Below are 57,671 nucleotides of genomic sequence, written 5' to 3' on the forward strand. Positions count from 1 at the left end.
CATGAGCTTTCAGAATCCCGTATTTATCCCTGGTCCAACGAACATGCCGGAGGAGATCCGCAAGTCGATTTACATGCCGACGATTGACCACCGTTCTCCCTTGTTTGGAGAGATTCTTCATCCTGCGCTTTCGGGTGTAAAGAAGGTTTTGAAGAGCGAGACGGCTGAGATTTTCATTTTCCCGTCGACTGGGACGGGCGGCTGGGAGACGGCTTTGACGAACACGCTGAGCGCTGGCGACAAGGTTCTTGCTGCGCGCAACGGGATGTTCAGTCACCGCTGGATCGACATGTGCCAGCGTCATGGTCTTGATGTTCAGGTTGTCGAGGCGACCTGGGGCACGGGTCTTCCTGCGGATCGTTACGAAGAGATCCTGAAGGCGGATACGAACCACGAGATCAAGGTTGTTCTGGCCACGCATAACGAGACCGCCACCGGCGTGAAGTCGGATATTGGCGCGGTGCGCAAGGCGCTGGACGCGGCCGGTCACCCGGCGATGCTGTTTGTTGACGGTGTGTCCTCGATTGCCTCGATGGATTTCCGCATGGACGAATGGGGTGTGGACATTGCCGTGACCGGTTCGCAGAAAGGCTTCATGCTGCCCGCGGGTCTGGCCATTGTGGGCTTCTCGCCCAAGGCGATGGCTGCGGTTGAGGGCGCGACCCTGCCGCGCACGTTCTTCGACATTCGTGACATGCAGAAGGGTTATGCCGCCAATGCCTATCCGTACACCCCCGCTGTCGGCCTGATGAATGGTCTGAAGCTGGCGACCGAGATGCTGCTGGACGAGGGCCTAGAGAATGTCTTTGCCCGTCACCACCGCATTGCCGAGGGCGTGCGCCTGGCGGTGAATGCCTGGGGTCTGGAGCTCTGCGCGCAGTCGTCGGATGTCTATTCCGACACGGTCAGCGCGATCAAGACGCCGGAAGGTTTTAATGCGACGGATATCGTGACCCATGCGGCCAGCAAGTACGGCGTCGCCTATGGCGTTGGTCTTGGCGAGGTTGCCGGCAAGGTGTTCCGGATCGGTCACCTGGGTCAGCTGACCGACGTTCTGGCGCTGTCCGGTATTGCCACCGCCGAAATGGTGATGGCCGACCTCGGCCTGGACATCAAGTTGGGTTCGGGCGTTGCCGCGGCCCAGGACTACTATCGCAACTCCACGGTCGCCTCGCAAAAAGCGGCCGCTTGATGAAGGACGGTCTCGACATGGAAATCCCTACCCTGGCGGACATGCTTGTTGCCCATGAGCGCATCAAGCCGCATATCCGGCGCACGCCGGTCCGCACCTCGAACTATCTCAACGAGCTGACCGGCGCGGAGATCTTCTTCAAGTGCGAGAACTTCCAGGAGCCGGGCGCCTTCAAGGTGCGCGGTGCCACCAACGCGGTGTTCGGGCTGGACGAGGAGCAGGCGAAAAAGGGTGTGGCCACCCATTCTTCGGGCAACCATGCGTCGTGCCTGAGCTACGCGGCGATGCTGCGCGGCATTCCATGCAACGTGGTGATGCCGCATACGGCACCGCAGGCCAAGAAGGACACGGTCCGTCGCTATGGCGGCAAGATCACCGAATGCGAGCCCTCGACCACGTCGCGGGAAGAGACCTTTGCCAAGGTGCAGGCCGCGACCGGCGGCGACTTCGTGCACCCCTATAATGACCCGCGGGTGATCGCGGGGCAGGGGACCTGTTCGAAGGAGCTTCTGGAGCAGACCGGCGGGCTGGACATGGTTGTCGCGCCGATTGGCGGCGGCGGCATGATCTCGGGCACCTGCCTGACGCTGTCGAACCTTGCTCCCGAGACCAGGATCATCGCGGCCGAGCCGGAGCAGGCTGACGATGCCTATCGCAGCTTCAAGGCGGGTCACATCATTGCTGATGACGCGCCCAAGACGATTGCGGACGGGCTGCTGGTGCCGCTGAAGGACCTGACCTGGCATTTTGTGTCGAACCATGTGTCGGAGATCTACACGGCCTCCGAGCAGGAGATCATCGACGCGATGAAACTGACGTGGAAGCACCTGCGGGTTGTCATGGAACCGTCCAGCGCGGTGCCGCTGGCGACGATTTTGAAGAACCCCGACGCCTTCAAGGGCAAGCGCGTGGGCGTGATCATCACCGGCGGCAATGTCGATCTCGACAAGCTGCCGTGGACATTGTGAAGGGAGCAACGACAATGAACAAACCGGTAAATCTCGACGGCCTCGAAGTTGGCTTTGACGTTCCCGCCCTGCCGGGCATGGACGAAGCCGACATCCAGACCCCCTGCCTTGTGCTGGATCTGGACGCGCTTGAGCGCAACATCAAGAAGATGGGTGACTATGCCAAGGATCACGGCATGCGTCACCGCACCCACGGCAAGATGCACAAGTCGGTGGACGTGCAGAAGCTGCAGGAAGAACTGGGCGGCGCCTGCGGCGTTTGCTGTCAGAAAGTTTCCGAAGCGGAAGTTTTTGCGCGTGGCGGCATCAAGGACGTTCTGGTCTCCAACCAGGTCCGTGAAGCGGCCAAGATCGATCGTCTGGCGCGTCTGCCCAAGCTTGGCGCCCGCACGATCTGCTGCGTGGACGACATCGCGAACGTGGCCGACCTGTCTGCCGCGGCGCAAAAGCACGGCACTCAGATCGAATGTCTCGTCGAGATCGATTGTGGCGCGGGCCGCTGCGGTGTGACGACGACGCCGGAAGTTGTCGAAATCGCCAAGGCGATCGACGCGGCAGAAGGCCTCAAGTTCTCGGGCATCCAGGCCTATCAGGGCGCGATGCAGCACATGGACGACTACAACGACCGCAAAGAGAAGATCGACATCGCGGTTGCCATGGTGAAAGACGCAGTCGACACGCTGAAGACCGAGGGTCTTGAGTGTGACATCGTCGGCGGCGGCGGCACCGGCTCCTACTACTTCGAGAGCGACTCGGGCGTCTACAACGAGCTGCAGTGCGGTTCCTACGCGTTCATGGATGCCGATTACGGCCGTATTCTCGATCAAGACGGCAACCGCATCGACCAGGGCGAGTGGGAGAATGCGTTCTTCATCCTCACCTCGGTGATGAGCCACGCCAAGGCCGACAAGGCCATCGTGGATGCCGGTCTCAAGGCGCAGTCGGTCGACAGCGGTCTGCCGACGGTCTTTGGTCGCGATGATGTCGAATACATCAAGTGCTCGGACGAACATGGCGTTGTCGCCGATCCCGGCGGAGTGCTGAAAGTGAACGACAAGCTGAAGCTGGTGCCCGGTCACTGCGACCCCACCGCCAATGTTCACGATTGGTATGTCGGCGTCCGCAACGGCAAGGTCGAAACCGTCTGGCCGGTCTCGGCCCGCGGCAAGGCCTACTGATCCGGCCGGACCTGACGAAAACCTCTCCCCGGGCCACGATGGTGGCCAGTTCCTTGGGGGGTCGGGTGTGCCGACCCCCGCTTTTTTGAAGGAATCACAATGCTGATTGTCCCTGAAAAAGAAATCGCCGACCTGATGACCCGCGATGCGGCCTTTGATGCCGTCGAGAAGGTCTTTGCCGCCATGGCGTCGGGCGATGCCTACAACTTTCCGGTCGTTCGCGAGGCGATCGGCCACGAAGACGCGCTTTACGGCTTCAAGGGCGGCTTTGACCGCGCCGGCCTGACGCTCGGCCTGAAGGCCGGCGGCTACTGGCCGAACAATCTGGAAAAGCGCGGGCTGATCAACCACCAGTCCACCGTGTTCCTGTTCGATCCCGACACCGGCAAGGCCAAGGCGATGGTGGGCGGCAACCTGCTGACCGCGCTGCGCACCGCAGCCGCGTCCTCGGTGTCGATCAAGCATCTGGCGCGTGAAGACGCCAAGGTGATCGGCATGGTCGGCGCCGGCCACCAGGCCACGTTCCAGCTGCGTGCCGCGCTTGAGCAGCGCAACTTCGAGAAGGTGATCGGTTGGAACTACCACCCGGAAATGCTGCCCAATATCGAAAAGGTCGCGGCCGAGGCCGGCGTGCCGTTCGAAGCGGTCGACCTGCCGGGCATGACCGAAGCCGATGTCATCATCTCGATCACCTCTGCCTTCGCGCCGTCGCTGATGGCCGATCACGTCGCCCCCGGCACCCATGTCGCCTGCATGGGAACCGACACCAAGGGCAAGCAGGAAGTCGAAGCGGCCCTGCTGGCACGCGCGTCGGTCTTTACCGACGAAGTGGCCCAGTCGATCTCGATCGGCGAAGCCCAGCACGCCATCGCCGAAGGCCTGATCAAGGAAAACGACATCGCCCAGGTCGGAGCCGTCATCAACGGAACCAATCCGGGACGCACAAGCGATGACCAGATCACCCTCTTCGACGGAACAGGCGTCGGGCTGCAAGACCTCGCCGTCGCAGACGCCGTCGTCGACCTCGCAGTCAAAAAAGGCATCGCGATCGAGGTCGATTTCTGATGAACGCGGGCGGGCATGGATTTGCCCGCCTGATCCTTCCCGATCGCTAACAGAGCGTCAGGCGGCCTGTTCACTTTCGATCTGATGAAAGATCGCCTGACCGCGTTTTACCACGAAATCCACGAACAGCCGCACTTTGGGGTCCTGCAATTTCTTGTGGGGATAGAGGCAGCCGAAAATGGCGGCTGCCGGGGGGGTCTGCGGCATCACTTCGACCAACCTACCGGCATTCAGATGGTCTGCGACCTCGAACCGGGGGCGATTGATGATCCCTCGCCCTGCAACGGCCCAATCGACCAGCACCTCGCTGTCATCCGTGTCGAACTTCCCCGAAAACTCGTATTTCTTCTGACCATCCCAGGTTTCGAGCACCCAGAAATACTCGGGTGATCGAGGATAGCGCAGAAGCAGGCAGTTGTGATCTTTCGCCAGATCTTCGGGGGTATGCGGCGTTCCGAAGCGCTCGAGATAGTCTGGCGCGGCGCAGAGCACCCTGCGACAATCGGCGATTTTTCGCATTTTGAGGTTAGAATCCCGGGGCAGGCCGACAAAAAACGCCAGATCAAGCCCCTCGGCCATGATGTCCACCTTGCGGTCGGAGATGCGCAGCCGCACTTCTGTTGCAGGATACTCCTCGACGAATTCCGGTATCAGCGGTGCAATGATGCGATGACCAACCCCAAGAGGCGCGGCGACCCTGATGGTGCCGCGCGGCGTGTCCGAGAATTGTGAGACAACGGTTTCGGCCTCTTCAATCGATTCGAGGATCTTTCTGGCCTCGGAGTAGAATCGTTTTCCGACCTCGGTTGGGGTCAGGGATCTGGTCGTTCGGTTGAACAACCGGACGCCCAGATGTTTCTCAAGTTCCTTGATCCGCTTGCTTGCCACCGCCGGAGTCAGCCGCAGGTCGCGTCCGCCCGATGTTATGCTGCCCAATTCGACCACGCGGGCAAACACCCGGAGACTTTCGACATAAGCCATTGGAATAAAGCCTTTTCCCTATTTCTTGCAGACGCGATCGCCTGTTCGGGCAATCCAGTGCAGGCACAAGTTCTGCAGTCCCATCTAACTACTTTATCCAATCTGTTGAAAGTATTTTGCGAATGGGGCGCTTTTTGCGGGGCAATAAACCTGTCAGAACTATCAACCAAGCAAACGGAATGAACCGCAATCCAGCTTTAGGAGCCCAGATGGCAGACCGAACAGACATACGCTTTCTGCTGAACGGAGACGAAGTCTCGGTCAGCGATGTGCAGGCAACCTTGACCCTGCTGGATTACCTGCGGCTCGAAAAGCGCCTGACCGGTACCAAGGAAGGCTGCGCCGAAGGCGATTGTGGTGCGTGCACCGTGCTGGTGGGCCGCCTGCATCAAGGTCAGTTGCACTATGAGACAGTAAACGCATGTATCCGGTTCCTTGCTTCGCTGAACGGCTGCCACGTTGTCACCATCGAACACCTTTCCGGGCCGAATGGTCGCCTGCACCCGGTGCAGGAAGCAATGATCGAGTATCACGGCAGCCAGTGCGGGTTCTGCACCCCGGGTTTCGTGATGTCGCTCTATGCGCTGTGGATGGAAAACCCCAAGCCGACCGAAACGCAGGTCGAAACGGCTGTTCAGGGCAATCTCTGCCGCTGCACCGGCTATGAGCCGATTGTGCGTGCCGCTCTTGCGGTCAACCAGTATGGCAGCCCGGCAAATGACCATCTCAACGCCGAGCGTGACACCGTGACGGCCCAGTTGACCGAAATTCGTCAGACGGCTCGCATCGTGACCGGGCCCGACGATGACCGCGCCATCCTGCCGCTGAATGTTGCCGATCTGGCCGAGGTTCTCGCCGAGAACCCCAAGGCGACCATCGTTGCCGGCTCTACCGATGTGGGGCTGTGGGTGACAAAGTTCATGCGTCCGATTTCGCCGGTTGTCTTCATCTCGCATCTCGAAGAGCTGAAAACGATCGAAAAGACCGCTGACGCGCTGACCATCGGCGCCGGTGTGACCTATAGCGAAAGCGAAGACGCCATCCGCGAAGCATTCCCCCATCTGGGCGAATACTGGGATCGCATCGCCGGCTGGCAGGTGCGAAACATGGGAACCATCGGTGGCAATGTTGCCAACGGATCGCCCATCGGGGACACTCCGCCGGTATTGATCGCACAGGGCGCTGAGGTGACCCTTCAGAAGGCAGGCGGTTCGCGGACCCTCCCGATCGAGGACTTCTTCATCGATTACGGCAAGCAGGACCGTGAGCCCGGCGATTTCGTGGCCTCGATCCGCATTCCACTAGCCGGTGAAGGCCAGATCGACGCCGCCTACAAGATTTCCAAGCGCCGGGACGAAGACATCTCGTCCGTTGCCGCCGGGTTCAGCGTGACCGTGGCAGATGGTGTGATCACCGCCGCCCGCATTGCCTTTGGCGGCATGGCTGCAACACCGAAGCGCGCCGCCAATGCCGAGGCTGCGCTGGTTGGGCAGGCCTGGAGCGCCGAGGCGTTCGAAGCTGCCGCAATCGCGCTGGCGCAGGATTTCACGCCGCTCACCGACTGGCGTGCTTCGTCCGAATACCGGTTGCTGGTGTCGCAGAACCTGCTGCGCCGCTTCCACCTTGAACATGATGACGCGCAGGGCCAGCCCGCTCGTCTGGCAGTCGCGTGAAGGGAAAGACAATGAAGGACCATCAGACCATCAATGGCGCCGTTCACCACGATCTGAAGCATGACAGTGCAATCAAGCATGTCACCGGCCGCGCCGAATACACTGACGATATCGGCGAACCGGCAGGCACGCTGCACGCCTATCTGGGAGTGTCGACCGTCGCGCACGCGAATATCAAGGGCATGGACCTGACTGCTGTGCGCAATGCACCCGGCGTGGTCGATGTTCTGACCGCCGACGATATTCCCGGTGTGAACGATGTGAGCCCGACCGGGCGCCATGACGAACCCGTCTTTCCGACCGAGAAGGTGGAATTCCACGGCCAACCAATCTTTGCCGTTGTTGCCGAAACCCGCGATGCCGCGCGCCGCGCAGCCGAGCTGGCCAAGGTCGACTATGAGATCCTGCCGCATGCGCTGGACCCGGTCGCCGCGAAAGAGGCCGACTATCCCCATGTCACCGATCCGCTGACGCTCAAGCGGGGCGACGTGGAAGAAGGTCGCAAGACGGCGACCAACCGGATCAAGGCCCAGATGACCGTCGGTGGTCAGGACCACATGTATCTCGAAGGTCATATCGCTTTCGCAATCCCTGGCGAAGATGACGACGTGATCGTGCATTGCTCGACCCAGCACCCGAGCGAGGCGCAGCACATGGTGGCCCATGTTCTGGGTGTTCCGTCCAACGCTGTCATCGTGAACGTGCGCCGCATGGGCGGCGGGTTCGGCGGCAAGGAAAGCCAGATGAACCTGTTCTGCGCGGTGGCTTCGGTTGCTGCAAAGAAGCTGAACTGCCCGGTCAAGATCCGCCCGGATCGCGATCAGGACATGACGGCCACCGGCAAGCGCCACGACTTTGTCATCGATTATGACGTGGCCTTTGACGATGACGGACGGATCCAGGCGGTTGAGGGCGAATTTGCTGCCCGCTGCGGCTGGACCTCGGACCTGTCCGGCCCGGTGACCGACCGTGCGCTGTTCCACGCCGACAACGCCTATTTCTACCCGCATGTTCTGCTGAACTCGCGCCCGATGAAGACCAACACGGTGTCCAATACCGCCTTCCGCGGGTTCGGCGGGCCGCAGGGCGTCGTGGTCGCAGAGCGGATGATGGAAGAGATCGGCTATGCGCTTGGCAAGGACCCGCTGGAGATCCGCAAGGCGAATTTCTACGGCGAAACAGACCGCAACATCACACCTTACCATCAGACCGTCGAGGATAATGTCATTGGCCGCGTGGTCGAAGAGCTTGAGGAAAGCTCGGACTATCAGGCGCGTCGCAAGGCAATCCTTGAGCACAACGCCAAGGGCGGCATTCTGCGCAAGGGCATCTCGCTCACCCCGGTCAAGTTCGGGATCTCCTTCACCGCAACCTGGTACAACCAGGCCGGTTCGCTGGTTCACGTCTACAATGACGGTTCGATCCACCTGAACCACGGCGGCACCGAGATGGGGCAGGGGTTGAACACCAAGGTCGCACAGGTTGTGGCCGATGCCTTCCAGGTCGATTTCGACCGCATCAAGATCACCAAGACCACGACCGAGAAGGTGCCGAACACCTCGGCCACCGCGGCCTCGTCCGGTTCGGACCTGAACGGCATGGCAGCGCTTGACGCAGCCGAGCAGATCAAGGCGCGTCTGGTGAAGTTCGCTTCGGAAAAGTGGGGCGTTTCAGAAAGCGAAGTCCGCTTCCTGCCCAACAACGTTCAGATCGGCGCCGAAACCATCGCATTCGATGATTTCATCAAGCAGGCCTATATGGCGCGGGTGCATCTGTCGGCGGCAGGTTTCTACAAGACGCCCAAGATTCACTGGGATCGTGCCTCGGGCACCGGTCGTCCGTTCTATTACTACGCTTATGGTGCGTCCTGCTCGGAAGTCACTATCGACACGCTCACCGGCGAATACCGGGTTGATCGCACCGACATCCTGCATGACGTCGGCCGCTCGCTGAACCCGATTCTCGACAAGGGGCAGGTCGAAGGCGCCTTTATCCAGGGCATGGGCTGGCTGACCACTGAAGAACTGTGGTGGGATGACAAAGGCCAGCTGCGCACTCACGCGCCGTCGACCTACAAGATCCCGCTGGCCTCTGACCGCCCACGCGTTTTCAACGTGGACCTCGCCGACTGGTCTGAGAACCGCGAGATGACCATCAAACGGTCCAAGGCCGTGGGCGAACCGCCCTTCATGTTGGGTATCTCGGTGTTCGAAGCCCTGTCGATGGCGGTAGCAAGCGTCAACGATTATAGCGAATGCCCTCGGCTTGAAGCCCCGGCCACGCCCGAGCGTGTGCTGATGGCGGTCGAGCGCCTGAAAGGGAAAGGCTGAAGCCATGTCTGCTGTCGCCCGTCTCCAAGAGTTTCTCGGTTCCGGCCCAAGCGCGCGGGTTAGTCTGACGCGCGTAAGGGGTTCCTCCCCCCGCGAGGCCGGAACCGAGATGATTGTTCGCCCCGATGCGCTGTATGGCACGATCGGCGGCGGACAGCTGGAACACCGGGCGATTGATGCAGCACGCAAGATGCTGGCCGAAGGCGGAAGCGAAATTCATCTCGATTTGCCGCTGGGGCCGGAAATCGGCCAGTGCTGCGGCGGTCGGGTCGAGATCGAAGTGAAGCGGATGGATGCGGCCGACAAGGAATGCGCGCTGGAGGAAGCCCGCGCGGCCGACGCCGATCAACCGGCGGTCTACATCATGGGCGCAGGTCATGTCGGACGTGAACTCGCAAACCTGTTCCAGCACATGCCCGTGCGGACGATCCTTGTTGATCAGCGCGCCGAAGAGCTGGAGCAATCGCAGGCGCAGGTCGAAAAACGGCTGAGCGCCATCCCCGAAATCGATATCACAAATGCACCCGAGGGCAGCGCGTTCATCGTTCTGACCCACGACCACGCTCTGGACTTCCTGCTGGCTTCGGTCGCGCTGGAACGAGGCGATGCGGCCTATGTCGGGCTGATCGGCTCGGCGACCAAGCGGGCCAAGTTCCGGAGCTGGTGCAGAAATCAGTGTGATGGGCTGTCCATCGCACCCCTAATCTGCCCCATCGGGGCAGGCGGTAGCCGTGACAAACGGCCGGCCGTGATCGCCGCCCTTGTGGTGGCAGAAGTGATCACGGCACTGACCTCTGAAACTACCGCATTTTCCCCCGAATGGGGCACTGTCACGCATATCGCAGCGCAGTGAAATCACACCGGCCGGGTGCACGCGCGCTTTGTTGAAAAGCGCGGGCGTTCCCGTTCGGCCTGAAACCAAGGAGGTCCCCAATGCGGGAAGGGAGTTACACCTACAAGCTGTTTCATCGCAGCGACTTCAGCGCGTTCTGGGCGCTGTTTACCGATAACCTGATCAACCTGATGGTTCTGGCAGGTATCTGTCAGTTTGTTTTCCAGATGCCGGCGGAAATCGTGTTCGGTCGCATCGTTCCCGGCGCCGCCGTTGCCATCGTGGCCGGTATCATCGCCTATGTCATTCTGGCAAAGCGCGCTGCCGCTCAGCACGGCCGCGACGTAACGGCGCTGCCTTATGGCATCTCCACGCCGGTGATGTTTGTTTACCTGTTCGGCGTGATCGGTCCGATCTACTGGTCGACCAACGACGCAACGCTGGCCTGGCAGGTCGGTATCGGCGCCGGCTTCATGGGCGGTATCGTTGCCGCACTGGGAGCTCTGATCGGCCCGTTCCTGAAGAAGGTCACCCCGCGTGCGGGTATGCTCGGCACCCTGTGTGGTATCGCGCTGGTCTTCATCGGCACCGTGCCGCTGGCTACGATCTTCGAGAACCCGTTCATCGGTTTTGCCTCGCTGATCATCATTCTCTGGGGTCTGGTTGGCCGCTTTAAGCTGCCGTTCAACATTCCCGCCGGTCTGTTGGCGCTGATGGTTGGTACCGTTGTTGCGCTGCTCACCGGTCAGGCGTCGATCAGTGCTGACGGCATGGGTGTCTACCTGCCGCTGCCCTATGTCGGTGACCTTGTTGCTGGTATCCAGCACCTGTTTGCCAACCCCGAGCTGTTCCTCGTGCTGGTTCCGGTGCAGATCTACAACTTCATCGAAACCATGAACAACGTCGAGAGCGCCGAAGCAGCGGGCGACCACTACCCGGTTGCCACCTGTCAGGTCGTCGACGGTGCCGGAACCATGATCGGTGCGGTCTTTGGTTCGCCGTTCCCAACCACCGCTTATATCGGCCACCCGGCCTACAAGCGTATGGGCGCACATTCGGGCTACATCATCGGCGTTGGCGTCGTGATCCCGCTGGCTGCGTTCTTTGGTCTGCTGGCCTTCCTCAACAACCTGATCCCCGTGGCTGCTGCTGCGCCGGTTCTGGTGTTCGTTGCCCTGAGCCTGATCACCAACACGGCACATTCGGTCAAAACCGACCACATGGCCGCTGTCACCATCGCGATGATGCCGCATGTCTCGGCCTTCCTGATGGTCAAGTGGGGCTCACTGATGAACGCGCTCGGCGCAACCGGTGTCGAAGGATTGCCGCGTCTGGGTGACGAGGCACTGACTGCTGCTCTGTTGCAGCAGGGTGCCCACTACGAAGGTCACCTTGCCCTGAGCCAGGGCGCGATCATCACCGGTCTGGTCTGGGGTGCCATCGTGGCATCGGTGATCGACGGACGGTTCAAGAACGCGGGTGGTTTTGCCCTCGCCGGAGCCGTGATGTCATCCATCGGTATTGTCCACTCGGCCAGCCTTCAAATGCCGGCACTGGACGGAGTGACCATGGGCTACCTGATCTCGGCCGGCTTCCTGTTCATCTACCCGCTGTTTCACAAGGATGACGAGCTGGTGAACGAGAATGTCGTCGTCGACGAAGCACCATCGGCCCCGGCAGAATAACGCCTGATCCGAAGATCAACATGAAACTAGGCGGGCCGCACCTCAACCGGGTGCGGCCCGTTTTTCATTTTGGGAGAGCGCAAGTTTGGCGCCCGGCTCGACTTGATCAGACTGCTGTGCTCAAACCGCGCGAGTGATGCCGCCATCCACCCGGATGTTCTGGCCGGTGATGTATCCGCCGCCCTCCGAGGCCAGAAAGGCAACTGTTGCCGCGACCTCGTCATAGGACCTGCCGTAGCGGCCCAAGGGGATCTTTGCCTTGAAGTCGGGATTCTCCGGCAGGCTGTCGATGAAACCCGGCAAGACGTTGTTCATGCGAAGGTTGTCGGCGGCGTATTTGTCGGCATAGAGCTTGGTAAAGGCGGCGAGCCCGGCCCGCATGACGCCTGATGTCGGGAACACCGCATCAGGCTCAAAGGCGGCAAAGGTCGAGATATTGATGATCGTGCCAGATTTCTGTTCCAGCATGATCGGCGTGACCAACCGGGTTGGGCGAACCGCATTGAGGAAGTAGACGTCCATTCCGCGGTGCCAATCCTCATCTGTGAGCTCAAGCACCGGCGCACGGGGGCCGTGTCCGGCACTGTTGACCAGAACGTCGATGCGCCCCCACTTGTCTACGGTTGCGTCCACCAGATGCTTGAGATCGTCATTGGACTGGTTCGAGCCAGTCACGCCAATCCCGCCCAGCTCCTGCGCAAGCGCTTCGCCTTTGCCGGACGAGGACAGGATCGCAACCTTGTAACCGTCGGCTGCCAGGCGCCTTGCGCTGTCGGCGCCCATCCCGCTCCCGCCTGCCGTGATGATCGCCACTTTGGTGTCAGCCATGACATGTCTCCTCTGGCCTTGTGTTCAACTGGCGCAAGGATGCGCGAGGCGGCGGCATTTGACCAATCAGATTTGCTGATCTAACTCAGTAGAAAAACTACTATCAAGAAGGGTATTTCAATGCGGGAATTGCCTCCGCTCAATGCGCTCAAGGCGTTTGAGGCCGCCGGGCGGCACCTCAACTTCACTCGTGCCGCCGAGGAACTGGCCGTGTCGCAGGGGGCCGTGGCGCAGCATGTAAGGCAGTTAGAGGCCCGACTGGGTCAGAAACTGTTCTTTCGCGAAGCCCGCGGGCTGACCTTGACCGATGCGGGGCGTCGTTTTCTGCCACCGGTCAGCCGCGCCTTTGACATGCTGGCCGAAGCCTCAGAAAATCTGCGCCCGCAAGAAGCGGTGGTGACGATCAGCACGACCCCGTCCTTTGCAACCCGTTGGCTGGTTCCGCGGCTGGGTGCCTTTGCGCAGGCGCATCCGGAAATCCGAATTCGGATTGATGCTTCGAATGATCTGGCGAATTTTCAGTCAGACGGTGTCGACATCGCGATCCGGCAAGGGCGGACGGCCATTGGGCCAGGGCTCAGCGCTGATCTGCTTTTTGCATCGGACCTGATCGCGGTTTGTCATCCGGACCTGTTGGGGCAGATAACGGAAAAACCCGCGCTTGAGGATCTGGCCGATCATGTCTTGCTCGAAGACAGCCACGGACATTGGCCGCTGTTCCTCGAAGGTGTGTTCGGCGAAAATCGGATCCTCGAGATGAGATACACCCAGTTCAGTCAAACCAGCATGGCCATTGACGCAGCCCTTGCCGGGCAGGGGATTGCCCTGACCAGCCGGGCCTTCGTCGAAGCCGATCTGGCCGCGAACAGGCTGTGCCAGCCCATTCCGGCCACGGTTCAGACCGATCAGGGGTATTACGTGGTCGCCCCGCGCAAACCCCGGCACCCCTCTACGGTATCCGTTGTGCGGAACTGGTTGTTGTCTCAGGTCGACTGAGGGCCGCCCGCGACGATCGCCTTGGTCTTCCACTCAGCGCAAAGACGGGTAAGTTCAACTGGTAGGGGGGCATCCGTGAACAGGCTGTCGACCTGTTCCAGCGAGCCGATGCGGACCGGTGCATTCCGTCCGATTTTCGATTGATCCGCCACCACAAAGACCCTGCGCGACTGCGCGATGATGGTCTGGCTGACGTGAACCTCCTGAATGTCGAAATCGAGCATGTCGCCTGCGACGTCCAGCGCCGAACAGCCGATGACCGCATAGTCAAAGCGGAACTGCCGTATGGTGGACTCGGTCAGTGCCCCGGTCATGCCGCCATCGGACCGGCGCAATACACCACCTGCGAGGACGATCTGGCAGTCCTCATTCGGCGCCAGAATATTGGCGACGTTGATATTGTTGGTCACGACCATCAGCCCTTTGTGTTGTCCCAACGCCTGCGCCACTGCCTCGGTGGACGTGCCGATATTGAGAAAAACGGAGGATCCGTCCGGGATGTCCGAGGCGCAGGCCTGCGCAATGCGGATCTTGGCGTCTTCGTTGAGGGCGCGGCGGTCCTGATAGCCAATATTGACAACGCCAGAGCGTAAGACCGCACCGCCGTGGACCCGGTCAAGATGGCCGGCATCGGCCAGTTCGCTGAGATCGCGGCGAATGGTCTGAACGGTGACGTCAAACCGATCCGCAAGGCCATCAACGGTCACACGGCCTTCGGTCCGGGCAATTTCCAGAATATCGGTCTGGCGAAACGAAAGGGACATCACGGCTCCGATCCCAAGATGCGAAATAAAACGAACTTTTTGACGTTGTTTTCGGTCGTGTCTGCCGAAGAGTTGTTACTTCTCTTGCTATTCGAACAAAAACGAAAATAAAAGATGGTAATCGAATTTTGAGTCGCGCATCATGGATGCCGGCCGACGGCCGGCGGATATTGAACACCCAAGGAAATCGTCTCATGTCTTCAACGTCGAACTCCGGTAACGGAAGCAGCATCACGGACCTGTTCATCATTGGCGGCGGCGTAAATGGGTGCGGAATTGCCCGCGATGCAGCAGGTCGGGGTCTGTCAGTGATGCTGGCCGAGCGGGGCGATCTGGCTTCGGCCACGTCATCGGCGTCGACCAAGCTGTTTCACGGCGGATTGCGGTATCTTGAGTATTTTGAGGTGCGTCTGGTGCGCGAGGCTTTGGTTGAACGTGAAGTCCTGCTGCAAGCGATGCCGCACATTAGCTGGCCGATGCGCTTTGTGCTGCCAATACACGAGGACATGCGGTTTGATGCAGAAACACCCGCTTCTCGGCTTTTGGGCCTGTTTATGCCGTGGATGCGGGGTCGGCGTCCAGCCTGGATGATCCGAATGGGGCTGTTCCTTTATGATCAGCTTGGTGGGCGAAAGATCCTGCCGGGAACGGCCTCGATTGACTTGAAAACAGCCGCTGAAGGCACTGTTTTACAAGAAAAATACCAGAAAGCCTATGAATACTCGGACTGCTGGGTCGATGACGCGCGGCTGGTTATTTTGAACGCGCGGGATGCGGGGCGGCTGGGTGCGCAGATCATGACCCGGACCGAAGTTGTCTCGGCCACGCGGGCCGGCGACCTCTGGCGGATCAGCCTGCGCGAGACCGACACCGGAGAAGAGCGGCAGGTTGAGGCGCGATATCTCGTCAATGCAGGTGGCCCTTGGGTCGGGGACGTGATCCAAAACCGCGTTCACGCCCCGTCGCGGGACGGTGTGCGGCTGGTGCGCGGCAGCCATATCGTGACACGCAAATTGTTCGACCACGACAAGGCCTATTTTTTTCAGGGTGAGGATGGAAGAATAATATTTGCAATACATTACGAGAATGATTTCACCCTGATTGGCACCACTGATGAGGATCATGGCGATCCCTTCCAGCCTCCGGTCTGTACTGAATCCGAACAGGATTACTTGTGCACCTTTGCCTCGCAGTATTTTAGTCAGCCGGTCACGCGCGACGATATCGTCTGGACATATTCCGGCGTGCGCCCCCTGCATGACGACGGCGCCGGAAGCGCCACCGCAGCAACGCGAGACTATACCTTGAAGGTGGAAGCAGACGAAGGTGCGCCGCTGCTTAACGTGTTTGGCGGCAAGATCACCACATATCGCCGTCTGGCCGAAAGTGCGATGACTGAAATCGGGCGCCATTTCCCGGCTTTGCCGACGAATTGGACCGCTGGGGCACCGCTGCCGGGAGGTGATTTCTCTGTCGGCGATGTTTCGATTCTGACCAGTGGCATCAGGCAGAAATATAGCTTTCTTACAAATGCTTGGGCAGCACGCCTGATCCGGTCTTATGGCACGGAAGCAGCCGCGATGCTTGGTGATGCGGCCAGCATCGACGATCTTGGGCGCATGTTCGGTGGCACGCTTTCCGAGCGAGAACTGCTCTGGCTCATGGACCATGAGTTTGCCCGCCGGGCCGATGATGTGGTCTGGCGGCGAAGCAAGCTGGGCCTTCGGCTGAGTGCCGAGGAAATTTCCGAGATCGACGAATGGATGCGGTCCCGGGCCAGGCCCTCGAAACCGGCTCTGTAAAGGTGGTGACATTCGTGCGGGATTGATGCGCAGCGATGCAGGGTTGATCTGAAAAATCATGACCGCGGGCTTGCCGCGACAGGCGACTTTGCTGTCCAATGTCCGAAACGGAATTGATACGGAACGGATTGATACATGACGCATATTCTTGCCATTGATCAGGGCACGACGTCGTCGCGGGCCATCTTGTTTGATGCAGAGATGAAAGTTTCGGCAGTGGCGCAGCGCGAGTTTCCACAGCACTACCCGGCATCGGGGTGGGTTGAACATGATCCGGCGGATTTGTGGGAGACGACCCTGTACAGTTGCCTCGAAGTCATGAAGAAAGCCGATCTTTCGACACGGAAAATCGCAGCTATCGGCATCACCAATCAGCGCGAAACCACTCTGGTCTGGGATCGGGTCTCTGGTAAGACCGTCCACAACGCGATTGTCTGGCAAGACAGGCGCACCAGCGATCTGTGCCGCCAACTGCGCGAGGCGGGGCACGAGCAAATGGTGTCAGAACGCACCGGGCTGCTGCTGGATCCCTATTTCTCCGGCACCAAGCTTGCTTGGATTTTGGACAACGTCGACGGGGTGCGGGAACGGGCCGAGACCGGGGATCTGCTGTTCGGAACGGTCGACAGCTACCTGATCTGGAAGCTGACCGGGGGCAGGGTGCATGCCACCGATGCAACCAACGCTGCGCGAACGCTGCTGTATGACATCCGCGAAGGGGCTTGGTCGTCCGAGATCTGCGATTTGCTGAACGTGCCGATGAGCATGTTGCCCGAAGTGAGAGATTGCGCCGGGGACTATGGCACCACCGAACCGGAGCTTTTGGGAGGCGCCATTCGTATCACCGGGGTGGCGGGTGATCAGCAGGCTGCAACGGTCGGCCAGGCCTGTTTCCGCCCGGGCATGATGAAATCGACGTATGGCACCGGCTGTTTTGCGTTGCTGAACACCGGTGGCACACCGGTGAAGTCTCAGAACCGTCTGTTGACCACCATCGGCTATCAATTGAACGGCAAGCCGACCTATGCGCTTGAAGGGTCCATATTCGTGGCCGGGGCGGTGGTGCAATGGTTGCGGGATGGTCTGAAAGTGATCGCATCCGCGAAGGAGACACATCAACTGGCCGAGGCCGCAGACCCGGCGCAGGATCTGGTGCTTGTGCCGGCCTTCGTGGGGCTGGGAGCACCCTATTGGAATGCCGATTGCCGCGGGGCGGTCTATGGGTTGACCCGAAATTCCGGTCCGGCGGAATTTGCCCGCGCCGCGCTTGAAAGTGTCGGTTTCCAGACCCGGGATCTGTTGGAGGCGATGCGCGCGGACTGGGCCGCGCATGAGGCGTTGAGCGCACAGCCCGGCGATGAGGTCGACGCTGTTCTGAGAGTAGATGGCGGAATGAGCGCCTCGGATTGGGCGATGCAGTTTCTATCGGATATTCTGGGAGCCGAAGTTGACCGACCGGCGGTGCTGGAAACGACTGCGCTCGGGGCCGCGTGGCTGGCCGGGATGCAGGCGGGGATCTACTCTGACATGGATGGTTTTGCGTCGGGCTGGGCCCGTGAGCGGCGGTTTTCACCGCAGATGGATACGGCCCGGAAAGAAGACAGGTATGCCCGATGGCAAAAGGCTGTGGCCGCCACTCTGTCTGTGTGACCGATTTCTGGGCGCAACTGGCGGTGTTTCATTTCGTTTGATCGGATTTTCCAAAATCGGTGATCGCAAGAGGCAGCGGCGAAAATCCGAAAAATCAGCGCGAAGGATGGCAATTACAAGGGAATCGCGCGCTTTGACGTTAAATCCCCCTTTAATATGATCAAAAAATGCGATCCCATGTGGAAATCGAGACTCGGATCCTGAAACGGCACAGGAATATGGCCTGAGATCCGTGACGAAACAAGGAAATGCACGATGGATCTGCTTACCGCAAACGATCGGCCCGGCGCCTATCCGAACTCCTACTATGCGGCTTCGGCGCAGCATCTTGACCCGTTTCCGCAAGCTGCAGGCGGCTTGACAAGCGACGTTTGCGTGATCGGGGCCGGGTTCATGGGACTGTCCACGGCCTTGCATCTTGCCCGGCGCGGCTATGACGTGATCCTGCTGGATGCACAGCGTGTCGGTTTTGGCGCGTCAGGCCGGAATGGCGGGCAGGTCGGGCAGGGCCAACGACTGGATCAGGAAGAGCTTGAGCAGATGGTCGGCCCGGAACATGCCCGGGCCTTGTGGAAGATCGCCACGCAATCCGTCGAGCTGGTGCGCGATTTGTCGAAGTCCGACAAGGTTAACGCTGAATTCCATGACGGGATCATTCACACCGATCACAAGCCGGGCTTTGTGGCGCATAGCCGGGATTACGCCCGCAAGCTCAACGAGGAATACGGCTATGACAAGATCCGTTTTCTCGATCGGGAGGAATGTCGCCATCTGGTGAATTCCCCGGCTTACCACGGTGGCACGATCGACATGGGCGCCGGGCATATCCACCCGCTGGAGTTCGCCTTTGGCCTTGCACGAATGGCGCAGGAGGCGGGTGTTCGGATTTTTGAACGCTCCAAGGTCACCGGTGTCGAAGAAGGCGATCCCGCTACTGTCCGCACCGCTGGGGCCGAGATATCGGCGGGTCACGTGGTTCTGGGCTGCAACGGCTATCTGGGCCGCATGAATACGAAAGTTGCGGCACGAGTCATGCCGATCAACAACTATATCGTGGCCACCGAACCGATGGCCCCGGAAGAACAGGAAGAGCTGATCCGCAACAACCATGCCGTGGCCGACAGCAAGTTTGTGATCAACTACTTCCGCTTTTCCGACGATCACCGGCTGCTATTTGGCGGGACCGAGAGCTATCGCTACAAGTTCCCCTCAGATATTGCGGGTGCCGTGCGCAGTCCGATGGAGGAGATCTACCCGCAGCTCAAGGGCATACGGATCGATTATGCCTGGGGCGGAACTTTGGGGATCACCCTGAACCGGATGCCGCATTACGAGCGTCTGTCAGGCAACATCCTGTCGCTGTCGGGGTTTTCCGGACACGGCGTTGGAATGGCAACATTGTCTGGCCAGATCGCGGCCGAGGCGATCGCCGGGCAGGCCGAACGGTTCGACGTGATGGCCCGCGTGCCCAGCCCGCGTTTTCCCGGTGGAACCGCGCTGCGATCCCCGTTGATGGTGTTGGGCATGTTGTGGTTCTCTTTGCGCGACAAGCTGTGAGGTATCCGCGTTGAAGCGCATCTATGAACCGCTGGCTTATGGTGATCGCCCGATCCGCGACAGGTTCTGGGATGAAACCGTTACAGAGCCCAAGCCGGTCTTCCCGCAGCTCGAAGGTGAAATTTCAACCGAATTTGCAATCATCGGTGGCGGGTATACCGGGCTGTCGGCCGCGTTGAGGCTGGCGGATGCCGGGGCCGATGTGGTGCTGCTTGACGCGCAGACCCCGGGTTGGGGGGCGTCTGGGCGCAATGGTGGGCTGGTATCGGTCGGTAGCGCCAAGCTTGACGACGGCGCGGTTATTCGCCGATTTGGCAGGGCGGATGCCCAGCTGTTCTTTGACGCGGAGCGGGCGGCGGTGGATCTGGTCGAAGAGTATCTGGACAGATACGAACTCGACGTCGACCGTCATTCCGACGGCTATACCTATGTTGCCCATTCCGAACGCGCGGTTGCAGATGTGAAAGCCTATGGCGAGCATTATCGGGAGCGATATGGGTTATCCTACCAGTTCGTCGACAGGGATGCGCTGGCGTCCCATGGGCTGGCCAGCCCCGAGTTCCACGCTGCCGCACATTTACCGATCGGATTTGCCCTCAACCCGATGAAATTCGTGCTGGGGTTGACCGGCGCGGCGGAACGGGCAGGGGTAAGGTTGTTTTCCAACACGCCGGTCACGGCGGTGGAGCAGACCGGTGGCATTCTGCTGCGCACGCCGCGGGGGCAGGTCCGGGCAAAGAAACTGCTGGTCGCTACCAATGGCTATGGCAGTGACGATGTCCCGCCGGGGCTTGCCGGGCGCTATCTGCCGGTACAGTCCAACATTCTTGTGACCCGTCCGCTGACCGAAGCCGAGCGTGCTGCGCAGGGCTGGACCTCGCGGCAGATGCTGGTGGATACGCGGACATTGCTGCACTATTTCCGACTGATGCCCGACAACCGGATGTTGTTCGGCCTGCGCGGATCGGTGCGTTCCAGCGAGACCGAATTTGGGCGCACCAAGGCGCGGGCGCGGGCCGATTTCGACCGAATCTTTCCGGCGTGGCGCAACGTGGAGACAACACATTTTTGGTCGGGCCTGATCTGCATGACCCGGGATCTGCTGCCCTTTGCAGGTCAGTTGCATGACAATATCTGGGCAGGGTTTGCCTATCATGGCGGCGGCGTCGCGATGGCGCCGTATACCGGTGCGCTGATCGCGGATCTGGCGCTGGGGCGGGGGCCGTCCCGAACGGGCGCGATGGCTCATCCGTCGTTGATGCAGCGAAAGCTGCCGGCCTTTGAACTTGGCCGGTTCCGGCGATGGTCACTGCCACCGGCCTTTGCGTGGTACCGTCTGACCGACAGGTTTTGATCCTGTCGCAGCCCGTCAGGGCAATTCGGAGATTGCTGCGCCCAGATCAAGAACCCCGGCGCCGGTCCGGCCATTCCAGTTGCTGCCATCAACTTTTCTTGCAGTGTTGCGCAGCGTCGCGCGCAGGGCTGCCGGGTCGACTGTTGCGGGCTTCCACTTTTCGCGCAGGGCTGCCACCGCACCGGCGGCCAGTCCTGCCGCTGCCGAGGTGCCGGTCGAGCGCAACGACCGGTCGACATCTTCTGCAAACCACGATGGTGTGCAGAAATCGGGCTTCTCCGGCGGATCTCCGCCGGGGTTGAGCCCGGCCGGTCCCGGCCCTTGCGAGGAGGCCCCAATCCAGACCCGGTCGGGACGGACCGCGCCGACCGATGTGACTTTCGGATGGCCGTTGGCACCAAAGATGCTGCGTCCCGGCCCACGGTCATATCCCGACGCACGAGGGTCGGCGCAAAACTGTCCGCTGTTGCCGGCGGCAAAAATCACGTCATGGGATTGTCCGATCAGACCATGCAGATAGTTCAATTGGTGCAGCGGGTTGTTTGAATACTCTCCGTGGAGGGTTTCAGCAAAACGATTGACCAGCCCCCACGCGCTCAGCACGACCCATGGACCTTCGATGAATTCCATCATCCATTTCATGATCCAAAAGGCGAACAAGGTATCGGTCGTGAATGTCTTTATGTCGGTGATCCGCGCAGGCAGAACCGGCAAATCATAGATTTCTGCGTTCGGAGCAAGATCAAGAACAGACCTGAGCAGCATCGCCGTGTGTTCCCGCCGCGCCGGCGTATAGGGCCAGTCGGCCTGACCGGCCTTACGGAATACGCCGTCCACCTCCCAGTCGAGGCCGCCGCCGAACGTGCCACCCATGGACTCAAGATGGATTTTGTTAATGCCCTGATCGACGATGAAAACCTTGACCTTGTTACCGGTCAGGCTTTCGCTGTCGAGAGAGTCTGCCCCTATGACCTGCCGTGCCATCCGGCGTGTGCCAAACCGCACCCCGCGTCCTCGGCCGGCGCACCAGTGCTGGTTCCGATGGGCAGCGGTAAAGGGCAATGCCGTCAGTCCGACACCATAGATCCGTTCCAGTTCAGGGGTGCCTTCGTCGATCAGGTGCTGACGAAACTTGTCGAGAAAGATGCGGGCTTGGGCCCGGGTGTCATAGATGAACTCGTAACCATACCCTCCTGCGTTGGGCGGCATGGGCAGGGCGTTGCCGTTCTGATCCACCGGGGTCCAGGGGTTGACGAGAGGGGGAATGCCAATTGACGGATCCGGCGAAAAGTCCGTGACCGTTAGGTCGACGGTTTCCAGATTGGCACGTAGCCGAGCCTGACTCTGATCAAAAAGAAACATCTTGAATGACATGTCTGTCCCTCCGCGTGCTGCGTCCGGGATTATGGCCCGGCAACGGTAAATGAAATGACGGATCGGCCCGGAAAACCGGGGCGGAAAATTCTCAGATTTGTTTCGTCCTGCAATGCGCAACCGCAGGCTGCCAAACGGCCGGGGATGGCGCCCCGCTGGTTGCCGGCCAACCCTCACGCTTGACGGGAAAAACCATCCCGCCCCGGCAGTTCTGTCGCTACGGACCCGCCATGCGCGCTTCGCTTGATTAACTTTTACCGCGAATCGACACATAATGCACGGACAAGGGTGCATGGGGACGATGAGTGATATTTCTCACACGGATCGGACAAACCCGAAATCACCCCCCGTTTTGCATGACGAGACGCCGAAATTTGCGGCAGCCGGCGACGCAGAGTTAAGACCGGAAAAAGACGCAGATGCAAAACAGGGAGCGGTTTCGCGCGGTTTGAACCTGCTTGATGCCGAGGCCGGTGCCGCGGCAGAAACCCGCCCGAGCAAAGCCGATGCTCGCACGGGACGACGTCCGCTCTGTGTCTGTTTCGTGGACGTGGTTGGTTTCTCCGCCCTGATGCACGAAGACGAAGAGGGCACCTTTTTCCGGTGGACCGAGCTGCGCGAAGACGTGGTGATCCCGCTGCTCCGGTCGCACGACGGCATGTTGGTGAAAAGCACCGGCGATGGCATTCTTGCCACTTTCGAAAATGCCGACGCTGCTCTCAGATGGGGCCGTGATCTGCAGATACGCGCGCGGCAGCGGCGGCAGGGGCTCGCGCTTAGGGTATCGTTGAATTACTGCGCCGTTTTGCAGGATGGCAACGATCTGCTGGGCGACGGGGTCAACATAGCCGCCCGCTTGCAGGAGTTCGGGGCGCCCGGCGGCGTCATTTTGACCCGCGCCGTGCTTGATCGGATTTCCTCGGAGACAGAGTTTCCGACCCGCGACCTTGGGGCGCTGGAATTGCCCAAGCTGGGTGGAGTGGTGCAGGCGTTCGAGCTGGTGGTCGACGGCCGAGCCCTGCTGCAAAAGCCGGCCCTGCCATCGCGGCTTCCGTCGGTGGCGGTGATGCCGTTTTCCAATCTTGGCGGCGATGCCGAAGATGACTATTTCGCCTCCGGTGTTGTCGAGGACATCGCGGCGCTGCTGTCTCACCAAGGCGATCTGACAGTGATTTCACGGTCATCCACGCTGGCCTTTGCCCGGCAAGACATTGACCCCAAGGCCATCGGCGAAGCCCTGTCCGTCGGCTATCTCATCACCGGTGCCCTGCGGCGGCACGGGCAGAGGATCAGGGTGAACGCCGAGCTTCTGGATACGGGGTCAGGTCAGGTGGTGACCAGTCTGAAACGCGACTTCCATTGCGAGGACATGTTCGAACTACAGGACGAAATAGTCGAAGCGGCCTTGATCCACTTGCTGCCGGGATTGCGGGCTGCTGAACGGAGACGGGTCTCGCGCAAGCGGCCGTCCTCGTTCACAGCTTATGACTGTTACCTCAGGGCGCTGGACTTGATGGGAAGTCTGGAACGCAGCGAGTTTGATCTTGCCCGGGCGCATCTCGATCGTGCCGTCACGCTCGATCCCGAGTTTCCGGCCCCACTGGCCTGGGCAGCTCGCTGGCATAGCCTGAATATCGGGCAGGGTTGGTCCGAGAACCCGCGCAAAGAGGCGCAGGAAGCGGCGGAACTGGCCCGCCGGGCGATCAAGATCGATGAGCGCAACGCGCTGGCCTTGGCCACATACGGGCATATTCAATCCTATCTGTTCGGGGATTTTGAAACTGCCATCGAATATCTGGACCGGGCGCGACATGCCGACCCGTCCAGCTCGACGGCATGGCTGTTGTCCTCGATCACATTGTCGAGCCTCGGCCGCACCGACGAGGCCATATCGGCTGCTGAACGCGCCTTGCGGCTGTCGCCATTCGACCAGCGGCTTTTTGTTTTCTTCGCCTTCCTCGGCACTGTCCACTACGATGCCGGCCACTATTCCGAAGCGATCCAGTGGCTGACCCGCAGCCAGATCGAGAACCCGCGATACACCAGCGTGCTGCGGACATTGGCGGTGGCCCATACGGCAGCGGGGCAGCCGGAGGAGGCACGGCAATCGGTCCGGCGGCTATTGGAACTCGAACCGGATTTCTCGGTGGCGACATATCGCGCCGCTCATCGTCACTACCGGGATCCCAAGACGGCAGACCTGTTCAGTGACCGTTTACTGGAGGCCGGCGCCCCGGCGTGAATACGTACCTCCGACGAGACTTGAATACCTGCCTGCAAGTCATTGAATTAAGGAGGATTGATCATGAATAAGTCAAGTGGCCCGATTGGCGCTTTTGATGCCCGCGACGCAAGGGATGCGCGCGATGCCCGTGATGCAAGGGACGCCCGTGATGCCCGTGACGCACGGGGCGGATATGGCGGCAGCCCGACCTATCTGGGGATAGGGATCTCGCCCCATACCTTGCCAGAAGGGGGAAAAACCGGAGACGCGGCAAACTGGTGGTGGGCCGGAAATCAATGGCCTGCGACAACGCCCGTCGCCGCTACCGCGGCAGGTGTCCCGAAGCGGTTGCACGCGATTTTCCATCACTACAACAAGGCCCCGTTCAAAGACTGGTCTCCGGGCAATGAAGCAATTGCGTTCTTGTCCGAGTTTGCTGCGCAAGACGCTAACAACAGCGGCACGCTAGACTGGCAAACCGTCAACCTTCCGGCCCCTGCGCCGGGTCCGGGTTTCGAAACCGATTTCGCGTCGGTCCTTGGCGGAGAGGTCTACAAGCAGGAAGACGAATTGATCGAACTGGTCGGGCTGATCGAACACCGCGATGGGGTAATGGACGAGGCGCTGCAACAGCGGGATACCGTTATCGGGTATTTCCAGGGTATCGTTCCGTTTACCTATCTGTCGCATCCCGCGACCTACCGGCTGTGCCATCACGCGTTGGTGGCTGCGCAATTCATGGCGTTCTATTATAAGAAACAGTTCGACCGCCCACGCCCCTCGCAGTTGCAGCCGAGCCTGCTGCCTCCGATCGATGTGCCGCAGCACGCCAGCTATCCCAGCGCCCATGCAACCGAGGCGTGGCTGATCGCGCTGTGTCTCGACACGGTGATGCTGGATGCCGGCGGCGGGCATATCATGCGGACAACGCACAACGCGCTGACACGGAATGCGCTGCATGACATGGCCACACGGATTGCCCGCAACCGCGAGGTTCTTGGGGTGCATTACCCCTCGGACAGCGAGGCCGGCCGGTTCGTGGCTATCAAAGGGCTGGAAGTGATGAAGACCTGCCCCTCGGTTCTGGATGTGGGCGGTGGCAAACTGATGGAGAAGGCCCGTCAGGAATGGATCGGTTGGGAATAGACGAGGAGCCTTGAGCCACCGAACGCTTGAGAAAATCGGAGCGCGCGATCATGCTGGACCCCATGAGCCGGGATGTCGACAATTGGCTGGACGATCTCGGGCTGGGCCAATACGCGGATGTCTTTGCTAAAAACGATGTCGATCTGCGGGCCTTGCCCCTGCTCACAGGCGAGGATCTGAAAGAACTCGGGGTCAGTCTCGGCCACCGTCGGATCCTGCTTGACGCCATCGGACGCCTGTCCGGCGCCAAGGCGGCCGGATCGGAGACAGGTCGGGATCTGCCTGACGAACCAGAGGGGAACACCCCAACAGAACCGCCCGATGCGGGGGCTTTTGATGCTCCCTCTGGGCAAGACACGGCCGCGGCTGCAGCGGAGCGGCGGCATCTGACGGTTTTGTTTGCGGATCTGGTCGGATCTACCGAAATGACCAACAGGTTCGACCCGGAAGAGATGCGCGCGTTGCTGCAACGCTATCAGGACACGGTTGCGGGTGAAGTCAGTCGTTATGGCGGCTACGTGGCCAAGTATCTCGGCGACGGCCTGCTGATCTTCTTTGGATGGCCACGCGCCTATGAGGATCACGCCTATCGCGCCATCAAGTCGGGGCTGGAGGCGTTGCGCCGGGTGCAGAACATCACCGCGCCGGATGGCCAACCGCTTGCGGCAAGGATCGGCGTGGCCAGCGGTTTGGTGGTGGTTGGCGACATCGTCGGCGAGAACACCCGCGAAGAAGGGGCGATCACCGGGCCAGTTATCAATCTGGCCGCACGCATACAGGAACACACTCCGCCCAACAGCCTCGTTCTGCCGCAGGACGAAGCCGAGGCCGCACTGGGCCGGATCTTTGAGTTCTCACCGCTGGGAGAGATCTCGCTGAAGGGCTTCAGCCGCCCCCGTGCACTGGTGAAGGTCGAGCGCGAACGCGAGGCGGAAAGTCGGTTCCGGGCCCAGCATCAGCCGGATCAGCGCGGGTCGATGGTGGGTCGGCTTCACGAAAAGGGCTTGCTGGAACAGGCATGGCAACATGCGCGTGCGGGCCGGGGCGAAGTGGTTTTGCTGATCGGCGAGGCCGGGATCGGAAAATCGCGCCTGACCGAAGAGTTTCTTGTCGAGGACGTGGATTCGTCGGCGACAGATATCATCCGGTTGAACTGCGTCCCTTATCTTGCCAGCAGCCCGTTTCATCCGGTTGCAGAACGTATCGCCCGCGATGCCGGTATTCAGCCCAGTGACACGGATAATGCAATGCTCGCGCGGGTTCGTGCGCTGCTGGAGAGTCGGGCCGGGGTCGATGTCGATCACATGCTGCCCGTCTATGCCGCTTTGGTGGCGCCGGGCAGCGCCGAAGCTCGTGCCATTTTGGCTCTGTCGCCGCAGGAACAGCGTGAACTGACCACCGGCGCTCTGATTGACGTGATCAAGGCACGGGCAGCGGTCAAGCCGGTTCTTTTGCTGGTCGAGGATGCGCATTGGCTTGATCCGTCGTCCAAGGCACTGCTGGACCGGATCGTTGCAATCTGTTCGGACCTGCCGCTGATGGTGTTGATCACGCACCGGCCAGAATGGTCCCATGACTGGCCCGAGGGCGAGGCGCAGATCCAGACCCTGCGCCTGCGGCGGTTCGATGTGGAACAGGTGGCAGATCTGATCGAGCAGGTCTCGGGCAAAACTCCGGACGACAATCTGGTCGAACAAATCGTCGCCAAGACTGACGGTGTGCCGCTCTTTATCGAAGAGGTGACCCGCGCGATCTTTGCCGGAGGGCAGGAAGCGGGGGGCGTGCCATCCTCTTTGCAGGGAGTCTTGATGGCCCGGCTTGATGCTGTTTCCGAAAATGCCAAGCAGGTGGCACTGACCGCCTCGGTGATGGGGCGCGAATTTGAGCCGGAACTACTGCGCATTGCGATGGGCCGCAGCGCCGAGGACACTGCCGACAGCCTCGAGGAACTTCGGCGATCGGGTTTGCTGTTCGAAAGCGGTCACAACCGCGGGCATTTCGTTTTTCGCCACGCGCTGATCCGGGACACCGCCTATCAGTCGATGCTGTCCACAACCAGAAAGGCCCAGCATGCCGGCGTGGCCCGGGCCCTGCTGGCCGTCCGCCGGGCCGATATCGAACGCCAGCCCGAATTGGTTGCGCATCATCTGACCGAAGCGGGTGACCATGCGCAGGCCTATGATTGCTGGAAAGCCGCATCCGAAAAGGCTTTGTCTCGAAATGCGACCGAAGAGGCCGTCGCCAACTCCACGGAGATGCTGAAAGCGGCCGAGTTGCTGGGCCGTCCGGATGGCGAGGAAATCATCGCAGCCCAGATCCTTGTCGGGCGCAGCTACGAAGCCATTGGTCGGCTGCCCGAGTCGATTGCCATTCTGATCGACAGCTGCACGCAAGCAAAAGCAGCCGCAAAGCCCGAGTTGTTCGCTGATGCGGCATTCTATTTGACCGAAGCCGGGCTGTTGGCTCACGAACATCTGGATATGGCCAATGCGCTTTGTCAGGAGGCGCTTGCCGGTTTGCCAGAAGCCGACGAGGCGCGGCGCTGCCGGATCATGAGCCAGCTTGCCCGCAGCATGATGCATGCCGGAGAATTCGCCGAAAGCGTAGGCTATAGCGGGAAGGCGCTGAGCCTTGCCCAGCGACTGGGTGACATCAAGGCCCAGTTCTCGGTTCACATGGCCCGGTTTTTCGTCCCGGCGGTCGCGCGCACGGACGAAGAGGTGCGGGATTGGCGCAAGAGATTGCAACAGTTGCAGGCGCTTGCCGAAAAGCTCGGAAATCTGGACCGGGGGCGGGATCGTGCCATCAGCCTCTTCGTTTCGGCCGAGATGGGGGATCGCGGACAGTGGGAGTATTACCTCGGGCTGCTGAGCGAAGTTGCCGACGCCGATCGCCACCCGCAACTGTTCTGGGTCGAGACACACGCGCACGCCATGATGGCCATACTCGACGGCGACTTCGACTCCGCCGAGCGGTTTGCCAACAAGGCGCTGAAGATCGGGCGGCGCACGCATGGGCAACACGTAGAGGGCGTGTTCGGCGTGCAGATGTTCACCATCCGGCGCGAACAGGCGCGGCTGGGCGAGGTGGCCCCGGTCATTCGCAAGCTGATAGATGACAATCCCGACGACATGACATGGAAGCCCGGGTTCGGCGTGATCGCCTCGGAACTGGGATATACCGAGGCAGCCGAACGGATCCTGCACGAGGTGGCTGCAACCGGTTTTGATCTGCCGCTCGACGCGATCTATTCCACAACGCTGTCCTATCTGGCCGATATCTGTATTGCAGTGGGCAACGAAGCCCATGCCCAGACCATCTACGAGTTGCTGGCGCCTTATGCCGAACTGACGATTACGGCCGGGGTAACAACGGTCTGCAATGGCGCTGCCGGGCGCAAACTGGGCGGGTTGGCCGCGTTGCTGGGGGATTGGAACCGGGCGGAAACGCACTTTGAAACCGCGCTGAAACTGGATCAGGCGATGCGGGCAAGGCCTTGGATTACCCACAGCAAAGCCGATTACGCAACTGCCTTGCGCCGCCGTGGCAGGCGGGAGGATGCCGAACATGCCCTGGTGCTGGAAGCAGAAGCATTGGAAATTTGTCAGGAATTGGGTATGATTTCCCTAGGGGCAAGGCTTATGGATCATGTGAATTGAATTGCAGGATCTGTCTGCATTGCAGCACAGCAGGAGAGGTTCATGCCCAGATTTATTATCGAACGGCACTTTGCCGAGCGGCTTGAGCTGACCGATGACGGCAAGGCCCACATCCGGGAAATCAATGACGAAGAAGGAATTGAGTGGATCTTTTCCTTTTTGAGTGCGGACAAACGCAAATCCTATTGCCTCTATGAGGCTCCCGACGAAGACGCGCTTCGACGTGCCGCCGAACGGCTAGAGATACCGGCCGATGTGATTACACCGGTCGACAAGATCGATCCCGGCGTCTTCGCCTGAACAGATCCGGCGCGCAATTCCGGCGCCGCACAAAGAACGCCGGCTGAATCCGGATTAACCGGTTCTCGGCTCGGATGAATTTCAGGGCAGGCTGGCGGAAACCTTCCTTTAAGGGAAGGACAGACCCATGAAAGACATGAATGGACTGGACGGCGGCATGGTCGCTGTTGATCAGGACGTGATTGAGTTGCTTGACGTATCCCTGCGGGGAAACGTGCTGGTTCCCGGTTCGGCTGATTACGATGCCGCGCGGACAATCTGGAACGGAATGGTGGATCGCAAGCCCGGTCTGGTCATTCAGGCACTAGGCACCAGCGACGTTCAGAAGGCGGTGAATTTTGCCCGCAGGAACGGTTTGCTGATGGCGGTCAAATCTGGCGGGCACCAGATTGCCGGACACGCAGTCGCCGATGATGCTTTGCTGCTGGATCTGTCCCGGATGCGTTCCGTTCACGTGGACCCCGGGACCAAGCGGGCGAGGGTGGAGCCGGGCGCGTTGCTCGGCGATCTGGATCGCGAAACTCAGTCCCATAACCTGACGGTGCCGCTGGGGATCAACTCCACCACCGGCGTGGCCGGGCTAACCCTTGGCGGAGGCTTTGGCTGGACAACGCGCAAGTTCGGGATGACCATCGACAATTTGCTGTCGGCCGAGGTCGTGACAGCAAAGGGTGAGATCGTGACGGCCTCGAAAAACGAGAACCCCGATCTGTTCTGGGCGCTTCGGGGCGGTGGCGGAAATTTCGGAGTGGTCACCTCGTTCGAGTTCATGCTGCACGCGCTTGGGCCGCAGGTCCTGTCGGGGCTGGTTGTACACCCGATCGCCGATGCGCCGGGGCTCTTGCGCGAGTTCGCCACCATCGCCGACAATGCGCCCGAGGAACTGACGGTCTGGACCGTCATGCGCAAGGCGCCGCCGCTCCCGTTCCTGCCCGAGGAATGGCACGGGCGCGAGGTTCTGATCTTTGCGGCCTGTTATGCCGGTCCGCTGTCCGACGGAGAGGCCGCGATGGCCGATCTGAGGGCGCTGGGGACTCCGATAGTGGATGTGATCTCGCCGCATGATTTCGTCGACTGGCAATCTGCATTCGATCCGCTTCTGACGCCCGGTGCGCGGAACTATTGGAAAAGCCATGATTTCAGAGAACTTCCCGGGCCGGCCATCGATACATTGCTGGCAGCGATCGACAGCCTGCCGGATCCGGCCTGCGAGGTCTTCATCGCGCATGTCGGCGGCAAGATGGCGCGTGTTGGAAACACCGAAACCGCCTATCCGGAGCGCCGTGCGCATTTCATCATGAATGTACATACCCGCTGGGAGGATCCGGGCAAGGATGCGGTCTGTATCGGCTGGGCGCGTGACCTGTTTTCCAGCATGGAGCCATATTCCACCGGAAGTGTGTATGTGAACTTCATGCCGGCAGACGAAGTGGACAGGGTTTCAGGCGTTTACGGGGAAAACATGAAGCGGCTGGTCCAGGTGAAATCGAAATACGATCCCGAGAATTTCTTTCGGCTGAACCACAATATCCAACCCGGATGATCCGCTGGCCGGCCGGAGGCGATGCCGGCCCGAGCCGCAATCCGCCCATAAATGCAAGGCGTGGTCACTGGCGGCGTCAGTCTCGTCAGTCCTTCGGCGCAACGATCCGGCCGATCAGCCAAAAAAACGCGCCCCCGGATGGGAGCGCGATTTTCCCGAGACTCGCGCGCCGCAGGCGGTCGCACGCTGGCCTCTGGCCCGCGGTGAACCACCGCTGAACAATCTGTCAGACGGTCGTGCCCTTGATGCGGATGGCGCAGCCAACGCTGCCTGCCAGCAGGCCGACGCCAATGGCGATGAACAGATCCAGAAACTCGATCTGGCTCATATCAAAGCCTGCGAACAGGAGTGTCTCGGCCAGCCCGACCAGTCCGCCCATCGCTGCGGCGAGAAAGATGTTCCGGGTGGTCAGGCCAAGCGCAAGGCCAAGAATACCCGGAAGGCTGAGGATGTTGCCGGCAATTGTGCCCAGAAGATTTAGCATGGGATCAGCCTCCGGGGTTTTCTTTTGAGTTCTGGTTGAGATATCCGCGGATGCCGTCGAGATCGATCATGGCGTCTTTCTGCGGCTCGGATTTGGGGCTCAGGCCCAGCTCATCCACAACACGCTTGTATTCTTCCTGATATCCTTCGGGCAACCGGTGCGCGATGCCCTGATGGCAGTCGATACAGGTCATGTTGTTGTCAAGCGCGCGCTGGTGTTCGGATGCGGCACGACCTTCCTGAACCGTAAAGTCCATATAGTCGAACTTGTGGCAGTTCCGGCATTCCCGGCTGTCGGATTGTTTCATCTTGGTCCAGGTTTGGGCAGCCATCTGCAAACGGTGGCTTTCGTATTTTTCCGCCGTGTCGATCGTGCCCATCAGCTCGTGATAGACGTCCTTGACCGCCATCACCTTGGCTTTGACCTTGTGGTTCCATTCTTTCGGAACGTGGCAATCCGAACAGATCGCGCGGACACCCGAGCGATTGTTGTAGTGGATCGTTTCGCGATACTCGCCCAGATTGGTTTCCATGGTGTGGCAACCGGTGCAGAATTCTTCGGTGTTGGTCATTTCCATCGACCAGTTGAAGGCACCCCAGAACAGGATACCGGCCAGAAAGCCGACGATCAGTGTAAATCCGACGCTGAGCACACCGGAAGGGGTCCAGAACCAGTTCCAGATGCGGCGAAAGAACCCTTGGTGCGCGGCGGAGTTGTTATTTTCTGTCATTGTCTCATTCCTTGCTCGCGATCACTCGGGGCTCAGTTGCCGCTCGAGGCTTCGAATGTGTTGTCCACCAGCGCCGGGGCATCCACCTGCGGAACATGGCATTGGTTGCAGAACCAGCGGGTGCCGGCGACCTGATCCAGCTGGTTGCCTTCGCGGTCAAGGTAGTGCGTCATCGACAGCGTCGGCGCGTTGCGCTCACCTGCGACTGTCCAGTCGTGACAGCTCAGGCAGCGGTTGGCCTTGAGGTCGATCTGGTACTGGTCGATCGAGTGGGGCACCAGCGGCGGTTGCTGTCGGTAGTTGCGGGGAAACCGCTTTTTGTCCTGATGAAACAGGTCTTCGACCACGTTGATATCGTCGATCTGGGTTCCGCGCAGGGTTTGGACCGGCGCCGACTGGGCGATGGCAAAGCTTGCGCTCAACAGTACCGCGGCGGCGATGGCGCTGAATTTGGCTTGCATTTTCATGGTTTTACTCCGTGTCTTGCTCAGGCGGCGGCGTTGGCCCTGGTTGCAGGTTGAGTTCGTGCTCGGGCGTCACGGCCCGGTGCGGGCGTGTCGTCGAAACGGTGGGTAAAGGAAAAGACGTCCTGTGCGCAGACGTCGATGCAGCGACCGCAATTGGTGCAGTCCGGCGAAAGAATGAGGGGGGTGTCCGCATCGGACCCCCGCAAGGCGGGCGAGATGACCTGCATCTCGGGGCAGACGGCGAAACAGTCCATGCAATCGTCACAGGCCGCGCGTTTGCCGGCCGACACCCGCAGGGCCGATTTCTGACCCAGCAGCCCATAGAAGCTGCCCACAGGGCAGAGATGCCCGCACCAGCCCCTGCGCGACACAAATAGATCGAACAGGAACACCGACGCCACAAAGGCCCAGGCAAACCCCATTCCGAATATTAGTCCGCGATGCAACATGCTGATCGGATTCACGAATTCCCATGCAACGGTGCCCGTCAATGCTGAAACAACAAGCACCATTGCCAGCACCCAGTAGCGGGTGCCCGATTTCGGCTGCCAGCCCTTTTGCAGGCCGAGTTTGTCATGCAGCCAGTGAGCTCCATCGGTGACAGGATTGATTGGGCAGACCCACGAACAATAGACCCGACCGCCGATCAGCGCATAAGCAACACCGACGATCCCTGCGCCGATCAGTGCCGTCAGCTCGGGCCAATGCCCGCCGAGAATGGATTGCACGGTGATGAACGGGTCTGTCAGGGGCAGAAAGCCGAATGTGAGAGAGCCGGACAGGTTGCCCTTGACCCACCAGATGCCGAACCAGGGGCCGATCAGAAAGATTGCGAGGAAGAACACCTGCGTGGTCCGGCGCAACAGCAGAAAGCGATGCGCCCGCCACCAGCCGAACTTTTCGACGGCTTCCTGTCCGACCGGTGTTTGAACCTTGCTGCTCATTGACCCGCCCCCGGAAGTTTAAAACCGGGTGTGAAACCGCCTTCCATCGACGAATCTGGCATGCCCTCCGGCAGGTATCCGCCCGGCGCCACAAGGTTGTCGGTGCCCGGGCCGGGTAGGCGGTCGGGCAGATCGATCAGTTCATCCACAAGCGGGTTCTGGTCTTCCCAACCCAGTTTGTAGTGATCTGCCGCATCGGCGCGGGCAAGGCGGCGGGGCAGGATCTTGATTGCGGAGGCTTCTGGCAGAACGCAGGATTTTTCGCATTTGCCGCAGCCGGTGCATTTGTCAGCATGCACCGTGGGCATGAAAATCGCATGGGCGCCCGAGCGTTCATTGTGCGAGCGTTCCAGCGTGATCGCTTCGTCGATCACCGGGCAGACCCGATAGCAGACGTCGCAGCGCAGCCCGAGCGCGTTGAGACAGTTTTCTTCGTCTATCAGCACCGCCACACCCATGTCGGCATCGTCGATATTGGTAAGCCCCTTGTCGAGCGCACCGGTCGGGCAGGCGGCAACACACGGGATGTCATCACACATCTCGCAGGGAATGTCGCGGGCGGTGAAGTACGGGGTGCCGGTGGCCGGGCCGTCATAGCCAAGCTCGGCCAGTTTCAGCGTGTCATAGGGGCAGTCGCGCACGCACAGGCCGCACCGGATACAAGCGGCGAGAAACTGGTCTTCGTCGATTGCTCCGGGCGGGCGAATTGCCTGAGCGGGCAGGGCGCGCGCATCCGATACGATGTGGGCCAGTCCCATGCCCGCCACCGCGCACCCGGCAACACCCCGGGCCGTATCCTGCAGGAAACGGCGCCGGTCCATCGGCCTTGGTTTGCGGTTCGGGACGGACATGGGTTTTCCTTGCTTGCTTCAGGTCAGGCGCGCTGCACCTTGCAGGCGCATTTCTTGAAGTCGGTCTCTTTCGAGAGCGGGCAGGTCGCATCCAGTGTCAGCTTGTTGGTCAGCTGTCCTTCGTCGAACCACGGCATGAACACGACCCCCTTGGGCATCTTGTTGCGTCCGCGGGTTTCGACCCGGCTGAGCACCGTGCCGCGGCGGGTGGCCAGTTCGATCTCCTGACCGCGGCGCAGCCCGCGCTCCTTGGCGTCGTCGGGGTGCATGTAGACCACGGCGCTCGGGTAAGACCGGTGCAGTTCCGGGACACGGCGGGTCATCGAACCGGAGTGCCAGTGCTCCAGCACCCGGCCGGTGACCAGCCACAGGTTGTATTCCTCGTCCGGCACTTCCGGCGGCGCCTCGTAGGGGGCAAAGATGATGTTCGCCTTGCCGTCCTTCTTGCCGTAGAACTGCACGCCCTTGCCCTTTTCGACATAGGGGTCATATCCCTCGCGGAAGCGGTAGAGCGTTTCCTTGCCATCGACGACAGGCCAGCGCAGGCCGCGGGCCTTGTGATAGACTTCGAACTCGGCCAGATCGTGTGCCTTGCCGCGGCCGAAATCGGCATATTCCTCGAACAGGCCCTTCTGAACATAGAAGCCAAAATCCTCGGACTCGTCGTTGGCAAAGCCCTCGGCGGTTTCGGACAGCGGGTATTTGTTAACCTTGCCGTTCTCGAACAGGATCTCGAACAGGGTCTTGCCGCGATATTCGGGTTTCTGGGCAATCAACTCTTCCGGCCAGACCTCTTCGACCTTGAACCGTTTGGAGAATTCCATCACCTGCCAGACATCCGACTTGGCTTCGCCCGGCGCGTTGACCTGCTGACGCCAGAACTGGGTGCGGCGTTCGGCATTGCCGTAGGCGCCTTCCTTTTCGACCCACATGGCGGTCGGCAGGATCAGGTCGGCGGCCAGAGCCGTCACGGTCGGGTAGGGATCGGAAACGACGATGAAGTTTTCGGGGTTGCGATACCCTGGCCAGCCTTCCTCATTCAGGTTGGGTGCAGCCTGCATGTTGTTGGTGCACTGTACCCAATAGGCGTTAAGATCTCCGTCTTTCAGTTTGCGGTGTTGAAGAACAGCGTGGAAACCGGGCTTGGGCGGAATGGTGCCCTTGGGCAGCATCCACTTTTCTTCGGCCAGATCGCGATGCGCCTCGTTCATGACCACCATGTCGGCGGGCAGGCGGTGGGCAAAGGTGCCAACCTCGCGGGCGGTTCCGCAGGCTGACGGTTGCCCGGTCAGCGAGAAGGGCGAGTTGCCCGGTTCCGAGATTTTCCCGACCAGAAGGTGCACGTTATACATCAGCGAGTTCACCCACGACCCGCGGGTGTGCTGGTTGAACCCCATGGTCCAGAGCGACATTACCTTGCGGTTCGGGTCGGCATACTGCTTGGCCAGCCGTTCCAGCTGAACGGCAGGGACACCGGACATTTCCGAAACCTTTTCAAGGGTGTATTCGCTGACGGCCTCGGCGTATTCCTCGAAAGTGATCGGCGTCAACTTGCCGTGCTTGCCCTCGTGTGAGGGATTCTCGGCTTCCTGTTCCAGAATGTTCTCGGGGCGCAGGCCATAGCCGATATCGGTTGCCGTCTTGGTGAAGTTGACGTGGTTCTTGACGAACTCCTCGTTCACCGCACCGGACTGGATGATGTAGTTGGCAATGTAGTTGAGGATCGCCAGATCGGTCTGCGGCGTGAAGATCATGCCGTTGTCGGCCAGTTCGAAGGACCGGTGCTCGAATGTCGAAAGCACATGCACCTCGGCGCCCGGTTTGGTCAGGCGGGTATCGGTCAGGCGCGACCACAGGATCGGGTGCATCTCGGCCATGTTCGAACCCCAGAGTACGAACGTATCGGCATGTTCAAAGTCGTCATAGCAACCCATCGGCTCGTCGATGCCGAAGGTCCGCATGAACCCGACCACAGCCGAGGCCATGCAGTGCCGGGCGTTGGGGTCGATGTTGTTCGAGCGCAGACCCGCCTTCATGAACTTGGCGGCCGCGTAGCCTTCCCAGACGGTCCACTGGCCCGAGCCGAACATACCGACCGAGGTTGGCCCCTTCTTGGCAAGCGCCTCTTTCCATTTCTCGGCCATGATGTCGAAGGCCTCGTCCCAACTGATGGGTTCGAACTCACCGTTCTTGTCATAGGCACCACCGGTCTTGCGCAGCAGGGGCGTGGTCAGGCGGTCCTTGCCATACATGATCTTGGACAGGAAATAGCCCTTGATGCAGTTCAGGCCGCGGTTTACAGGCGCTTTGGGGTCGCCCTGTGTGGCCACCACGCGACCATCCTTGACGCCGACCAGAACGGAACACCCGGTGCCGCAAAACCGGCATGCGGCCTTGTCCCAGCGGATATCCGGGCCGTTGATTTGCGCCGCAGCTGCATTGGGCAGGGTAATACCCGTGTAGGTTTGCGCATAGCACTTCGCACACCCCATAATTCTGCGCATTTCGCCCATAGTTTTGCGCAGTCTAAAGTAACTTCACCGCTAACCGGCATTGAACAGACGATACGCAGCCTTGGAAATTCGACGAACGTGCTCTCATTCCGCATTTGATTACGGCAATCAAGAACAGTTCTGTAGGAGCACGGAATAGCCTCTGATGTCCAAATGTAGGAGCTTGCTCTCCACTTCTGCTCAGCCCCTCAGGAGACCAGACAATCAGGCACCTTGGGCGGTCAGCGGACCTTCGCTGCGTTTTCTGCCAACGGCGGCAAAGCGCAGATAGCGGTCTTTGCAAAACATTGGATTCACCCAGAACCGGCCGTTCGAGGTAGTATGGTTGAATTGCACCCTCAGTAGGACCGACCCAACGCCAAATAGTCTGACAATCTAGAAAACAACTCGCGCCCTTAGGCCCAGTAATGTGATGCTGCTTTGACCAGGGTTCAAAAGCGGATTGTCGATGAATTGGATCGAAGGGGTGATCTGGAGGCCCTGGGAAATCGAAAAGCGATAGAAGGCCTCCAGGGTGCGCTGACTACCGGGAATGCCATTTGCTTCCGCCCAGTTAAGGCCAATCCCCGCCAGATCAGTGCTTCGTCCGTAGTAGCCTAGGCCCACTGACACCGAGCTTTCGTAGAGAGCCGCAGTACCTTTGGATTTCCCCGCCCTGACAAAAGGCATCCACTCATTGTCGATAAACCAGGCGGCGGAAAACGTCGCCCCATAGTCTTCGGCACGACTGCCGTCATCGGCGGCATCTGCGTGCCAAAAAGTCAGGTGAATGTTGTCAAAGTAGAGCCGGTCAAACCCGCTTGTGTAGCCAAACTCGAGACTTTTGAAGAGGTTGCCATGGCTGAAAACATCAAAGTTCGGCGATGTTGGATCAGCATTCGCATCGGCCACACTCGCAACGGCATAAAAATTCTGGCCTAGCTTAGCGCCACCGGCGATTCCCAGGCCTTGATTTGGAGCATTGATCGTGGGGTTGGTGTTGAAGGCCAAATTCTGAAAACCGGTGTAGGGGCTAACCAGACCATAGACATCCAGAAAGTCTGTGACGTCGATTTGCCCCACCTGAAATGTCCACGAACCACTATGTGCCCGTTGGGTCCAAAACAGGTTCGTCAGCATGGTGCCGTTGTCATTGAAGGCGGTGCCGGTGATCGACAGAGCCCCGCCGTCCAGCCCGAAGAACTGCGGAGCAACGGCTCCATAGGCATGCCGATTTTCAATCTTGAAGGTCAGCGATCCAAGTTCTGTTGCCTGCCAACTTCCATAAAGCCTGGCGATACCGCCTCCGGCCTGGCCTTCTCCAAGATTTGAATTCGACCATTGCCCAAGCGAAAAATAGTCCAGGTTGAACCTGAAGCCGTTTTCGGCAAGGCCGTCCTTCCATGCGAACCATCTGGGCGCGACATTGCGTGGGAAGTCGCTGCGCATTTGCGGATCAGTCAATCCATCGCCGGGCGCCAGATCCGCTTCGACTGAGGATGGGCCAGACAATCCTTGTTGCGCATACGCGCAAACAGGACCAAGGGAAAACGCAGCCGCCGCTGCGAAAGGAACCAGCTTTCCGAACATCAGGCCAACCTACTCGGTCGCAACCGGGTTGGCGCCCAGCTTAGCCCGCAACTCTTCAACCCAGCTCAACTTGCCTGTTGGCTGGGAGGGGGAGTAGGGTTGGATATGGTCAACCTCCATAGCAAACGTCGCGCGCATGGGAACCGGGCCGTCCACGACTATGATCTGCTGTTCGGAAGGAGCAATTGACAGGGTCCCGCTCAATTGCATTGGTTCGTAGATTGTAGATGGTTTCCACTTCTTGGGCAGACGCACATGCACCATCTGGTTAGGGGGTGGAGGAGGCATGTGACTGCACATTCCTCGTTCGGGAACGAGGTAAGCTGTTGGAAAGCCGTCCGTGTCTTGTGGAGCAGGAATTGCAAACCCTGTCAGAGTTACCTGCTTGCCATCGAATTCTTGATTGCCAGCCCAGGCAGCTTTTTCCCTGCGTTCTGCCACAACCCAGCGCTGAGAAATGTACCAGTCGATGTCGGTGAGGACAGGCAAAAGTGAACTCTCCAGCTCGTTAACGCGTACGTCCAGCTTCGATTTTTCGTCGTTGGGCAACTCGACATCGTTTAGGCGTTCGCGCAGTCGAACAAGGGTCACTAGGTCGCCAATTTGCCCGTTCGTGAGAGACTTGTACGGGTCTTCGAAATTCTGCGCTTCCTGGTCGATCAGGTGAACCCATTCGACCTTAGCTGGTTCACCAAACGCCATTGTCCCCATCCACATGGTTGCCAGCGCATAGATCAGCTTTTTCATGACCCATTCCCTTGATTGAAAAGGCGCACCCGCAATTTCTGCGGATGCACTTTCTTGAGCGCTCTTAGTTCAGCGTGTTCTTATAGATCACGCCATCTTTCATAATGATCCGGATCGTCTCCGGGCTATCGGGGCGCGGGTCGGCTCCGAACCACTGATCACCGGTTCCGACAACCGAAAAGTCCTCGAGAGGATTGCCGTCGATCAGCAGGATATCGGCATAGGCACCTTCCTCGATCACACCGAGTTTGGCGTCAGGATAAGGGTTCGTGAAATCACCGCTAAGCGCTGCAATTTCGCCACCTACCGATGTCAGAGTAACCATCGACGCATAAGGACCGAAGAAATGGTTGTTCAGATGCTTCTCGTAGGCGATCTGAATGTTGCAGGCTTCGACAGAACCCACGCAATCGGTTTGGAAACCACGCGGTGCCGGGCATTCCTTCATACTGGGAATGTAGGCTTCAAAGGTCGCCGAAGCTGATTTGGCCTTCCTCAGACTGTTGGGATTGTTTTTCACGGACGGAACATCCAGCAGGCCTGGATCGAACGCCGTGATGTTGGTTGTGATGTACGCGCCCTTTTCTTTCATCAAAGCGGATATTTCACAATCGAAGTGAAATCCGTGTTCGATGGATTTCACCCCGGCATTCAAGGCATTGATGATCGCTTCCTTACGATAGGAATGTGCCATGACATAGGTGCCATATTCGTTGGCAACCTGAACAGCGGCCTCGATCTCTTCCTTGGAGCCAGCGAGCAACTGCCAAGGGTCGAAGGCCGAAATCACCCCGCCAGACTGCATGAACTTCAGCTGCGTTGCTCCCATGCGCAGGTTGTTGCGGCCATACAAGTAGATGTCATCTACCCCGCTGGTCTGTTGCGCCATGTTCAGATTGCCGAAGTTGGTAACGCCACCCGGCGGAGAAGTGAAGGATGCAAAATCGGCATGGCCGCCGCGTGTCCCGAGGAATGCGCCCGAAGGATAAAACCGAGGACCGACGATCTGCCCTGCATCAATCGCACGCCGGAGCCCGCCATTGGCGCCGCCGGCGTCACGCACGGTTGTGAAGCCCTGCATCAGATACATCTCGGCCATCCGGGTGCCGTGGATTGCGAAATCCTCCCAGGTTGAGTTTGTTTCCATCGCGGAAATCGATGGCCCCATGAGCATCAAGTGAGCGTGGTTCTCAATGAAACCTGGCGTTAGTGTACGACCGTCTCCGTCAATCACAGTCGCGCCCGGAGCATCAATGGCCTCGGTCGAGACGGTCTTGATCATGTTGCCCTCGACGAGCACCGAGGCGTTCTCGATCCGTGCTTCGTTAACTCCATCAAATATATGCACATTTGTGAACAGGATCTGACTCACATCTTCATCTTGGCCAAGCGCTGTTGTCGCCATTAAGGCAACAGCAGCAGTTGAAAGGATCTTTTTCAGCATCTCTCTCTCCAAACAGGGTCCATTCAGAACAGCGTACCACGTCGTCCTGGGGCGAAATTGTCCTAAGCTGACCTGTCAAAACAAGATAACTTAAAGAATGACAATTTACGGCTATCAAAACCGAATATGATGTCTTCATGAGGCGTGAAATGAAGCTAGCTGATTCGAATAGGTTGAACTCTGAGCCACTTGTCAGATTGATGACGGTTGAACCCTTCCTTTCCCACGTCAGATCGCGGGGTGTGGACACAAGATCTGCATTTGCGAGCATGGGATTAAATGAGAAGGAGGTAGGCGATCCGGATCGCCTGGTGCATGCCGAGGTTGTCTATGGTCTGACCATCAACCTGGCCGCTGCGGCGAAGGACCCCTATCTCGGCGTTTCGGTGGGTGAGGAATACGACGTCATGACCTGGCCGCACTGGGCAGATGCGATCCGCAATTCGCAAGCTTTGGCCGGGTTTCTTATACAACTGATAGAATCCACAAAAAAACTCAGTTCCGCAGTGACCCACTCACTGGAGGTAACCGCTCAGTCGACGACATACCGAGCAGACCGTATATCAACCGGCGGCAACTCATGTGGTCAAGTGGACGGGTTTGGCTTGGCGACTTACCTGCGGCTCTTTGGCCAAATGAATTCCCTTGATTGGTCACCAACGGAAATACGCTACGAAACGGCTACTCCAGAGGCTATACCCCCTAACTACAAAGGGATAGCTGTCTCGCGTGCTGAGCCGGGGACGGTTAAGCTCATTTTCCCCACAACCTGGCTGCACTCCCGTTTGAGTCCGGTCAGAATACCGCGCCCAGAACAGGCGCTGGAACTGGAAACACCCTCAATTGCCTTGGCCGTCAAAAATGTCGCGTCAGATATTTTCGCGATGGACAAAGGCGATATGAAGCCAACAGTCGCCTCGCGTTTGGGTCTCTCGACATGCGATCTGGACGCGGCGCTGAAAAAGGTAGGAACGACATTCAACCAGGTCATGCTGGCGCATCGCCTGGAGACGGCCAAGTCGGCGCTATCCGGGACAGACAATGACATAGCTGAGATTGGTAGAAAATTGGGGTTCGCCAATGCCGCAAACTTCACCAGGTTCTTCAAATCCCGCGAGGGTGTCACGCCGCGCAAATACCGGAAATCGCTGACGTTGGGAAAAAATTCTGATTGATAGAAGTGGCGTTTCCTAAATGACACAAAAACCGCACACGCAATATGAGCCCCAACCGTGAGAGTAGAGTGACAATGGAATATTTTTGTAAGTTTCTGTCGGCATCAGCCATTGGGATAATATCAATCGCTTCGCCACAGAACACTGCACAGGCGCAGGAGGAAAGATCCCCGCTGACGCTCGATCTGGGCAACGACGTATCGGTGACTTTCCACGGTTACGTGAAAGCCGATTTCATATGGGATGACGGTCATGATCTTGGCAAGACGACCAGTGGGATAAAGAATATCGGCTTACCCGCTGGTGGCCCGGTTGGCAGTTTTGACCGGCAGCAACTGAACGAAACACGGATCGGTTTTGACGTACGGGGGCCGAACGACCTGTTCGCCCGATTTGAGGGTGACTTCTTTGGGAAAGATGACAGCCTGCGTTTGCGACATGCGTATATCGATTGGTATGGGGTCATAGTTGGCCAAAACTGGACCAACTTCATGTCGGTCGAGAACTTGGCTGACACCGTTGATTTTCAAGGGTCGCTCGCCTATCCGTTCTCACGAGTCCCGCAGGTACGGTATACCTATTCGGGTTGGGATAACATTTCTCTTTCCGGGTCGGTAGAAGAAGACAAGACCAACAAAAACGAGCTTACCTATACCATGGCTCTGCGGTATGGGCTCGAGAGCGGTATGGTCCGCATGGCCGGACTTTATCGCGACACAGTGGTTCCTGGGTCGAACGTTAACGGTTGGGGTGTGAACCTGTCCGCTGTTTTTGGTCTCTGGCAGGGCGGCAAGCTCAAGGCTAACTTCACGACCGGGAAAGGCATTGCCGACATTGTGAACGCAGGCTTGACTGGTAATGCTCTTATCATTGGGGGCGAGGCGGTCGGTGTCAATTCGGCCGCTTTGACCGTTTCGCAACAGGTCAATGATAAGCTCAAATTGGCCGTGACAGGAGATTGGCTGAACCTGGAACAATCCAGCGGAACTGATACGGATAGTCTGTCATCTGTTCACCTGTCAGCCTTCTTTGAAGTCTACCGAAATACCACTCTAATGGCTGAATACTACTCAGGTCGGCGCACCCAAGGGAACGGAACCAAATTCAGTTCGGATCGCGTTCAACTGGCGATCAAATATGCCTTCTAGCCGGTTGCCTTCTTTGGCCGGTAAGGCTTGAAGAGCCCGGCATCGACCAGGGTTTCGCAAGCGGGCCAAGGTCCGCATTAGTTCGATTGGCAATAGCGGCAATGTCTGCAAAGGGCTGAGGACCGCCGCTAGGAAAACTTCGCTAAAAGGTCTGCTTTGAACGAAGTGAGGGTCCTAAGCGCAGGCACTTCCGTGTTTCTTTCTCGTGTATGACCGTCGTAGGTGTCGGTTTTAAATTGAGGTCGATAGAAGAATTACACTGCCACTTTTTGGGGGAATTGAGCTTCTCGTTATTCTTGCATTACCAGGTCTTCAAAGCGCGGGGCTCCTGTTTCTGGAAGCGTTGCGAAGCGGATCCCGTCCAACCCTATCTCATCTCGAAGCTTAGCTAGTTGATTTAACTCGTATCCAGATCCCTGCGGGACGATTAATAGCGCTTCAGGTACTAGCTTCCGTAGCAACCACAGATAACCAAGTGTGTTGACTGTGAACTGTCGCTCTACTCTTTGCCGGTAGGCATTGATCTCAACGGCCACTTTGGGTTTGCCGTCAATTTCGACGACATAATCAGGATAGAGAGAGCCTAAGCTTCGCCCGTCCTTTAGCTGCATGTTCTCGGTCCCAAACACCTTGGGGCCGTGCTGCATGAGAAATTTGAAAACGGTTTGGTCGAATATTTGCGCTCGTTGTGGTGAAGACAGCTTTGAAAGATCTGCATTTGCGTGTTGGTCAACACGTTCTTGTCGGAGTCGGTCGAATTCAGCCTTTAGCTGGACCTGCCTCATCTGCCCCCCGAACACCTGCGGAGCGAGTTTTTCCGCTGTGACTTGATCCAGTTCTTCTATTTTCATCAAAAAGAGTACCAACGTCATGCCCAACCACGCTGGTCTCTCTTTTTCTACATTTGGGTGTCTCTTTTTTAGCCATTTATATGCTTCCAGCGGGTTTCTCAGAGTGTGAGGTCGTTTCCCTCTTAGCACGGCAACCCGGTTTAGAACTTCTGAAGGTGTGCGAAAGCCATATTTTATTGGGTTGTCGACTGCTTCTTCCAGGGCTTCACCAAAATCCACCCAACTCTCTTTTTTTGCCACGTCTTCGAGGCCGTTGCTATTTAGCATCGGTTTTCACCATTTTTGTAACACTGCAATATCTAATTGCATTTGGCAATGTCATCATTGTAGGGATAACCCTATGAAGAATGACAGTAGAGCAGAAAACCCAGCACGCCAAGCTTGGCAAAAAGGGCAAAAGAAAAAGTCCCACTTCTTGTCGCCAAGGAAAGCGCAAGGAGTGATCCAGACTGAAAGCGGGCTTGAGGCAAGCTTTGCGTTTGGCTGTGACCTTCACCCAAAGGTCAAGGCCATCCGACCTCAACCTTGCACATTTGACCTCAAGTCGGGACGCTCGTACGCGACAAAAGCCGAGTTGATCAACAAATTCAAAGGAACGGGATACAGGCCAAAGCCCTATACGCCGGACTTTGAAGTTCACTGTTTTGGCGGTCGAAAGCTGTATGTTGAAGTTCGCCACTCCAGGCTTCTCCAGCGCAATGATCGTACTCTTTTGCTGCCTGGCATTTTCAAAGCCCTTGGCCTGGAGCTATTGATCATCACTGATCAGTTTCTCACCAGAGACTTGGTGCACAACATCAGATCACTTCATCCCTACTTGAGAACATCGCTATCAGATGGGTTTTTGGACGCTCTATCCTCAGTGGGTGAACAATCGTTCAGACTGGAGTGGTTATTAGCCAGTCTTGGATGCAGGCAGGAAGATTTGCTCAGTTCAATCGTGTCAGGCTACGTCGCCGTTGACTTCAGGGCCGGGATGCTCCGCCCCAAGTCTATTGGTCGAGTGTCGCGAGGCGACACGTCTTATCTGGAGGTATTCCCTCTATGATTGACGCTGAACAGTCTTACGTCGGATGGCAAATAATTGTCGAAAGTGAGCCCTATGTGATCGATGAGACCGATCACCGTCACAACCGCGTTGTACTCAGGGATGAGGATGGGACCCAAAGGGAGATCACAAGTGATGAGTTTCGGGAGCTCTTCGCACTGGGTGCCGTAGCGCACCCGTCTGGTCCATCGGCATCCTCCAGAAGGTTGGGCACTCCGGAAGAAAACAGCGAAACGCGATTCCGAGAATTGGTTCTTCGAAGGTCTAACGAACTTAAGCAGCAAGGGTACTCGTTGCCAAAGCGAAGAAAGAAAATCATGGAAGAGCTTGAGGCTCATCCACTGCTAACGGCACGAAAAAAACCGTTCCCGTCAGTCAGGACCATGCAGGCATGGCGCAAAGAATATCTTGAGAAAGGTAAGGATGGATTGCGGTCCAAGAGCTTCAAGTCTGGAAACCGCACAGCAAGGTATGACTTTGAGTTCCGAGAGGTCGTCTTGGATCTATTGGAAAAACACTTCATCGAGAATGACTTGAAATCCATCGCCTGGATTTCACGGCAGGCTGAGAGGATTTATCTCAGACAATGCAAAGTCGAGGAAAAAACACCCGGTCCGTATGGACGGAAATGCGTTGAAGCAATCGTGTATGCCCTCCCACACGCAGGACTGCTTAGAAGGCGCGCCGGGGATGAAGAGGCGGATAAACGCTACCTCATGGCCCTGGAGTATCAGAGGATCTCAACCCCGCTCGAAAGAGTTGAGCTCGACTGCACTGTACTCGATCTGTGGTGCGTTGATGATGACGGGAACCCGATTGGTCGGCCCTACGTCTGTGTGGCAATAGACTGCGCGACCGGCATTATTCTTGGGATGCAGCTCAGCTGGAGTCGCCCAGACGCAGCCTTCGTGTCGCGGACTGTGAAAGAAATTCTGGAACCCAAGAGCCCAGAGTTCTTCTTGATGCATGGTATCGAAAACGACTTTCAAACATTCGGGACGCCTCAGCTTTTGATTACCGATCAGGGATCTGAAAACAGTGGTGATGTTTTGCAATCTGTTATCGACTGCTCAAGCCTGGAATGGCGCAAAATGATCCCGGGTCGCCCAGACAAGAAGCCCTTCATCGAAAGGTTTTTTCTGGAGCTTAGCCGTTTTGTGACGCAGTATCCTGGTGCCTCACAGACTTCCGTAATTGGGCCAAGAGATAGAACGGAAAAAGCCAAGCTGGAAGCATGTTTGACGCTTCAGCAAGTCGAAACACTACTTCAGAGGTGGCGATACGACGTATACGCTCGGATGCCTCGACGTAGGGTGCAAAACGTGCTTCGGACCATCGAGTGTCCGATGCAGTCCTGGAAAAGGACTTCGTTGGAGTGTTTTCTGCCATTGCCACCGACGCCTCATCAACTCCGTGAAATGTTCATGGTGCAAGCGGCAACGCGTTCGGCTCAAAGGTATGGTATTCCTTATCGCGGCGTAACCTATCACAGTCCGGAGTTGGCAAGTTACTTGAAACGTGTCGGAGTGCCGACTGAAGTTGATATCCGCATCGACCCAAATGACATCCGAGAAATCGCGGTATTGGACTACCTGTCCGGCGAGCACTTCTTTGTGCCGGCAAAATATGAAGAGTGCCCGGCGCTATCCTTTGATGAGTTGGCCAGACTTCGAAAGAAGACGCGTACTCCCGAAGATGAAGAGCTCAAGGAAAAGGCCTTGATTGCCGCGATGGCGCTGCACCTCTACGAGGAACAGAGCAAAGCCAAAACAACGACCGCAAGGTCCAAAGAGAAGGCTGCGAAGCAACAACGCCGCCATGATATCCTGGCCCAGTCTCGCAAAGCGATGGAAAGGACCGGGGTCACCGAACTGCCGATTTCGAATGAGATACCCAAATTCGAAATGCCCCAAAATATGCCCAGCTTCGTAAACAAAGGAGGCGAAAGCTAATGACCGACGCGTTGCTTGTGGCGCTTGAACAAACAATCCACCATCCGAGTTACGAAGAGGCATCAAACCGGCTCACTGAAGCCGTGTCCATCGCTCGTTCAATCCAAGGATCAGCCATCTTTCTTTCCGGACCTACGCGTTGCGGTAAATCGCAGCTGTTGCGGGACACTCAGGCAAAGCTCGGCCAACCGCCCGAACTGAGCAATGATCTGTTGGCGCTTTCCGGATTGGAAGGCGCTAGCGACTTCGTCATTGGAAGCATTCCAACCAAGCCAAACAGCAAAACTCTGATTACCGCAATGCTGGAAGCTGTGGGGGTAAAGGCTGGCCCCAGTCAGAGCGCACACGACTTACAGGCACGCTTGTGTTTTGCCGTTCGCGACAAAGGTATTCGGGTCATAGCGTTGGACGAATGCAGTCACTGCGCAGAACGAGGAGCCCACCTTTCCAAACGTGGAGCTACCGATCACTTCAAGTGGCTGATTGATCAAACTGGGATCACGCTGATACTCGCTGGCTTACCCAAGTTCCAAAGCCTCATTGATGAGAATGAACAATTGCGGGACCGAACACTGTCCACAATTGAACTTAACCCCTATTCGTGGTCCAGCGGTTCCGATGCCACTGGCTTTGCGACGGCACTTTCTGAGGCTTTGTGTAACCTGCAAGCCGCTGGAGCTCATTTGGACTTCGGCTTCGAAGACATGGTCGTTAGATTGTACGGCGTTACCGGCGGTCGCATAGGAATGATGGTGCGAGTTCTTCAGGTCGCTGTTCTGAAGATGAAATCCCAAACCCTGACATTCAAGGATATCTCTGACGGCGCACTGACGCTGACGCAAAAGAGCCTGAATGCTCGCCACTTGTTCGAAACTGAGGTTCCTCAGAAGATTGATCTTGTTCGCGCCTACATTCGAGTAATGCAAGACGCCGGGCTGGAGGTAACCCCCGAATCTCTCGCTGATCTGGAGGCGCTTGAGGCTGCATGAACACGCATTGCCCGAACCCTCTAGCACCGACGATTTCTGAAAGCCTGTTAGGTTACCTGAGGCGTGTAGGGCGTGCGAAAGCTCACTACGTTACGGCCGACTTCCTCGGAGAATTAGGCACAAAGTACGGGCGTACTCTAATTGACGCCCTTTCGGAGATCGAATGTGAACTGAGACTACCTCGCGGTTCACTTGAGCCACTTGCTCCACGCTCTCCACCAAAGGAAGCCTGCCGGGATTGGCATTTCGAGCGACTTCACTCTGACCCTGTGTGCCCGCAGTGCCTGGCAGAGAAGAAGCCATACCAAGCTTATTGGCGCCACGCCTTGGTCAGCGCTTGCCATGATCATCGTTTGAGGCTTGTCGATGATTGCCCCAATTGCAGAGAACGGCTCACCCCGAACACAGGGGGGTACTGTCTTTGCTCATGTGGGTTTACGCTGGATCGGCTTCCACGCATTCAAGCCCCCGAACACGAGTGTGCTGTTGCAGAAGCAGTCTCTGGCGTTGGACCCCTCGTCGCAACAGTCGAGACATCTCCACACTTGTTGGAGAATATTGGCAAGTTCGTTCACTTTTTGGCGTCGGGGTTTGGAGAAAACCGCACAGGAAAAGCCGGAAAAACAAAACGTCCGAGGACGGTTGAAGATACAATTCAGGTTTTGGAACCGTTGGCTACTCTGATCACTGATTGGCCAAAGGGCTTTGAATCCCATGTTGAACAACAACTAAGAGCAGGCAATCCTAACGCAGCGAGTGCGCCAGATCGTTTGGGCAATTGGTATCATCGGCTCATGCAGTTTCGAGATCCAGCTTATGCTCCGTTCAAAGAGGCTGTGGGGCGTGTAGTTGAAAGGGAGTTCAAAGGTTCGCACCCGGGACGCCTGGTTTCCAGTGAAACGAGAGACTGGTTGCCAGCAAAGACAGTCGCCGAACGCCTGGGAGTTAGCCCACAGCGCCTGGTCGAAGCTGTTCAGAAAGGGGAAATCGCCGGCAAAATCAACAAAAGCGGCTTCGGGCACCAGCATGTGGTAATCCCAAAATTTGAAGTGGCAGTCATAGCATCAGAACGCCGAGCTTTTTGGAGCGGAATGCAAGCCAGGGAGTTTCTCGGAGTTGGTCGCAAGCAATTTGACCTCCTCAGGGAATGTGGTGTGATCTTCGAAGTTCCAGAGTCCGAGCGGCCGGTACTTGCAGATGGAAGATTCTTTTCCACCTCCCTAATCGAACTTGTCGCACACATTCGAGTCGCGGCAACTGATGCAGGGGGCGACACCGTTGCCTTTTCAGACCTTACGCTGCGCCGTACGACAGATAAGGCTGCGATGAAGAAGCTAATGGAACTCATCTGTGAGGGAACAGTCCAGGCTTCTGCGGCTTCCCCTGATGCGAAACTTGCCGAGTTCAGGTTCTTGAAATCCGACGTCGAGCACGTTTTGAGATCAGAACGGCACTCATTGGACTGGACGGCCAACGATGTTGCGAAACTGACGGGGTGGAAAGCTCAATCAGTGACGCACTGGTGCAAGGAAGGGCTGTTGGAATCTCGCACGGTGCCGCATGGAACTGGGGTCAGTTTCCTCGTCAGTCCGGCGCAGCTGGCAACTTTCCAGAGCCGTTTTGTTCCCGTTGCTACGCTCGCAAAACACAAGGGAACAACGTCCAGGAAGCTACTTTCAGAATTCGCAAGGCTTGGGATCAACACCTACGGCGCCGAGCGCAAAGATGGAACGAGCCGAGGCCATCTAATCAGGTTTGCAGATCTGGTGTCGCGGCAGTCAGTACTGGCATCCTGCGCCGCCTCAGACTGAACCAACTATACTAGAAATCGAGCGGTCAAAGACAAGAAAAGGAAGACCAAATGAACGTCGCAATAAATCTCCCTGCACCGGTTAGCATCGACAAACGCTATCTGGGCTTTCAGGACCAATTCTCCTTTGACGTGCCTGGTATCAAGAGCAGTGTACACATGCATGTCTTTGCGTCGGCATGGACAGGTGAGGTTCGAGCTGTTTTGCAGAAGGCCAGTAAGAAGAAAAGCAGCTCGTGGTTTCTAAGCCACGTCGTGCTGCCGGATTACCGCACCCGAAACATCAGGCTTGGCGTGGTTCAAACCGATTTCAGCAAGCCATACAGCAATTCCGACTATGCCCTCGCACTCTTCGATGACGAATTGGTTCAAATTCGCTCTGAGATGACAGGCCCGGAAGCACGAAATCCGTGTGAAAAGTTCGCACGATTGTTCTACAGAAACTTCTGCGACACCGCCAAAGCACAGGCAACTGGCCGGAAATTCTCTGATCTTCGACACGATTTCATTGTCTGGACCAACCGCTACAACGCTGCCCAAAGAAGCCATTGACGGTCTACTAAGAGAAGATACCTGTAACGAGCGGAGGTTCGCAAAAGACATCTGGCGAGCCCCGTCTTTTCTCCGGCAGTTTCGTTCGATACATCGAAATGGTTCTTTAGGGTACGAAGCAAGCGTTCAAAGCCTTCTGCGATAGCGTCGAAAAACTCCTGCCTTCTGGTTCTCTCGGCTTTTGCCTTCTTGGCAGCAATCTGACAAAGCGCGAGCCTACGACACCTCCTGGTGCACTTCGATAACATTGCCTTCGGGATCGTGGAAAAACACCTGGTGCCATTCCTTGGCAAAGGCGGTCCCATAGTCGGAATAGGGGATGCCTTCCGCATCGAGGATTGCCTTGAAGGCATCGATATCATCTGTTCTGAAGGCAATATGTCCGCGTTCCACTGGATTGATGACCTCGCCATTTTTGAAAGCAACACCAAAGTCCCTCTCGGCGAGATGCATCTGCATCTTGCCTTCGGTGGCAAACCGGATCTTGCCAGAATAACCGTCGTCCACCGATGCCTCTGGCCTGGGAAAGGATTGGATCGGAATGTCATCTAGCCCAAGCACTTTGGTGTAGAATTGGTGGAGCCTGTCCACGTCATCAGAGACATAGTTGATGTGATGGAACTCAAGTTTCATTTTTAAGATTACCCTTCCTTAACTGAAGTACCGGGTGTGGATGCCAAAACCTGGTCGCTGTCTGATGGTGATCCTTTGCGACCCTCTGTTCCATCGATTGCACAGTTGTTACCCAAGAACAGACTGTCGGAACTTCTTCACCGCAACGTCATCGCTGAAGGCTTGGCTTGGAAACCGCGAAAAGAAACCATTGTGACCTCCGTGCCGGGTGAAGATTGGCTCCAGCGCTGCGCTCTCTGACAGCCTTTGGGCGTGAATCGACCGAACGATGGGATCATCAAGGGCAGTCAGTAGCGTTAAGCTGGTCGGGCAGCCCGCAAAGTCGTCTGGATGAATACGGTAAGCGTTAAAGTAGGCTTCTATGGAAGGGTATTCAGTCCACTGTCGAACCGAGAACTCCGTCAGGGACCGGATCGACTTCTTTGCCAGCACTTCCTGCACACCCTGCATTTCCGGGAATTCGGCCTGCTTCTCGCGGGACAGGTCAGCGAACTTCTTCAGAAAATACCGCCTGAAAATCCCAAACGCATCGATCATATCGCAGGTGTCGGAAGGTTCGATCACCGGGCTGACGGCCAGGACATGGCGCAACTGTGGGATCGGGTGTGCCTTCAAATCCCGAGCCAACCTCAGAGCAAAATTACCGCCAAGGGAAAAGCCCATCAGGCCAAGTGGCGTCTCGGGGCTTCGCGATGCGATGTCCCAAACAGCTTCGCGAATAAAATCATGTCTAGACAGATCTATCACGGCGGCATTCATCAAGGCTGCCTCGCCGTGTTCCGGCAGGGTCAAGCGAGCGACTGAGAAGCCGGCATCATGAAGCGCTTTTGCCGCTGAAACCACGTATGAGGATTGTGGTGTACCAAGCCATCCATGAAAGAGGATGATCATTCCTGCCGCATCAGGCCGTTCATTTAGATAGCAACTTGTCCGCAGACCCGGACCTGCATTCAGGACCAGTTTGGTCGTATTGCTTTCGAACTCCTCGCCCCGCTTCTTGCGCATGCTATTGCTTGCCAAGGCCGTTTGCAGCATTCCCGAACGCAGCCAAATCGGGGGGCGATAGTCTGAATTGACGGTCATATGGGCTTCACTCGTGCGTGCCTCTGTAACATCAGAGGACATTAAGGTTTCGTCCCAAATCAGCCAGAGGCAATCAACGCTGCAAATTGAGCATTTCGTTCAGGGTTCCATTCTCGGTGCTTGTGGGTTTCCAAATCAAAACCAGAGCTAACCTGACCCCTTGGAGAAGAACACCACTGAAACCCGACCTCCGATCTCGGGAACATGGTTTCGGGACAGCTGCTCGGCCGAGCTGATGACCTCACTCATCTTGTCAAAGATCATAGAAGAACTGTTCTTGTCGTTCGCAAGCTTTTCCAGAATGGCCTCCAGTGCGATGTAGCCCTTGGGAAGGCCTTCATAGGCAAAACTCGCGCGTACTTCGTGTTTTGCCTGCTCCCAGAATGGATCGAGAAGACGGCTCCAGGCTTCGCAGACCATCTCAACCGACTGGAGCGAGAGGTGACCAAACATATCGTGGTCATCAAGGTCCTGTCCGCTGCCGCGGCTCATAAACTGGGCACACGCCATCATCAGGCTTTCCACACGAGCCGGACGAAGATCCCACTCTGTCAGAGCGCCGACCTGGCCCGAAATAGCTTCGAGCGCCTCAGTCAGATCAGCTAGCGACATGCGTGATTTTTCCGCGCCCAGGCGCCTGGTTTGCTCAAAAGCTGCTTCAATCGACGTCGCACAAGACACCTGGTCCCGGTCCAAGGCCAACCCATCGTTCGTGCCTCGAAGCAAGACGAGGCGTGGCGGAAAGAAGCTGCCCGGCTTATCCACGCCTTTCAGATGGAGTGCTGTGAACCGTTCGCTGGATGAAAGAAGAGCAAGTTCGGCACCCCAGGTGCCGCGAATGTCGGCCTTTTCGACGAGCCTGATACGATCAGATGCAACTGAGAGCTTTGTACGGTTTAGAACGTCGTGGAAGTTTCCGCTCCGCAGGCTTCTTTGAGATCTCAGATACTCTATGGTGCTCTCGAGGATCACTTCTGCATTCTCAGGGTCTTCCTCCAACACAGCATCGATCAGGTCTTCGCCGGCCAAAGTTCGGTAATTGCCAATGCGCTGCGCAATCTTTTCATCCGAGGCGAACTGGCCCACTGGAATGTCGACGAGGTGATAGTTTACGGTGCCGAACTCGCTGTCGATCCGATCAATCCGACCGAGCCCCTGGATCAACTCCTTCAGGTTTGAAGTGGCACCCAGCAAGACCAATGTGTCGGCAGATTGCAGGTTAATGCCCTCCGCCATTTTATAGGTGAGAAACACAGAAGAAGGGCCAGTGGGGGATTTGCTCCCGCCGGGGCGGAAGTAGGATTCGACTGACTTGCCATCCTTGATGCGGACAAAACGCGTTGGCCCATCGTCAAAGACTGTCTCTACAGCCCTCTCCTTGTCTTTCGCAGGTACGCCCACGACGAAGTTTGTGTGGTGACCTCTTTGAGACAGCGCCTCTGCATAGATTTCCAAGGTGTCGACCCGCTCGGCAAGAAAGACCACTCGCTCCTTGCGTTCCTGGATCTTCAGACAAGTTTTGTAGCGCTTTTTGTCAAGTTCTCGCAGAGGGCGAAGGCTAAGTTTCTTCTGAAGAGCATCGCATTTTGGTGATGCCGGCTCGGCGTCAATTCCAAGAATTGAAAACATGTCAGCTTGGCGGTGACCGTCGTCTTGCTTGCATGTGCCAGTTTTACGCTCGAAATCCCGAAGCCACTTCCCAATCGCCCCGTGAGCCATTTCCCAGTGTGCCTGGGCGGAACTGACACGAAGGATGTTCAGCAGATTGCGGATGTAGAGCTGGTCCTGCGTACTTTGTTGCGTGTTCGCCTGCCCGAAGCGGGATTTTTCGACGGCCGTAACCCTGGCCCCGGGTGCGAGATCCTGGCAGAGCGAGACGATCTCGTCCAAATGAGCCTGTTCCGTCTTCGTTGTTTTCAACTTCTTGGCACGGCCGTGATTGGCGAGCTTGGGATAGCTGTGCTTCGTTCGATCCTTGCTTTCACCAATGCAACGCCTTTGCCTTCTTGTCAGAAAGGGCGAAAGGAGCTTTGAAAGCTCTATGCGGGCCTGTCTCGAAAGCGCGGATCCAGTTTCAGAGAACCCGGTAGTGCTGTCTCTCTGCCCATCCTCGCAAGGAAGAGCGCCCATTTCTCTTTCGAATAGACCTCCCATTTCCTGGATGAAGGCTGGCGTCGTATAGATCGACGCCCGCTTTTCCTGCATATGCGCAAGCCAGTCTACATCCCTGTTGCCGAGGAGTGTCGCTGAAAGGCAGACATTCCAGCCGGGCGGAGCAAGTTCGATGGCCGCAGCCATTTGAGACGCTTGCTCAAATCCCGGCGTAACGGTGTGGCTTTCGTCGATGATCAGGACGCCATACTGGTCGAGCCTGAGGCCGGATTTTCTATCGTCTCCCGCACCTCGCAAATGCTGCTTTGCAAGCATGCTGTTGGCGACTGGCACCAGGGAATTCGTCGAGTATTTTTTCCAGCTTGGAATGACCTTCGGAGGGGCAATCACGGCCGCATTCTTACGTGCCACCCCATGAACCGGAGACTTGGGAATGACCCGGGAAAACGTTTCGGAAAGCGCTTCTGCAAGGTGGCAGCCAATTTCAGTTTTGCCGGAACCCGTCGGCGCTTCGACGAAGGCGAGGCCGTGGTCATAGACAATCGAACAAGCCTCATAGGTCAGATCTTGCTGGTAGGCATAGAGCGTATGGGATGTGATGTCTTTTCGGTCACCGGTGAGCCAGGGCTGAAACCCCTTTTGCTCGCAAATCATCCGCGCGACTGCATCTTCGGCTGAAACCGGTTTGATTAGCTTGTCGAGGATTTCCAGGGCTTCTGCGTTCCAATCGACAGAACACTCCCAAATCTGCTCGGCTGCCCGCTGCCTTACGGGCTGAAGGGCGTGAGACCCGGCATCCAGCCCATCAGCGTATTCGATGTTTTTATACAAACCTGATCGGGAGAAGTTTGCCGAACCCGCAACGGCGCCGACCGGTGAGCAGACGATTTTCGAGTGCATTTTTCGATCACTTCGAGTGCCGAGAGTTTCCCCGGCAAGTTCAGGGTCGAACACGCGAAGATCGATGTTGCCTCGTTGGATGGCGCTCTTGGCCAGCACCGCCAACAAATCGTGCTCTTCTTCCACTTCAAGCCCGGATTTCTCGAGCCAGTAGAGCGTCATTTCTTCGGAGACAGGCTTTGCCCGACCAATGCGCTTTGCGTTTTGCGTATCGATCCCGAAAGCGATCCGGATGCGGTCGTCGCTTTCGTTCTCCGGGTTTCTCAGATCAGGCAGCTCATTCATCAAAATCGACAGGGACGACAGAAAGTCCTGGTATCCCGTGACGATCAGACAGTCGCCTGAAACGATATGCGGGCGATAGAGATCAACGACAGGGTGATGAATATTGGTCCCAACCTTCGCGACCGTGTCCGCATCCCTGATGAGCAGCGAAGTATCAGCTGGTTTCAAAATCTTGTCTGGCTTGGCCCGAAGCCAAGGCGGAAGCCTAAACATGGATTGGCCTAATCTGACATTTGAGGCAATTGCCCATGCGAGCAACCGGTTCTGGGAAACCCGATGATGCAGAAAATTTGCCCGAAAACAATCGGATGCAAGCTCTGTCGTGGGAGAACATCATTGTCCGTTCCACTTTGCTCCTGAATCTGGCCATCGGGCTCGCTTTTCTGAGTTTGCTTCGGCTGGGTGCCAGGGAAAGATCTTCGCTAAGTAGTTGCTCAACCATCCGTGTCCCTCCGCTCGCTTGTTGCCACCTCCGCAATCTTGCGAACCAAATGCCAGACGCTGGTTCGACGTGGGTGGTTCCTGATCCATCCGGTGAAATCGCTGGCCGCGACATCCAGGTCCGGCGCTCCATGCTCAACCACCCTGACCTTGTAGTCACTGACGTCAGCGAGATCTGACATGTTTCCGGCCAGCGCCTTGGCGACCGGGGTTTCGTTCACATAGACAACAACTGTCAGCATCCTTGGTCCTTTCATTTGTTTGGTCTCGATAATCACCGGGCAGGCTCCGAGCCGCCGGGCGCACGCTCCGTCAGTTTCGGGATAGGTCTCTCGATTTGAGGTGCAGAAGGCCGCGGACCAGCCGATTCAGGATCCGCACAGACCTGTGGGTTTTGTAGGTTTCGGTGAGGGCCTCGACATCACCGAGATCAAGCTTGAAGAATTCTCGCCTGAGCCCGTGCTCTGAGGCGTATTCATCCACCAGGCTTTCGATGATCTTGGGTAGCTGATCCAGGGTGGGCGCCGGGATCTCATAAATCGTACAGCGGCTGCGCAACGGAGCCGGAACGTTTCCAAGATCATTCGCTGTCAGAAGCCAGGACACATGAGAGGCATCGACATCAGTCGCCAGGTACTTCTCGCGGTATCGTCTGGCTTCCATCGGCTCCAGCATGCCCAGAAGCTCTCCGGTGATGTCCCCGTTGCGTCCTGAATGGGTTTTGTCGATCTCGTCCAGGATGATCACCGGGTTCAGAACCCGGGCCGAGGCCACGGCTTCCGTCATGATCCCAGGATGTGCGCTGTGCCATCCCGCCGACAGGCCAAACAGGTGGTTTTCGGATTTGCCACCAACATTGGCGATCTGCGCATGAAGCCCCAGGGACGTGCAGATCTTTCGGGCAAACGCAGTCTTGCCAACCCCGGGTGCGCCAACAAGCAATGTGGGCTGGATGTGAATGATGTTCGATCCCATGCCCCAATCGCGTTCGATGCCCTGGGCAATCCCTTCGATGACCCGCTCGCAATGCGGGAACCGGCTGGACATGTTTCGAATCCTCTCCAGATCGGCAAGAGAGGCCAATCGGGCAAACCTGTCACTCCATTCGGTGAGCGCCTTGATATGGGCCGGCATGTCCCGTTGAAGGGTCTTGGGCAAATACTCGAAGTCCTCCTTGTCGACGAGGTAGCGGGCAACTCTGGACTTTTTCCTGCCTCCGGCAGAGGCGTTCTGAGTAGTTGCCTTAGCATGAGCCTTCGCGATGAGGGCCATGACATTCAGCCAAATTTCCCTGGTGGCCATCTGATCCATTGCTTTGCCGCCGCTGATGGCTGCAAACGGATCGATCTCTGCCAGCCGATCAAATTCAACTTCTCGCCACTCTTCCGGGTCATCGCTGTAGCGTGCTGACTCTTCGACCCGATTACACAAGACCTCCCTGAGGTCTTCGATTTTGGCCGTTTCGAGAACCATGCTTTTGATGATCTCCCAATGGCCGCGGTCTCTCACAGCATTCAGGGTCAGCCTGACGATGTCCGCGTTGTTGTGATCGAGCCCGGCCAGGGCAAAGATCTCGCCGTCGATCCAGTCTGTATCGCTCCCCATGTCACCAGCCCTTCGAGACGCAGGCGGGGCATCTGTGACCGGACACGCCCCAGGCGATCTGCCCGTGGTAACCGCAGCTGCGGCACTGGAGACCTTCACTTCGGACACGGGTATTCAGCCCAATTCTCGGGAAGTTCTTCATCCGCTCGGCGGCCGCCTCATGGGCATGCCAGCAACATAGGGTGGCAAACCAGTAACCGACGCACTGAAGCGTCGAGGCATTCCCGCAGCGCTCGC

General features: G+C 58.0%; 45 protein-coding genes and 1 pseudogene (1 of these 46 running past the window's edge). 26 read left to right on the forward strand and 20 right to left on the reverse strand.

The window, feature by feature from the left end; translation table 11 throughout:
* Nucleotide 1: 1 nt before the first annotated feature.
* From bhcA to bhcD, 4 genes are all read left to right on the forward strand, one after another.
* A complete protein-coding gene (gene bhcA / locus ACP15U_RS17565) occupies nucleotides 2-1,192 on the forward strand; it encodes an L-aspartate--glyoxylate aminotransferase BhcA (RefSeq protein WP_425045544.1) in 1,191 nt (396 codons plus the stop codon).
* Nucleotides 1,192-2,160 carry a beta-hydroxyaspartate dehydratase BhcB gene (bhcB, locus tag ACP15U_RS17570; protein ID WP_425045545.1) on the forward strand — a complete coding sequence of 323 codons (969 nt, stop codon included), beginning with the start codon at nucleotides 1,192-1,194 and terminating at the stop codon, nucleotides 2,158-2,160. Before bhcA ends, bhcB begins: the two co-directional genes overlap by 1 nt.
* Nucleotides 2,161-2,174: 14 nt before the next feature.
* Nucleotides 2,175-3,338: a 3-hydroxy-D-aspartate aldolase BhcC gene (gene bhcC / locus ACP15U_RS17575; RefSeq protein ID WP_425045546.1), complete on the forward strand. Its 1,164-nt coding sequence runs from the start codon at nucleotides 2,175-2,177 to the stop codon at nucleotides 3,336-3,338.
* A 99-nt stretch (nucleotides 3,339-3,437) separates the two neighbouring features.
* The gene (gene bhcD / locus ACP15U_RS17580) at nucleotides 3,438-4,403 is read left to right on the forward strand and encodes an iminosuccinate reductase BhcD (protein ID WP_425046463.1); all 966 of its coding nucleotides are present in this window, start codon (nucleotides 3,438-3,440) and stop codon (nucleotides 4,401-4,403) included.
* Nucleotides 4,404-4,460: 57 nt separating this feature from the next.
* Here bhcD and ACP15U_RS17585 read toward each other — a convergent pair whose 3' ends face one another.
* On the reverse strand, nucleotides 4,461-5,384 hold the full coding sequence (locus tag ACP15U_RS17585; protein WP_425046464.1) for a LysR family transcriptional regulator: 924 nt from the start codon (nucleotides 5,382-5,384) through the stop codon (nucleotides 4,461-4,463).
* Between the two features lie 209 nt (nucleotides 5,385-5,593).
* Here ACP15U_RS17585 and xdhA point away from each other — a divergent pair, with 209 nt between their 5' ends.
* From xdhA to ACP15U_RS17605, 4 genes are all read left to right on the forward strand, one after another.
* On the forward strand, nucleotides 5,594-7,057 hold the full coding sequence (gene xdhA / locus ACP15U_RS17590; RefSeq protein WP_425046465.1) for a xanthine dehydrogenase small subunit: 1,464 nt from the start codon (nucleotides 5,594-5,596) through the stop codon (nucleotides 7,055-7,057).
* 11 nt (nucleotides 7,058-7,068) lie between these two features.
* The gene (xdhB, locus tag ACP15U_RS17595) at nucleotides 7,069-9,387 is read left to right on the forward strand and encodes a xanthine dehydrogenase molybdopterin binding subunit (protein ID WP_425046466.1); all 2,319 of its coding nucleotides are present in this window, start codon (nucleotides 7,069-7,071) and stop codon (nucleotides 9,385-9,387) included.
* Nucleotides 9,388-9,391: 4 nt separating this feature from the next.
* Entirely contained in the window at nucleotides 9,392-10,240 is an 849-nt protein-coding gene (gene xdhC / locus ACP15U_RS17600; RefSeq protein ID WP_425046467.1) for a xanthine dehydrogenase accessory protein XdhC, read from the forward strand.
* 80 nt (nucleotides 10,241-10,320) lie between these two features.
* A complete protein-coding gene (locus ACP15U_RS17605) occupies nucleotides 10,321-11,904 on the forward strand; it encodes a xanthine/uracil/vitamin C permease (RefSeq protein WP_425046468.1) in 1,584 nt (527 codons plus the stop codon).
* Nucleotides 11,905-12,024: 120 nt separating this feature from the next.
* On the opposite strand, the gene ACP15U_RS17610 is transcribed toward ACP15U_RS17605, so the two are convergent.
* Nucleotides 12,025-12,732 (reverse strand): SDR family oxidoreductase, encoded by a 708-nt coding sequence (locus ACP15U_RS17610; RefSeq protein WP_425046469.1) that lies wholly within the window; start codon nucleotides 12,730-12,732, stop codon nucleotides 12,025-12,027.
* Nucleotides 12,733-12,852: 120 nt separating this feature from the next.
* Here ACP15U_RS17610 and ACP15U_RS17615 point away from each other — a divergent pair, with 120 nt between their 5' ends.
* Nucleotides 12,853-13,728 (forward strand): LysR substrate-binding domain-containing protein, encoded by an 876-nt coding sequence (locus tag ACP15U_RS17615; RefSeq protein WP_425046470.1) that lies wholly within the window; start codon nucleotides 12,853-12,855, stop codon nucleotides 13,726-13,728.
* Here ACP15U_RS17615 and ACP15U_RS17620 read toward each other — a convergent pair.
* Complete coding sequence (locus tag ACP15U_RS17620) at nucleotides 13,716-14,492, reverse strand: DeoR/GlpR family DNA-binding transcription regulator (RefSeq protein ID WP_425046471.1); 777 nt, start codon at nucleotides 14,490-14,492, stop codon at nucleotides 13,716-13,718. The genes ACP15U_RS17615 and ACP15U_RS17620 overlap by 13 nt on opposite strands.
* Nucleotides 14,493-14,686: 194 nt before the next feature.
* On the opposite strand from ACP15U_RS17620, the gene glpD reads away from it, so the two are divergent.
* From glpD to ACP15U_RS17640, 4 genes are all read left to right on the forward strand, one after another.
* A complete protein-coding gene (glpD, locus tag ACP15U_RS17625) occupies nucleotides 14,687-16,294 on the forward strand; it encodes a glycerol-3-phosphate dehydrogenase (protein WP_425046472.1) in 1,608 nt (535 codons plus the stop codon).
* Nucleotides 16,295-16,429: 135 nt separating this feature from the next.
* The gene (gene glpK / locus ACP15U_RS17630; RefSeq protein WP_425046473.1) at nucleotides 16,430-17,944 is read left to right on the forward strand and encodes a glycerol kinase GlpK; all 1,515 of its coding nucleotides are present in this window, start codon (nucleotides 16,430-16,432) and stop codon (nucleotides 17,942-17,944) included.
* 255 nt (nucleotides 17,945-18,199) lie between these two features.
* Nucleotides 18,200-19,501, forward strand: coding sequence for an NAD(P)/FAD-dependent oxidoreductase (locus ACP15U_RS17635; protein ID WP_425046474.1), 1,302 nt, complete (start codon nucleotides 18,200-18,202; stop codon nucleotides 19,499-19,501).
* A 10-nt stretch (nucleotides 19,502-19,511) separates the two neighbouring features.
* Nucleotides 19,512-20,855, forward strand: coding sequence for an NAD(P)/FAD-dependent oxidoreductase (locus tag ACP15U_RS17640; protein ID WP_425046475.1), 1,344 nt, complete (start codon nucleotides 19,512-19,514; stop codon nucleotides 20,853-20,855).
* Between the two features lie 15 nt (nucleotides 20,856-20,870).
* On the opposite strand, the gene ACP15U_RS17645 is transcribed toward ACP15U_RS17640, so the two are convergent.
* Nucleotides 20,871-22,229: a S8 family serine peptidase gene (locus tag ACP15U_RS17645; RefSeq protein WP_425046476.1), complete on the reverse strand. Its 1,359-nt coding sequence runs from the start codon at nucleotides 22,227-22,229 to the stop codon at nucleotides 20,871-20,873.
* Nucleotides 22,230-22,530: 301 nt separating this feature from the next.
* Between ACP15U_RS17645 and ACP15U_RS17650 the strand changes: the two genes are divergently transcribed.
* From ACP15U_RS17650 to ACP15U_RS17670, 5 genes are all read left to right on the forward strand, one after another.
* On the forward strand, nucleotides 22,531-24,471 hold the full coding sequence (locus ACP15U_RS17650) for a tetratricopeptide repeat protein (RefSeq protein WP_425046477.1): 1,941 nt from the start codon (nucleotides 22,531-22,533) through the stop codon (nucleotides 24,469-24,471).
* A gap of 63 nt (nucleotides 24,472-24,534) precedes the next feature.
* Nucleotides 24,535-25,599 (forward strand): hypothetical protein, encoded by a 1,065-nt coding sequence (locus tag ACP15U_RS17655; RefSeq protein WP_425046478.1) that lies wholly within the window; start codon nucleotides 24,535-24,537, stop codon nucleotides 25,597-25,599.
* 50 nt (nucleotides 25,600-25,649) lie between these two features.
* Nucleotides 25,650-29,258 carry an AAA family ATPase gene (locus tag ACP15U_RS17660; protein WP_425046479.1) on the forward strand — a complete coding sequence of 1,203 codons (3,609 nt, stop codon included), beginning with the start codon at nucleotides 25,650-25,652 and terminating at the stop codon, nucleotides 29,256-29,258.
* A 42-nt stretch (nucleotides 29,259-29,300) separates the two neighbouring features.
* Nucleotides 29,301-29,558: a DUF4242 domain-containing protein gene (locus tag ACP15U_RS17665; protein ID WP_425046480.1), complete on the forward strand. Its 258-nt coding sequence runs from the start codon at nucleotides 29,301-29,303 to the stop codon at nucleotides 29,556-29,558.
* Between the two features lie 127 nt (nucleotides 29,559-29,685).
* Entirely contained in the window at nucleotides 29,686-31,101 is a 1,416-nt protein-coding gene (locus ACP15U_RS17670; RefSeq protein ID WP_425046481.1) for an FAD-binding oxidoreductase, read from the forward strand.
* A 226-nt stretch (nucleotides 31,102-31,327) separates the two neighbouring features.
* On the opposite strand, the gene ACP15U_RS17675 is transcribed toward ACP15U_RS17670, so the two are convergent.
* From ACP15U_RS17675 to ACP15U_RS17715, 9 genes are all read right to left on the reverse strand, one after another.
* A complete protein-coding gene (locus tag ACP15U_RS17675) occupies nucleotides 31,328-31,585 on the reverse strand; it encodes a hypothetical protein (protein WP_425046482.1) in 258 nt (85 codons plus the stop codon).
* Nucleotides 31,586-31,589: 4 nt separating this feature from the next.
* A complete protein-coding gene (locus ACP15U_RS17680) occupies nucleotides 31,590-32,315 on the reverse strand; it encodes a NapC/NirT family cytochrome c (RefSeq protein WP_425046483.1) in 726 nt (241 codons plus the stop codon).
* 32 nt (nucleotides 32,316-32,347) lie between these two features.
* Nucleotides 32,348-32,782, reverse strand: coding sequence for a nitrate reductase cytochrome c-type subunit (locus ACP15U_RS17685; RefSeq protein WP_425046484.1), 435 nt, complete (start codon nucleotides 32,780-32,782; stop codon nucleotides 32,348-32,350).
* A gap of 20 nt (nucleotides 32,783-32,802) precedes the next feature.
* Nucleotides 32,803-33,726, reverse strand: coding sequence for a quinol dehydrogenase ferredoxin subunit NapH (gene napH / locus ACP15U_RS17690; RefSeq protein WP_425046485.1), 924 nt, complete (start codon nucleotides 33,724-33,726; stop codon nucleotides 32,803-32,805).
* Nucleotides 33,723-34,577, reverse strand: a complete 855-nt coding sequence (gene napG, locus ACP15U_RS17695; RefSeq protein ID WP_425046486.1) for a ferredoxin-type protein NapG — start codon at nucleotides 34,575-34,577, stop codon at nucleotides 33,723-33,725. Before napG ends, napH begins: the two co-directional genes overlap by 4 nt.
* A 23-nt stretch (nucleotides 34,578-34,600) precedes the next feature.
* Nucleotides 34,601-37,081, reverse strand: a complete 2,481-nt coding sequence (napA, locus tag ACP15U_RS17700; protein ID WP_425046487.1) for a nitrate reductase catalytic subunit NapA — start codon at nucleotides 37,079-37,081, stop codon at nucleotides 34,601-34,603.
* 384 nt (nucleotides 37,082-37,465) lie between these two features.
* The gene (locus ACP15U_RS17705; protein ID WP_425046488.1) at nucleotides 37,466-38,533 is read right to left on the reverse strand and encodes a carbohydrate porin; all 1,068 of its coding nucleotides are present in this window, start codon (nucleotides 38,531-38,533) and stop codon (nucleotides 37,466-37,468) included.
* A gap of 135 nt (nucleotides 38,534-38,668) precedes the next feature.
* Nucleotides 38,669-39,406 (reverse strand): DUF3299 domain-containing protein, encoded by a 738-nt coding sequence (locus tag ACP15U_RS17710; protein WP_425046489.1) that lies wholly within the window; start codon nucleotides 39,404-39,406, stop codon nucleotides 38,669-38,671.
* A gap of 64 nt (nucleotides 39,407-39,470) precedes the next feature.
* Nucleotides 39,471-40,850: an amidohydrolase family protein gene (locus ACP15U_RS17715; protein WP_425046490.1), complete on the reverse strand. Its 1,380-nt coding sequence runs from the start codon at nucleotides 40,848-40,850 to the stop codon at nucleotides 39,471-39,473.
* Nucleotides 40,851-40,999: 149 nt separating this feature from the next.
* On the opposite strand from ACP15U_RS17715, the gene ACP15U_RS17720 reads away from it, so the two are divergent.
* Both ACP15U_RS17720 and ACP15U_RS17725 read left to right on the forward strand, forming a co-directional pair.
* Nucleotides 41,000-42,025 (forward strand): helix-turn-helix domain-containing protein, encoded by a 1,026-nt coding sequence (locus ACP15U_RS17720; protein WP_425046491.1) that lies wholly within the window; start codon nucleotides 41,000-41,002, stop codon nucleotides 42,023-42,025.
* 74 nt (nucleotides 42,026-42,099) lie between these two features.
* Complete coding sequence (locus tag ACP15U_RS17725; protein WP_425046492.1) at nucleotides 42,100-43,173, forward strand: porin; 1,074 nt, start codon at nucleotides 42,100-42,102, stop codon at nucleotides 43,171-43,173.
* 290 nt (nucleotides 43,174-43,463) lie between these two features.
* On the opposite strand, the gene ACP15U_RS17730 is transcribed toward ACP15U_RS17725, so the two are convergent.
* The gene (locus ACP15U_RS17730; protein WP_425046493.1) at nucleotides 43,464-44,291 is read right to left on the reverse strand and encodes a hypothetical protein; all 828 of its coding nucleotides are present in this window, start codon (nucleotides 44,289-44,291) and stop codon (nucleotides 43,464-43,466) included.
* 73 nt (nucleotides 44,292-44,364) lie between these two features.
* Here ACP15U_RS17730 and ACP15U_RS17735 point away from each other — a divergent pair, with 73 nt between their 5' ends.
* The 6 genes and pseudogenes from ACP15U_RS17735 (at nucleotide 44,365) to ACP15U_RS17760 (ending at nucleotide 50,375) form a co-directional block, all read left to right on the forward strand.
* On the forward strand, nucleotides 44,365-45,072 hold the full coding sequence (locus tag ACP15U_RS17735; protein ID WP_425046494.1) for a hypothetical protein: 708 nt from the start codon (nucleotides 44,365-44,367) through the stop codon (nucleotides 45,070-45,072).
* The gene (locus ACP15U_RS17740; RefSeq protein WP_425046495.1) at nucleotides 45,069-47,024 is read left to right on the forward strand and encodes a Mu transposase C-terminal domain-containing protein; all 1,956 of its coding nucleotides are present in this window, start codon (nucleotides 45,069-45,071) and stop codon (nucleotides 47,022-47,024) included. Before ACP15U_RS17735 ends, ACP15U_RS17740 begins: the two co-directional genes overlap by 4 nt.
* Nucleotides 47,024-48,013: a TniB family NTP-binding protein gene (locus ACP15U_RS17745; protein WP_425046496.1), complete on the forward strand. Its 990-nt coding sequence runs from the start codon at nucleotides 47,024-47,026 to the stop codon at nucleotides 48,011-48,013. Before ACP15U_RS17740 ends, ACP15U_RS17745 begins: the two co-directional genes overlap by 1 nt.
* Nucleotides 48,010-48,363 (forward strand): annotated as a pseudogene (locus ACP15U_RS17750) (TniQ family protein); the annotation flags it as partial. The gene ACP15U_RS17745 and the pseudogene ACP15U_RS17750, both read left to right, overlap by 4 nt.
* 195 nt (nucleotides 48,364-48,558) lie before the next feature.
* On the forward strand, nucleotides 48,559-49,824 hold the full coding sequence (locus ACP15U_RS17755) for a hypothetical protein (protein WP_425046597.1): 1,266 nt from the start codon (nucleotides 48,559-48,561) through the stop codon (nucleotides 49,822-49,824).
* Nucleotides 49,825-49,874: 50 nt separating this feature from the next.
* Nucleotides 49,875-50,375 (forward strand): hypothetical protein, encoded by a 501-nt coding sequence (locus ACP15U_RS17760; RefSeq protein ID WP_425046497.1) that lies wholly within the window; start codon nucleotides 49,875-49,877, stop codon nucleotides 50,373-50,375.
* 216 nt (nucleotides 50,376-50,591) lie between these two features.
* On the opposite strand, the gene ACP15U_RS17765 is transcribed toward ACP15U_RS17760, so the two are convergent.
* The 6 genes from ACP15U_RS17765 to ACP15U_RS17790 all read right to left on the reverse strand — a co-directional run.
* Nucleotides 50,592-51,008: a VOC family protein gene (locus tag ACP15U_RS17765; RefSeq protein WP_425046498.1), complete on the reverse strand. Its 417-nt coding sequence runs from the start codon at nucleotides 51,006-51,008 to the stop codon at nucleotides 50,592-50,594.
* A 108-nt stretch (nucleotides 51,009-51,116) separates the two neighbouring features.
* Complete coding sequence (locus ACP15U_RS17770; RefSeq protein WP_425046499.1) at nucleotides 51,117-52,091, reverse strand: alpha/beta fold hydrolase; 975 nt, start codon at nucleotides 52,089-52,091, stop codon at nucleotides 51,117-51,119.
* 147 nt (nucleotides 52,092-52,238) lie between these two features.
* Nucleotides 52,239-55,601, reverse strand: a complete 3,363-nt coding sequence (locus ACP15U_RS17775; RefSeq protein ID WP_425046500.1) for a DEAD/DEAH box helicase family protein — start codon at nucleotides 55,599-55,601, stop codon at nucleotides 52,239-52,241.
* Between the two features lie 221 nt (nucleotides 55,602-55,822).
* Nucleotides 55,823-56,071: a hypothetical protein gene (locus ACP15U_RS17780; protein ID WP_425046501.1), complete on the reverse strand. Its 249-nt coding sequence runs from the start codon at nucleotides 56,069-56,071 to the stop codon at nucleotides 55,823-55,825.
* Between the two features lie 70 nt (nucleotides 56,072-56,141).
* On the reverse strand, nucleotides 56,142-57,434 hold the full coding sequence (locus tag ACP15U_RS17785) for an AAA family ATPase (protein ID WP_425046502.1): 1,293 nt from the start codon (nucleotides 57,432-57,434) through the stop codon (nucleotides 56,142-56,144).
* Nucleotide 57,435: 1 nt separating this feature from the next.
* Nucleotides 57,436-57,671 carry the 3' portion of a hypothetical protein gene (locus ACP15U_RS17790; protein ID WP_425046503.1) on the reverse strand. Its footprint extends 262 nt past the window's final position, so 236 of the gene's 498 nt are visible here — the last part of the coding sequence; its start codon lies beyond the right edge, outside the window; its stop codon occupies nucleotides 57,436-57,438.

The sequence above is a fragment of the Primorskyibacter sp. S87 genome, from assembly GCF_049801055.1.
Taxonomy (GTDB): Bacteria; Pseudomonadota; Alphaproteobacteria; order Rhodobacterales; family Rhodobacteraceae; genus JBNAGF01.

Bases quoted from the DNA above. Each gene is read 5' to 3' on its own strand.
- ACP15U_RS17720 (WP_425046491.1), top strand. From the start codon at position 41,000: ATGAAGCTAGCTGATTCGAATAGGTTGAACTCTGAGCCACTTGTCAGA.
- xdhB (WP_425046466.1), top strand. From the start codon at position 7,069: ATGAAGGACCATCAGACCATCAATGGCGCCGTTCACCACGATCTGAAG.
- xdhC (WP_425046467.1), top strand. From the start codon at position 9,392: ATGTCTGCTGTCGCCCGTCTCCAAGAGTTTCTCGGTTCCGGCCCAAGC.
- bhcC (WP_425045546.1), top strand. From the start codon at position 2,175: ATGAACAAACCGGTAAATCTCGACGGCCTCGAAGTTGGCTTTGACGTT.
- ACP15U_RS17665 (WP_425046480.1), top strand. From the start codon at position 29,301: ATGCCCAGATTTATTATCGAACGGCACTTTGCCGAGCGGCTTGAGCTG.
- bhcD (WP_425046463.1), top strand. From the start codon at position 3,438: ATGCTGATTGTCCCTGAAAAAGAAATCGCCGACCTGATGACCCGCGAT.
- glpD (WP_425046472.1), top strand. From the start codon at position 14,687: ATGTCTTCAACGTCGAACTCCGGTAACGGAAGCAGCATCACGGACCTG.
- ACP15U_RS17745 (WP_425046496.1), top strand. From the start codon at position 47,024: ATGACCGACGCGTTGCTTGTGGCGCTTGAACAAACAATCCACCATCCG.
- ACP15U_RS17730 (WP_425046493.1), bottom strand. From the start codon at position 44,291: ATGCTAAATAGCAACGGCCTCGAAGACGTGGCAAAAAAAGAGAGTTGG.
- ACP15U_RS17685 (WP_425046484.1), bottom strand. From the start codon at position 32,782: ATGAAAATGCAAGCCAAATTCAGCGCCATCGCCGCCGCGGTACTGTTG.
- ACP15U_RS17710 (WP_425046489.1), bottom strand. From the start codon at position 39,406: ATGAAAAAGCTGATCTATGCGCTGGCAACCATGTGGATGGGGACAATG.
- ACP15U_RS17760 (WP_425046497.1), top strand. From the start codon at position 49,875: ATGAACGTCGCAATAAATCTCCCTGCACCGGTTAGCATCGACAAACGC.
- ACP15U_RS17675 (WP_425046482.1), bottom strand. From the start codon at position 31,585: ATGCTAAATCTTCTGGGCACAATTGCCGGCAACATCCTCAGCCTTCCG.
- xdhA (WP_425046465.1), top strand. From the start codon at position 5,594: ATGGCAGACCGAACAGACATACGCTTTCTGCTGAACGGAGACGAAGTC.
- ACP15U_RS17785 (WP_425046502.1), bottom strand. From the start codon at position 57,434: ATGGGGAGCGATACAGACTGGATCGACGGCGAGATCTTTGCCCTGGCC.
- ACP15U_RS17655 (WP_425046478.1), top strand. From the start codon at position 24,535: ATGAATAAGTCAAGTGGCCCGATTGGCGCTTTTGATGCCCGCGACGCA.
- ACP15U_RS17635 (WP_425046474.1), top strand. From the start codon at position 18,200: ATGGATCTGCTTACCGCAAACGATCGGCCCGGCGCCTATCCGAACTCC.
- ACP15U_RS17715 (WP_425046490.1), bottom strand. From the start codon at position 40,850: ATGCTGAAAAAGATCCTTTCAACTGCTGCTGTTGCCTTAATGGCGACA.
- ACP15U_RS17680 (WP_425046483.1), bottom strand. From the start codon at position 32,315: ATGACAGAAAATAACAACTCCGCCGCGCACCAAGGGTTCTTTCGCCGC.
- ACP15U_RS17740 (WP_425046495.1), top strand. From the start codon at position 45,069: ATGATTGACGCTGAACAGTCTTACGTCGGATGGCAAATAATTGTCGAA.
- ACP15U_RS17765 (WP_425046498.1), bottom strand. From the start codon at position 51,008: ATGAAACTTGAGTTCCATCACATCAACTATGTCTCTGATGACGTGGAC.
- napG (WP_425046486.1), bottom strand. From the start codon at position 34,577: ATGTCCGTCCCGAACCGCAAACCAAGGCCGATGGACCGGCGCCGTTTC.
- ACP15U_RS17660 (WP_425046479.1), top strand. From the start codon at position 25,650: ATGCTGGACCCCATGAGCCGGGATGTCGACAATTGGCTGGACGATCTC.
- bhcA (WP_425045544.1), top strand. From the start codon at position 2: ATGAGCTTTCAGAATCCCGTATTTATCCCTGGTCCAACGAACATGCCG.
- ACP15U_RS17650 (WP_425046477.1), top strand. From the start codon at position 22,531: ATGAGTGATATTTCTCACACGGATCGGACAAACCCGAAATCACCCCCC.
- napA (WP_425046487.1), bottom strand. From the start codon at position 37,081: ATGCGCAGAATTATGGGGTGTGCGAAGTGCTATGCGCAAACCTACACG.
- ACP15U_RS17725 (WP_425046492.1), top strand. From the start codon at position 42,100: ATGGAATATTTTTGTAAGTTTCTGTCGGCATCAGCCATTGGGATAATA.
- ACP15U_RS17610 (WP_425046469.1), bottom strand. From the start codon at position 12,732: ATGGCTGACACCAAAGTGGCGATCATCACGGCAGGCGGGAGCGGGATG.
- ACP15U_RS17585 (WP_425046464.1), bottom strand. From the start codon at position 5,384: ATGGCTTATGTCGAAAGTCTCCGGGTGTTTGCCCGCGTGGTCGAATTG.
- ACP15U_RS17735 (WP_425046494.1), top strand. From the start codon at position 44,365: ATGAAGAATGACAGTAGAGCAGAAAACCCAGCACGCCAAGCTTGGCAA.
- bhcB (WP_425045545.1), top strand. From the start codon at position 1,192: ATGAAGGACGGTCTCGACATGGAAATCCCTACCCTGGCGGACATGCTT.
- ACP15U_RS17775 (WP_425046500.1), bottom strand. From the start codon at position 55,601: ATGTTTAGGCTTCCGCCTTGGCTTCGGGCCAAGCCAGACAAGATTTTG.
- napH (WP_425046485.1), bottom strand. From the start codon at position 33,726: ATGAGCAGCAAGGTTCAAACACCGGTCGGACAGGAAGCCGTCGAAAAG.
- ACP15U_RS17770 (WP_425046499.1), bottom strand. From the start codon at position 52,091: ATGACCGTCAATTCAGACTATCGCCCCCCGATTTGGCTGCGTTCGGGA.
- ACP15U_RS17670 (WP_425046481.1), top strand. From the start codon at position 29,686: ATGAAAGACATGAATGGACTGGACGGCGGCATGGTCGCTGTTGATCAG.
- ACP15U_RS17645 (WP_425046476.1), bottom strand. From the start codon at position 22,229: ATGTCATTCAAGATGTTTCTTTTTGATCAGAGTCAGGCTCGGCTACGT.
- ACP15U_RS17620 (WP_425046471.1), bottom strand. From the start codon at position 14,492: ATGTCCCTTTCGTTTCGCCAGACCGATATTCTGGAAATTGCCCGGACC.
- ACP15U_RS17605 (WP_425046468.1), top strand. From the start codon at position 10,321: ATGCGGGAAGGGAGTTACACCTACAAGCTGTTTCATCGCAGCGACTTC.
- glpK (WP_425046473.1), top strand. From the start codon at position 16,430: ATGACGCATATTCTTGCCATTGATCAGGGCACGACGTCGTCGCGGGCC.
- ACP15U_RS17780 (WP_425046501.1), bottom strand. From the start codon at position 56,071: ATGCTGACAGTTGTTGTCTATGTGAACGAAACCCCGGTCGCCAAGGCG.
- ACP15U_RS17615 (WP_425046470.1), top strand. From the start codon at position 12,853: ATGCGGGAATTGCCTCCGCTCAATGCGCTCAAGGCGTTTGAGGCCGCC.